General features: G+C 70.8%; 51 protein-coding genes and 2 pseudogenes (2 of these 53 running past the window's edge). 23 read left to right on the top strand and 30 right to left on the bottom strand.

Going from position 1 to position 57,671, the window contains the following annotated elements; genetic code table 11:
- Positions 1-1,052 carry the 3' portion of a thiamine biosynthesis protein ThiF gene (locus B118_RS0101135; protein ID WP_027647241.1) on the top strand. It extends 1 nt beyond the left edge of the window, so the window shows 1,052 of its 1,053 coding nt (coding positions 2-1,053); its start codon straddles the left edge of the window (only 2 of its three bases are visible, at positions 1-2); its stop codon occupies positions 1,050-1,052.
- A gap of 155 nt (positions 1,053-1,207) precedes the next feature.
- Positions 1,208-2,554 (top strand): ABC1 kinase family protein, encoded by a 1,347-nt coding sequence (locus B118_RS0101130; protein WP_018222751.1) that lies wholly within the window; start codon positions 1,208-1,210, stop codon positions 2,552-2,554.
- A gap of 335 nt (positions 2,555-2,889) precedes the next feature.
- Here B118_RS0101130 and B118_RS0101125 read toward each other — a convergent pair whose 3' ends face one another.
- From B118_RS0101125 to B118_RS0101115, 3 genes are all read right to left on the bottom strand, one after another.
- Complete coding sequence (locus tag B118_RS0101125; protein WP_018222750.1) at positions 2,890-3,252, bottom strand: WhiB family transcriptional regulator; 363 nt, start codon at positions 3,250-3,252, stop codon at positions 2,890-2,892.
- 132 nt (positions 3,253-3,384) lie between these two features.
- Complete coding sequence (locus B118_RS0101120) at positions 3,385-3,639, bottom strand: hypothetical protein (protein ID WP_028192275.1); 255 nt, start codon at positions 3,637-3,639, stop codon at positions 3,385-3,387.
- Positions 3,640-3,760: 121 nt separating this feature from the next.
- Positions 3,761-5,920, bottom strand: coding sequence for an ATP-dependent DNA helicase UvrD2 (locus tag B118_RS0101115; protein WP_027645155.1), 2,160 nt, complete (start codon positions 5,918-5,920; stop codon positions 3,761-3,763).
- 82 nt (positions 5,921-6,002) lie between these two features.
- Between B118_RS0101115 and B118_RS0101110 the strand changes: the two genes are divergently transcribed.
- Positions 6,003-6,245, top strand: a complete 243-nt coding sequence (locus B118_RS0101110) for a mycoredoxin (RefSeq protein WP_018222747.1) — start codon at positions 6,003-6,005, stop codon at positions 6,243-6,245.
- Here B118_RS0101110 and B118_RS0101105 read toward each other — a convergent pair.
- Positions 6,214-7,545, bottom strand: coding sequence for an MFS transporter (locus B118_RS0101105; RefSeq protein ID WP_018826176.1), 1,332 nt, complete (start codon positions 7,543-7,545; stop codon positions 6,214-6,216). The two genes, B118_RS0101110 and B118_RS0101105, sit on opposite strands and share 32 nt — an antisense overlap.
- Before the next feature lie 159 nt (positions 7,546-7,704).
- Between B118_RS0101105 and B118_RS0101100 the strand changes: the two genes are divergently transcribed.
- From B118_RS0101100 to B118_RS0101090, 3 genes are all read left to right on the top strand, one after another.
- Positions 7,705-8,685: a helix-turn-helix domain-containing protein gene (locus B118_RS0101100; protein ID WP_026270420.1), complete on the top strand. Its 981-nt coding sequence runs from the start codon at positions 7,705-7,707 to the stop codon at positions 8,683-8,685.
- 71 nt (positions 8,686-8,756) lie between these two features.
- Entirely contained in the window at positions 8,757-8,984 is a 228-nt protein-coding gene (locus B118_RS0101095; RefSeq protein WP_018222744.1) for a DUF397 domain-containing protein, read from the top strand.
- A gap of 238 nt (positions 8,985-9,222) precedes the next feature.
- Complete coding sequence (locus B118_RS0101090; RefSeq protein ID WP_018222743.1) at positions 9,223-9,498, top strand: hypothetical protein; 276 nt, start codon at positions 9,223-9,225, stop codon at positions 9,496-9,498.
- A 183-nt stretch (positions 9,499-9,681) separates the two neighbouring features.
- Here B118_RS0101090 and nudC read toward each other — a convergent pair whose 3' ends face one another.
- The 9 genes from nudC to dapE all read right to left on the bottom strand — a co-directional run bounded on the left by nudC (position 9,682) and on the right by dapE (position 23,207).
- Positions 9,682-10,629 (bottom strand): NAD(+) diphosphatase, encoded by a 948-nt coding sequence (nudC, locus tag B118_RS0101085; RefSeq protein WP_018222742.1) that lies wholly within the window; start codon positions 10,627-10,629, stop codon positions 9,682-9,684.
- Complete coding sequence (locus B118_RS0101080) at positions 10,626-11,969, bottom strand: M16 family metallopeptidase (protein ID WP_018810110.1); 1,344 nt, start codon at positions 11,967-11,969, stop codon at positions 10,626-10,628. The genes nudC and B118_RS0101080 overlap by 4 nt, the downstream gene beginning before the upstream one ends.
- Complete coding sequence (locus B118_RS0101075; RefSeq protein ID WP_018826180.1) at positions 11,966-13,279, bottom strand: M16 family metallopeptidase; 1,314 nt, start codon at positions 13,277-13,279, stop codon at positions 11,966-11,968. Before B118_RS0101075 ends, B118_RS0101080 begins: the two co-directional genes overlap by 4 nt.
- A gap of 51 nt (positions 13,280-13,330) precedes the next feature.
- Positions 13,331-13,513: a hypothetical protein gene (locus B118_RS0101070; protein ID WP_018810112.1), complete on the bottom strand. Its 183-nt coding sequence runs from the start codon at positions 13,511-13,513 to the stop codon at positions 13,331-13,333.
- Between the two features lie 113 nt (positions 13,514-13,626).
- On the bottom strand, positions 13,627-17,091 hold the full coding sequence (locus B118_RS0101065) for an ATP-dependent helicase (protein ID WP_028192274.1): 3,465 nt from the start codon (positions 17,089-17,091) through the stop codon (positions 13,627-13,629).
- A complete protein-coding gene (locus B118_RS0101060) occupies positions 17,088-20,540 on the bottom strand; it encodes an ATP-dependent helicase (RefSeq protein WP_028192273.1) in 3,453 nt (1,150 codons plus the stop codon). Before B118_RS0101060 ends, B118_RS0101065 begins: the two co-directional genes overlap by 4 nt.
- Before the next feature lie 144 nt (positions 20,541-20,684).
- On the bottom strand, positions 20,685-21,230 hold the full coding sequence (locus tag B118_RS0101055; RefSeq protein ID WP_018222736.1) for an LOG family protein: 546 nt from the start codon (positions 21,228-21,230) through the stop codon (positions 20,685-20,687).
- A 2-nt stretch (positions 21,231-21,232) separates the two neighbouring features.
- Complete coding sequence (locus tag B118_RS0101050) at positions 21,233-22,084, bottom strand: LOG family protein (protein WP_018222735.1); 852 nt, start codon at positions 22,082-22,084, stop codon at positions 21,233-21,235.
- A 49-nt stretch (positions 22,085-22,133) separates the two neighbouring features.
- The gene (gene dapE / locus B118_RS0101045; RefSeq protein ID WP_018222734.1) at positions 22,134-23,207 is read right to left on the bottom strand and encodes a succinyl-diaminopimelate desuccinylase; all 1,074 of its coding nucleotides are present in this window, start codon (positions 23,205-23,207) and stop codon (positions 22,134-22,136) included.
- Positions 23,208-23,231: 24 nt separating this feature from the next.
- On the opposite strand from dapE, the gene dapD reads away from it, so the two are divergent.
- Entirely contained in the window at positions 23,232-24,191 is a 960-nt protein-coding gene (gene dapD, locus B118_RS0101040; protein WP_018810115.1) for a 2,3,4,5-tetrahydropyridine-2,6-dicarboxylate N-succinyltransferase, read from the top strand.
- 6 nt (positions 24,192-24,197) lie between these two features.
- On the opposite strand, the gene B118_RS0101035 is transcribed toward dapD, so the two are convergent.
- From B118_RS0101035 to fdxA, 5 genes are all read right to left on the bottom strand, one after another.
- Positions 24,198-24,845, bottom strand: a complete 648-nt coding sequence (locus tag B118_RS0101035; RefSeq protein ID WP_018222732.1) for a nucleoside/nucleotide kinase family protein — start codon at positions 24,843-24,845, stop codon at positions 24,198-24,200.
- Positions 24,845-25,483, bottom strand: a complete 639-nt coding sequence (locus B118_RS0101030; RefSeq protein ID WP_018222731.1) for an SIMPL domain-containing protein — start codon at positions 25,481-25,483, stop codon at positions 24,845-24,847. Before B118_RS0101030 ends, B118_RS0101035 begins: the two co-directional genes overlap by 1 nt.
- A 116-nt stretch (positions 25,484-25,599) precedes the next feature.
- Positions 25,600-26,640: a prephenate dehydrogenase gene (locus B118_RS0101025; RefSeq protein WP_028192272.1), complete on the bottom strand. Its 1,041-nt coding sequence runs from the start codon at positions 26,638-26,640 to the stop codon at positions 25,600-25,602.
- A gap of 17 nt (positions 26,641-26,657) precedes the next feature.
- Positions 26,658-27,764 carry a succinyldiaminopimelate transaminase gene (gene dapC, locus B118_RS0101020; RefSeq protein ID WP_272945061.1) on the bottom strand — a complete coding sequence of 369 codons (1,107 nt, stop codon included), beginning with the start codon at positions 27,762-27,764 and terminating at the stop codon, positions 26,658-26,660.
- A complete protein-coding gene (gene fdxA, locus B118_RS0101015; RefSeq protein ID WP_018216902.1) occupies positions 27,761-28,087 on the bottom strand; it encodes a ferredoxin in 327 nt (108 codons plus the stop codon). The genes dapC and fdxA overlap by 4 nt, the downstream gene beginning before the upstream one ends.
- Positions 28,088-28,166: 79 nt before the next feature.
- Here fdxA and B118_RS0101010 point away from each other — a divergent pair, with 79 nt between their 5' ends.
- On the top strand, positions 28,167-29,129 hold the full coding sequence (locus B118_RS0101010; protein ID WP_028192271.1) for a GNAT family N-acetyltransferase: 963 nt from the start codon (positions 28,167-28,169) through the stop codon (positions 29,127-29,129).
- Between the two features lie 6 nt (positions 29,130-29,135).
- On the opposite strand, the gene B118_RS0101005 is transcribed toward B118_RS0101010, so the two are convergent.
- The 3 genes from B118_RS0101005 to mshB all read right to left on the bottom strand — a co-directional run bounded on the left by B118_RS0101005 (position 29,136) and on the right by mshB (position 31,120).
- Positions 29,136-29,603, bottom strand: coding sequence for a hypothetical protein (locus B118_RS0101005; RefSeq protein ID WP_026185711.1), 468 nt, complete (start codon positions 29,601-29,603; stop codon positions 29,136-29,138).
- Positions 29,604-29,684: 81 nt separating this feature from the next.
- Positions 29,685-30,128, bottom strand: a complete 444-nt coding sequence (locus tag B118_RS0101000) for a hypothetical protein (RefSeq protein ID WP_018222726.1) — start codon at positions 30,126-30,128, stop codon at positions 29,685-29,687.
- A gap of 11 nt (positions 30,129-30,139) precedes the next feature.
- Positions 30,140-31,120: an N-acetyl-1-D-myo-inositol-2-amino-2-deoxy-alpha-D-glucopyranoside deacetylase gene (gene mshB / locus B118_RS0100995; RefSeq protein WP_018810121.1), complete on the bottom strand. Its 981-nt coding sequence runs from the start codon at positions 31,118-31,120 to the stop codon at positions 30,140-30,142.
- 85 nt (positions 31,121-31,205) lie between these two features.
- Here mshB and B118_RS0100990 point away from each other — a divergent pair, with 85 nt between their 5' ends.
- Positions 31,206-33,341: a S9 family peptidase gene (locus B118_RS0100990; protein ID WP_018222724.1), complete on the top strand. Its 2,136-nt coding sequence runs from the start codon at positions 31,206-31,208 to the stop codon at positions 33,339-33,341.
- Positions 33,342-33,407: 66 nt separating this feature from the next.
- Here the strand turns inward: B118_RS0100990 and B118_RS0100985 are convergent, their stop codons facing one another.
- On the bottom strand, positions 33,408-33,908 hold the full coding sequence (locus tag B118_RS0100985; protein ID WP_018222723.1) for a VOC family protein: 501 nt from the start codon (positions 33,906-33,908) through the stop codon (positions 33,408-33,410).
- A gap of 104 nt (positions 33,909-34,012) precedes the next feature.
- Here B118_RS0100985 and B118_RS0100980 point away from each other — a divergent pair, with 104 nt between their 5' ends.
- The 6 genes from B118_RS0100980 (at position 34,013) to B118_RS0100955 (ending at position 41,717) form a co-directional block, all read left to right on the top strand.
- A complete protein-coding gene (locus B118_RS0100980) occupies positions 34,013-34,786 on the top strand; it encodes a helix-turn-helix domain-containing protein (RefSeq protein ID WP_337588108.1) in 774 nt (257 codons plus the stop codon).
- Positions 34,783-36,219, top strand: a complete 1,437-nt coding sequence (locus tag B118_RS0100975) for a TldD/PmbA family protein (RefSeq protein ID WP_018222721.1) — start codon at positions 34,783-34,785, stop codon at positions 36,217-36,219. Before B118_RS0100980 ends, B118_RS0100975 begins: the two co-directional genes overlap by 4 nt.
- On the top strand, positions 36,216-37,625 hold the full coding sequence (locus B118_RS0100970) for a TldD/PmbA family protein (protein ID WP_028192269.1): 1,410 nt from the start codon (positions 36,216-36,218) through the stop codon (positions 37,623-37,625). Before B118_RS0100975 ends, B118_RS0100970 begins: the two co-directional genes overlap by 4 nt.
- A gap of 243 nt (positions 37,626-37,868) precedes the next feature.
- On the top strand, positions 37,869-38,687 hold the full coding sequence (locus tag B118_RS0100965; RefSeq protein WP_033660336.1) for a hypothetical protein: 819 nt from the start codon (positions 37,869-37,871) through the stop codon (positions 38,685-38,687).
- Between the two features lie 12 nt (positions 38,688-38,699).
- On the top strand, positions 38,700-40,613 hold the full coding sequence (locus tag B118_RS0100960) for a fumarate reductase/succinate dehydrogenase flavoprotein subunit (protein ID WP_018222718.1): 1,914 nt from the start codon (positions 38,700-38,702) through the stop codon (positions 40,611-40,613).
- A 3-nt stretch (positions 40,614-40,616) separates the two neighbouring features.
- The gene (locus tag B118_RS0100955) at positions 40,617-41,717 is read left to right on the top strand and encodes a succinate dehydrogenase/fumarate reductase iron-sulfur subunit (RefSeq protein WP_018222717.1); all 1,101 of its coding nucleotides are present in this window, start codon (positions 40,617-40,619) and stop codon (positions 41,715-41,717) included.
- An 84-nt stretch (positions 41,718-41,801) separates the two neighbouring features.
- Here the strand turns inward: B118_RS0100955 and B118_RS0100950 are convergent, their stop codons facing one another.
- Complete coding sequence (locus B118_RS0100950) at positions 41,802-42,242, bottom strand: (deoxy)nucleoside triphosphate pyrophosphohydrolase (RefSeq protein ID WP_018222716.1); 441 nt, start codon at positions 42,240-42,242, stop codon at positions 41,802-41,804.
- Positions 42,243-42,430: 188 nt separating this feature from the next.
- Here B118_RS0100950 and B118_RS0100945 point away from each other — a divergent pair, with 188 nt between their 5' ends.
- Together B118_RS0100945 and B118_RS0100940 are read left to right on the top strand one after the other, a co-directional pair.
- Positions 42,431-42,727: a 4a-hydroxytetrahydrobiopterin dehydratase gene (locus tag B118_RS0100945; RefSeq protein ID WP_043540972.1), complete on the top strand. Its 297-nt coding sequence runs from the start codon at positions 42,431-42,433 to the stop codon at positions 42,725-42,727.
- Positions 42,728-42,818: 91 nt separating this feature from the next.
- Complete coding sequence (locus B118_RS0100940; protein ID WP_018222714.1) at positions 42,819-43,181, top strand: PH domain-containing protein; 363 nt, start codon at positions 42,819-42,821, stop codon at positions 43,179-43,181.
- 43 nt (positions 43,182-43,224) lie between these two features.
- Here the strand turns inward: B118_RS0100940 and map are convergent, their stop codons facing one another.
- Positions 43,225-44,043 carry a type I methionyl aminopeptidase gene (map, locus tag B118_RS0100935; protein WP_028192267.1) on the bottom strand — a complete coding sequence of 273 codons (819 nt, stop codon included), beginning with the start codon at positions 44,041-44,043 and terminating at the stop codon, positions 43,225-43,227.
- Positions 44,044-44,124: 81 nt separating this feature from the next.
- Here map and B118_RS0100930 point away from each other — a divergent pair, with 81 nt between their 5' ends.
- Positions 44,125-44,391: a helix-turn-helix domain-containing protein gene (locus B118_RS0100930; RefSeq protein ID WP_018222712.1), complete on the top strand. Its 267-nt coding sequence runs from the start codon at positions 44,125-44,127 to the stop codon at positions 44,389-44,391.
- 500 nt (positions 44,392-44,891) lie between these two features.
- Entirely contained in the window at positions 44,892-46,157 is a 1,266-nt protein-coding gene (locus tag B118_RS0100925; protein WP_028184603.1) for a DUF1214 domain-containing protein, read from the top strand.
- Positions 46,158-46,408: 251 nt separating this feature from the next.
- Here B118_RS0100925 and B118_RS27770 read toward each other — a convergent pair.
- Positions 46,409-47,603 (bottom strand): annotated as a pseudogene (locus tag B118_RS27770) (helix-turn-helix domain-containing protein).
- Between the two features lie 478 nt (positions 47,604-48,081).
- On the bottom strand, positions 48,082-50,418 hold the full coding sequence (locus B118_RS0100915) for an acylase (protein WP_028192266.1): 2,337 nt from the start codon (positions 50,416-50,418) through the stop codon (positions 48,082-48,084).
- Positions 50,419-50,568: 150 nt separating this feature from the next.
- Between B118_RS0100915 and B118_RS0100910 the strand changes: the two genes are divergently transcribed.
- Positions 50,569-51,165, top strand: coding sequence for a GNAT family N-acetyltransferase (locus B118_RS0100910; RefSeq protein ID WP_028192265.1), 597 nt, complete (start codon positions 50,569-50,571; stop codon positions 51,163-51,165).
- Between the two features lie 726 nt (positions 51,166-51,891).
- Positions 51,892-52,263: pseudogene (locus B118_RS27765) on the top strand (HD domain-containing protein); the annotation flags it as partial.
- Positions 52,264-53,549: 1,286 nt separating this feature from the next.
- Here the strand turns inward: B118_RS27765 and B118_RS0100900 are convergent.
- The gene (locus B118_RS0100900) at positions 53,550-53,846 is read right to left on the bottom strand and encodes a PIN domain-containing protein (RefSeq protein WP_028187559.1); all 297 of its coding nucleotides are present in this window, start codon (positions 53,844-53,846) and stop codon (positions 53,550-53,552) included.
- Positions 53,847-53,997: 151 nt separating this feature from the next.
- Here B118_RS0100900 and B118_RS27760 point away from each other — a divergent pair, with 151 nt between their 5' ends.
- The gene (locus B118_RS27760) at positions 53,998-54,462 is read left to right on the top strand and encodes a tyrosine-type recombinase/integrase (protein WP_050592190.1); all 465 of its coding nucleotides are present in this window, start codon (positions 53,998-54,000) and stop codon (positions 54,460-54,462) included.
- A gap of 21 nt (positions 54,463-54,483) precedes the next feature.
- Here the strand turns inward: B118_RS27760 and ychF are convergent, their stop codons facing one another.
- The 3 genes from ychF to B118_RS0100880 form a co-directional block, all read right to left on the bottom strand.
- Complete coding sequence (gene ychF / locus B118_RS0100890) at positions 54,484-55,569, bottom strand: redox-regulated ATPase YchF (protein ID WP_018810134.1); 1,086 nt, start codon at positions 55,567-55,569, stop codon at positions 54,484-54,486.
- A 107-nt stretch (positions 55,570-55,676) separates the two neighbouring features.
- A complete protein-coding gene (locus B118_RS0100885; RefSeq protein ID WP_018222705.1) occupies positions 55,677-56,408 on the bottom strand; it encodes a Type 1 glutamine amidotransferase-like domain-containing protein in 732 nt (243 codons plus the stop codon).
- Positions 56,409-56,461: 53 nt separating this feature from the next.
- Positions 56,462-56,941 (bottom strand): hypothetical protein, encoded by a 480-nt coding sequence (locus B118_RS0100880; protein ID WP_018810135.1) that lies wholly within the window; start codon positions 56,939-56,941, stop codon positions 56,462-56,464.
- 136 nt (positions 56,942-57,077) lie between these two features.
- Between B118_RS0100880 and B118_RS0100875 the strand changes: the two genes are divergently transcribed.
- A protein-coding gene (locus tag B118_RS0100875) for an AlkA N-terminal domain-containing protein (RefSeq protein WP_028192264.1) crosses the window boundary here: on the top strand, positions 57,078-57,671 show its beginning. 849 nt of this gene lie beyond the right edge of the window; 594 of the gene's 1,443 nt are visible here — the first part of the coding sequence; it begins with the start codon at positions 57,078-57,080; its stop codon lies off the right edge, out of view.

Raw genomic sequence — 57,671 nt, 5'->3', positions numbered from 1 at the left:
TGAGCCTTACCGCCCTGCCCCGGCCAACCCTGCTGCCCGGCCTCACCCGCCTCTGGCGGGACCGACACACCTTGCAACTGGGTGTCGATCCGAGCCGAGCCGTCCTGCTTGAGCTGGCCAACCCCCGCACCGCCCGCCTCCTCGACCTACTCGACGGCGCGCATAGCGAGCGGCACGTCCTGGACCAGGCCAACCGAATCGAGGTGGGGCGACACGAGGCCCGCACCCTGCTCGAGGCGCTCCGCGCCGCCGGCCTGGTCGTACCCGCTCACACCCTCCTACCCCGCGACCTGACCGGACCGCCACGAACCCGGCTCGCCGCCGAGGCCGGCGCTCTCGCCCTGGCCAACCAGCGAGGCGCCGGCACGCCCGCACAGGTACTGCGCCGCCGTCGCACGGCGCGGGTGCTGGTAACCGGCGCCGGTCGCCTCGGCGCTCCCGTCGCCGTCGCACTGGCACAGGCCGGGGTCGGGCACGTGCAGCCACGCCTGGCCGGCCCGGTGGCGCCGGCGGACCTCGTCGGCACCGGAATACCCGCCGCCGACCTCGGCCAGCCGCTCACCAGCGCAGTCCGGGACACCCTCCGCCGCACCGCCCCCGGCACCGCCACCGGCCCGCTCCGACCCGGTCGGATCGACCTCGTGCTGCAGTGCGGTATGGACCGCCCGGCTCCCCTGCTCGCCGCCGCCCACCACCAACGCCGGCAGGTACACCTGCTGCTCGACCTCCGGGAGGGCGTGCCGGTCGTCGGCCCGCTGGTCCGGCCACCAATCGGTCCCTGCCTGAACTGTCTCGACCTGCATCGAAGGGACCGCGACCCGGGCTGGCCGACGCTCGCCGCCCAGCTCGCCAGCGGCACGCCGGAGTGGGCCTGCGCGACGACAACGCTGCTCGCCGCCGTGGCGCACGCCACCAGCGAAGCCCTAGGCCAGCTCGATGGCGGCGTCCCGGCCACCGGCAGCGGTTCCGTCGAGGTCACCGCCGACGGTCGGCTACGTCGCCGGCATTGGGCACCCCACCCCTCCTGTACCTGCTCCGGTCGCGGAACGTGAGACGTCGCGGTCGCCACGGGGCTGGTCGGTCCGCCGCTGCACGGCGGGGTCCACCGCCCGCCCGGATCCGCGGAGGCCTGGCACCCACCGCCGGAAGGGGGCCCGGCCCGCCCGCACGGCAGTCGCGGGCCGGCCCGGTCGGTCACAATAGCCAGGTGACCGAAATCCCGCGCCGGGCCGTCTCCCGGACCGCCAAGCTCGCCACCCTGCCGCTCGGCTTCGCCGGCCGGACCGTCCTCGGTGTGGGCAAGCGCGTCACCGGGCTCGCCTCTGACGTGATCTCCGCGGAGATCCAGCAACGTACCGCCGAACAGCTCTTCAGCGTCCTCGGGCAGCTCAAAGGCGGCGCGATGAAGTTCGGCCAAGCGCTGTCGGTCTTCGAGGCGGCGCTGCCCGAGGAGATGGCCGCCCCCTACCGACAGGCGCTGACCAAACTCCAGGAGGCCGCGCCGCCGCTGCCCGCCGCCTCCGTACACCGGGTGCTCGCCGAGCAACTCGGCCCGGACTGGCGGGACCGGTTCGTGGAGTTCGACGACGCGCCGGTCGCCGCCGCCAGCATCGGGCAGGTACACCGCGCGCGGTGGCGGGAGCCGGGCTACGACGCGACCGGCGCGCCGCACACCCGCGACGTGGCGATCAAGATCCAGTACCCCGGCGCGGGGGACGCCCTGCTCGCCGACCTCAAACAGCTCTCCCGGCTCGGTGGAATGTTCCGGGCGATCCAGCCGGGGCTGGACATCAAACCACTCCTCGCCGAGCTCCGGGAACGAATCACCGAGGAGCTCGACTACGAGCTGGAGGCCGAGTCGCAGCGCGCCTTCGCCACGGCGTACGCGGACGACCCGGAGATCTACATCCCGGCCGTGGTCGCCGCGTCACCCCGAGTCCTCGTGACCGGATGGGTCGCGGGAACTCCGCTGTCGCAGATCATCCGGGAGGGCTCCGAACAAGAGCGGGACGAGGCAGGCCGGTTGATGGCCACGCTGCACCTCTCCGCGCCGATGCGGGCCGGGCTGCTCCACGCCGACCCGCATCCGGGCAACTTCCGGTTGCTGCCCGACGGCCGGCTTGGGGTGGTGGACTTCGGCGCGGTGGCCCGGCTACCCGAGGGGACCCCCGAGCCGATCGGCCGCATCGCCGGACTGGCCTTGCGGGGAGATGCCGAGGAGGTGATGGCCGGCTTGCGTGCCGAGGGCTTCGTCAGCAACAGCGCGGCGATCGACGGGCCGGCGCTGCTGGACTTCCTCCAACCGATGCTGGAGCCGGTCGCCGCCGAGGAGTTCCGGTTCACCCGAGCCTGGCTACGGGCGGAGGCGGCCCGGCTGGCCAGCCCTCGCTCGCCCGCGTACCAGCTCAGCCGACACCTCAACCTACCCCCGTCGTACCTGCTGATCCACCGGGTCACGCTCGGCTCGATCGGGGTGCTCTGCCAGCTGGAGGCGAAGGCGCCGTACCGGGGAATCCTGGAGCGCTGGCTACCCGGCTTCGCCCCAACAGCGTGATGCGGTGACGGGCGCATCCGGCGGTAGCCGAACGCGCCCGTCTCAGCGGTGTTGACCAACGGGCCCGCCCCCCACCTGAGGGGCGGGCCCGCTGTCTAACCGATGCCCAACTCGCGCGCCGACCGCGTGCGAGCGGCCATGGCGATGGTACGGGCGGAGCGATAAGCCTCAGTGCTCGCGGTGGTGCGACCGGCCTGAGGCCGGAGCATTCGAGCCCTCGACAACACTTCGTTCAGTAATTGCAGTTCGAAACTGTTCGATTGCCTGAGCATCCTCATCAACTTTCTCGTGGCCGGCGCGAAGACCGGCGAAGGGTGGAACGGATCGGGTGGTTGTCAGGCCGCCAGCCGGACCGCGTCGCGCCGGGCCAACCCACTGGCCTCCAGTCGCGCCTCGGCCTCGACCCGGAGCGTGGCGTCTCGGGCAACATCTTCCTTACGGGGACGGCCTCGGGGCCGCTTACGCGGGACCACCGCGCCACGCTCGAAGATCTCGCCACCCCAGACGCCCCAGGGCTCAGCTCGCTCCACCGCGCCGGCGAGGCACTCGACGCGCAGCGGGCAGTCCCCGCAGAGCGACTTGGCCACCTCAAGCTCGGCGGGCGAGTCAGAGAACCACAGGTCGGGGTCGAACTTCCGGCAGGGCAGGTTCGCCTCCAACTCGACGCTCAGGTCGAGTGGGGCCAACGCCAGACTCATCGCCCGGTCACCTCTCTCTCACTTTTTCGATCTCTTGGATCGCATTTCCGACATACTTCGACGGGACAAAAACGAAGGCCGCGGATCCCGGTATGCGGGTTCCGCGGCCTCAAGGTGAGCCGGTGGTCTGTATCAGACCGGTCTACCTCGAGGTGGAACACCGCGGACGTCCATGCGCCGCTTGGCGCCATCAACGCCCTTGCCCGTGAAACCACTGGTCTCCTGGGTGCCGTATGGCGCCAGCGCGAGAATCAGCTCGGCCTGGGTCTCGACCTGGTGCACCTGCGGAACCGACGGTCGCGCAGCGGTGCGGGCCACCTGGACGGCCGACAGGGGAGCGACGCCAGCAGGGGACACCACCGGACGCGCGTTGTTGTAGATCTCCATTGGGGCCACCTCCCTGACTTCCCTCGTGCCGACCGAATCACGCCCGTGAGCAGCCCGAATGCGGCCGCTCACGAGGTATGCCCCGAGGCTATGCCGCGCCCGGGGGCGAGGGCAAACGAATTTACGGCAAGATTTCTGAAGTTTTCTCCGGGCAGACCTCATCCACCGTCGCGCCGGCCACCAGGGCCAGCACCGCCTCCCCGTAGAGCCCCAGCTTGCGGGCCCCGATCCCCGCGATCGCGGTGAGGTCGCGGGGCTGCTGCGGGCGCCGCTCCGCCAACGCGACCAGGGTCGCGTCGGTGAACACCACATAGTCCGGTACCCGCTGACCGCCGGCCACCCGACGCCGCCACTCGCCCAGCCGCCCGTGCAGCTCCTTGTCCATGTCAGACGGGCAGGCGGTGCACCGGCCCAGCTTGCGCTCCGCGCCAGCGAGCAGCGTCGTACCGCAGACCCGGCAGGAGACGATCTGGGTACGCCGACGTTCGGTTCGCCGTACCCCGCTCGCACCGACCCGCCCACTGGTGCCGGAGGAGTCCAGCCGGGGCAGGAAGCGACAGGGCCGCCGGGGACGCCCACCCGGTGAGCGGGCTGAGGCGTACGACAGCCAGAGCCACTCCCGAGCCCGGGTGATGCCCACGTAGAGCAGCCGGCGCTCCTCCTCCACCTGCTCCGGTGTCTTCGCGTAGGTGGTGGGCAGGGTGCCCTCGGCGAGGCCGACCAGGAAGACGGCATCCCACTCCAGACCCTTCGCCGAGTGCAGGGAGGCGAGGGTCACACCCTCGACCGTCGGCACGTGCTGAGCGGCGGCCCGTCGGGCCAGCTCGTCGGTGAAGTCGGCCAAGGTGGCCGGCCGCTCGACCGCGGCAGCCGGCCCGATCGGCAGCACCGGGGCGCTGGCCGCGTACTCCTCGGCGAGTTGGACCAGGGCGGCGAGGGCCGCCCACCGTTCCCGGGCGGCGCCACCAGCCGGCGGCGCATCCGGTGCCCACCCCACCGCGGCCAGGGCCTCGACCACGGCCGCCGACAGCGGGGTGTCACCGGGAAGGGAGCGGGTGGCGGCGCGCAGCGCGACCATCGCCTGCCGTACCTCGGGGCGCTCGAAGAACCGCTCCGCACCCTGCACCTGGTACGGCACCTCGGCCTCGGTCAGCGCTTCCTCGAACGCCTCGGACTGCGCGTTGGTCCGAAACAGCACGGCGATCTCCCGGGCCGGAGTACCAGCGTCCACCAGGGCACGGCAGCGGGCGGCGACGGCGGCGGCCTCAGCCGGCTCGTCGGTGAAGATCCTCAACTCGGGCTCGGGGCCCGCCGGGCGCTGGCCGACCAACTCCAGCCGAAGCCGCGCCTCAGCGCCCCGAGCCGGCGCGATGACCGAATTGGCCAGCCCGACCACCTGGGGGGTGGAGCGGTAGTCGCGCACCAGGCGAACCACCGTCGCGCCCCGGTGCCGACGGGGGAAGTCGACCAGGTAGGACGAGGTCGCGCCGGTGAACGAGTAGATCGTCTGGCTCGCGTCACCCACCACCGTCAGGTCGTCACCACCGCCGAGCCACGCCTCCAGCAGCCGCTGTTGCAGCGGGTTGACGTCCTGGTACTCGTCGACGACGAAGTGCCGGTACTGGGCGCGTACCTGGTCGGCCACGTCCGGGTGCTCTTCGATTCCCCAGATCGCGGCGCGCAGCATGTCCTCGAAATCGATCACTCCGCCGGCGCGTTTGACCTTCTCGTACGCGGCGAAGACATCGGCCACCTTCGCCGGCTCGTACGGAGTGTCCCGCAGCGCCCGGGCGGCCGCGACCGCGTACTCCCCGGGCTCGACCAGGGACGACTTCGCCCACTCGATCTCGCCCGCGAGGTCCCGGACGCCGGTCCGGTCGGAGCGGATCCCGACCTTCGCCGCGGCGAGGGTGACCAGCCGGACCTTGCTGTCCAGCAGTTCGGGCATCGCCCGACCGGCGAGCAGCCGGGGCGCGAAGTAACGCACCTGACGCAGCGCCGCGGCGTGGAAGGTGCGCGCCTGCACACCCGGCACCCCCAGCGTGGTGAGTCGGCCACGTAGCTCGGCGGCGGCCCGCGCGGTGAAGGTGACCGCGAGCAGGTGCCGGGCCAGGATCTCCCCGGTCAACGTCCGGTGCGCGATCCGGGAGGTGACCGCCCGGGTCTTCCCGGTGCCGGCGCCGGCCAGGACGCAGACCGGGCCGGCCGGGGCGGTTACCGCCGCCCGCTGCTCCGGGTCGAGGCCGGCGAGCACCCGGTTGGATGCTGAGTGAGACACCACAGCGAGGAATTGTTCCAGCCGCTCCCAACGTTGGGGTGGTTAGCCTGGCTCGAATCACGACCAACCCCTTGGAGGTCTGCCGATGTTGACGATGTACTCCACGCCTTGGTGCGGCTACTGCCACCGGCTGAAGTCACAGCTGGACCGGGAGGGCATCGGGTACGAGGTGGTCGACATCGAGCAGGAGCCGGCGGCCGCCGAGTTCGTGATGAGCGTCAACGGCGGCAACCAGACCGTGCCGACGCTGCGCTTCGCGGACGGCAGCGCGCTGACCAATCCCACTATTCGGCAGGTCAAGGAGCACCTGTCGGAGATCTCCGCCTGACCGGTGCGCCCCCGACGGGCGCCGGCTGGGCCGACGGGCTCAACCGGCGCCCACCCCACAGGTAGCTGCTGGCCAGTAGGGTGACCAGGCCCACCACCACGAAGAGCAGCCGGTAGTCGAAGACGCCGACGAGCAGTGCGCCACCCCCGATTGAGATGGCCCGCGGGCCACTGACCACCGCATCGGCGCCGGCGGCGACCCGGCCGATCAGTGGTGCCGGCGTACGCCGCTGGATCAGCGTGTGCAGGCCGACCATGGTGAGCGGCAGCGACACCCCGGCCAGCAGGAGGGCGGCGCAGCCCAGCCACAGGTTGGGGTGGGCGAGCGTCAGCGCGGCCGACCCGAACAGCGCCACCCCCACGGCGAGCGCGCCGACCTCTCCCACCCGCCGGATCACGCCGGCGGAGACCAGCCCACCAACGAGGCCACCGACTCCCTGCACGGTGACGAGCACACCCACGAACGCCGCGTCGCGGCGAAGGCCGTGGTCAACGTAGGCAAAGATCAGCGACTCACTGAAGCCCATCACCAACGAACCGAGACCGTAGCCGAGCAGTGCCCGGCGCAGCGCCGGCTCGTCGGCCAGGTACCGCAGGCCCGCGCCGAACTCGGCCGACCAGCGCGACGGGTGGCGCGGTCGGCTCGCCGGGCTGGACAGCTGGGTGCAGCCCCGAGGGCAGCAAGCCGCTCCGGCTCGTCGGCCGGGACAGCTACGCCCTGGTCGCGACCGGGGCGACTCGGCGACTCGGAGCGGGCCCACCAGCACCGCCGCGGCCACGAAGCCGACTATCGCCACGCCGGCCAACAGCCCGCCGCCGACGGCGGTGTAGAGGGCGGCTCCCGCCAGCGGGCCGAGCAACCGCAGTCCCTGCCGCACCGTCTGGAGCACGCCATTCGCGTCGGCCAGCAACTCTGCCGGCACCAGGTGCCGCAGCAGACCGCTGAGCGCCGCGTTGAGGGTGATGTACGACAGGCCGTAGAAGATCGCGACCAGGTAGATGAGCCAGAGGTCGGTACGGTCTCCGACGGCGAACAACGGGGTGAGTAGGGCGGCCGTGACCAGGTTGGCGGCCACGAACAGGGGCTTGCGTGGATACCGGTCGACGACCCAGCCGACCAGGGGTGCCAGCGTCATCGGGGCGATGATCGCGAAGGTGGTGGCCCCGGCCAGTCCACTCGACCCGGTCAGTTCCTTGACCCAGATGGCGAGCGCGAGCAGCAAGATCGACTCGGCGGTCATGCTGGCCACCAGGCCAGCGAAGAGCAGCCGGAAGTCCGGGCGGCGCAGGACGGTACGCATCTGCCCTCCGTCGGAAGTGGTACACGGTATGCCGCCTTTGGCCGAGACACGCCCCCACCGGAACCTCCGGTGCCGGCCGCGTCGTTCCATACTGAGGGTTAGGGGCGAAATTCAGAGAGTTACCGTCGCATCTACGACGGTCTACGGAAAAGAGGGCACGTGCCTCCAGTCGCACCCAGCCCTATCCTGCGGCGCCGCAGGTTGGGCTCCGAACTGCGTCGGCTGCGCGAGACCACCGGTCTCACCGGGGACCAGGTGGTCGAGCGGGTCGGCTGGGCCTCCGCTTCCAAACTGTCTCGCCTGGAGAATGGCCGCAGCCGGCCAGACCCGCAGGATGTCCGCGCACTGCTCGATCTCTACCGGGTGGACGTAACGCTGCGGGAAGAGTTGCTGACCATCACCGGTGAGGCCGGCGACATCCGTGGCTGGCTTCGGAACTACCCGGTCATGACCCCACAGCAGCGCGGCTTCGCCGAGTTGGAGGCGGGCTGTGTGGAGATCTCGGAGTATCACCCGCTACTCGTACCGGGGCTACTCCAGACGGCCGGCTACGCCCGCATTCGAATCGCCTCCGCCCGGGATGTCGACGAGGCGGCTGGCGAGCCGGATGGCACCGAGGACATCGAGACCGAGGTGGGCGCCCGGCTGGCCCGTCAGTCGCTGCTTACCCGGGGACCGGACGCGCCCCGCTACACGGCCGTACTCGAGGAGACGGCGCTCGGGGGTCGAGCCGGGCCGGCCGACGTGCTCCGGGAGCAGCTCGCGCAGCTCTACGAGTTGGCCATGCTGCCCAACGTCACGCTGCAGGTGCTGCCTCGGGACACCCAGGCGAGCGGGTGGTACCTGCCGCCGACGGCGTTCTCCCTCTACCGGTTCACCGACCCGCAGGATCCCGAGACCCTGGCGATCGAAAGCGGGTTCTTGAACACCATGTCAACCGAGGCAAAAATCCTAAATCGCTATAAAGTGGTCTTTGAGTGGTTATGCACGGCAGCACTCCCCGCATCGGAGACTCTCTCCTGGCTCAATCAGGCCAGGGGACAGCCATTCGAGGCAGCACCCTCGTCGGCATCGGCGTTCGGGGCGGCAACACCGCCGGCCCAGCGTCGCCGGCGCCCCGGGCGATTGACGGAACGCTGACCCACCGGCACCCAGCGTCGGTCCGTGCGGGCACTACTCGTCCATCGGCCGGTTCACACAGGAGTGCAACCATGAACGAAATCCACCACACGCCGACCGCCTGCCCCGACCTGGCGCGGGTTGCGTGGCGAAAGAGCACCCGCAGCCAGACCTCAAACTGCGTCGAGGTAGCGCCGACGCCAGCCACGGTGGCCCTCCGGGACAGCAAGGACCGGGGCGGTCCGGTGCTGCTGTTCGACCGAGGTGAGTGGCAGAGCTTCCTGGCCGCGGCCAAGGAAGGCCAGCTCGACCGAATCTGACTCGCCTCCGTCGGGGCCGCCGGTGCGTAGGTACACCGGCGGCCCCGCGTCGTCTTCGAACGCCGGGGCGGCGGTCAGTTCGGGCGCCCGGCCCGAGCGTCCCTCGCCCGATCGGCCAGTCTGCCGACCGATCGCGGCATTTCGGTTGCCAGGCCCGCTACGCGGCGTAGCATAACCCGCAGTGACGTGGAACTTCCACTCCGTTCCCGATCGTCGCGGCACTCATCCGGAGACCGACATGCGGTTCCTGATCGTTCGCACCGATGTCCGCGCGGCGGCTGACGTGGACCTCACCACCGCCTGGGCCGACGGAGGCCGGCTGCGCGACGAGACCGTCGCACCCGAGCCACGCCGGCAGGTCGTCCACGCCGACGACCGCGAAGCCGCACTCCTGCTCGCCCGGGCCCTCGCCGCGGTCGGCGCGGTCCGTGCCGGCCGGCAACGGGTCAAGGTGCTCCCGCTCGACGAACCCCCGTCCGCCTGGCCGAGCTGGCCGGACGACCGCGGCGGCTGAGCGGTTACCCGTCCGTCGGAACCGGCCCGGCTCCCCGCCGCGCGCCTCGCCCCAGCCGGTCTCGACGGCACGGTCCCCGGCCCGTGACCGTCGCGGCAACGGCGGTCGCGGGCCGGGACCACGTTCGGACCAACCACCAGCGCCCGGTGCCGCCCTCCCGCAACCGCCCGGTGCCGCCCGCCGTCAACAGTGGCCGTCGAGCCAGTAGCGCAGCAGGAAGGACGCGATCGAAGACGACGGCGGCAGGACCAGCCGGGCCTCCTCGACGGCAACGCTCTGCCCAGCCAGCGCCGCGCTGACCTCGGAACGGGTGAACCAGCGGGCCGCCGTGATCTCCGCCGGGTCGACCCGCACCGGGTGCCGCGGGTCTGCCACCGCCTGGAAGCCCAGCATCAACAAACCGGGGAACGGCCAGGCCTGGCTACCCACGTACGTGATGTCCGTGACCGGGACGTCCACCTCCTCGCGTACCTCACGCAACACCGCCGCCTCGGCCGACTCCCCGGGCTCCACGTAGCCCGCGAGGCAGGAGAAGCGCAGCTCACCCGGCACCCGCGGCCAGGCGGCATTGTTGCCCAACAGGCAGCGCCCATCCTGGCCGGACCCCCCGTCGTGCACCAGGACGATCATCGCCGGATCGGTCCGCGGCCACATCCGCTCCCCCGCCGGGGCAACCCGGGACCAACCGGCCTCATCCATCGTGGTGGCCTGCCCGGTCCGCGGGGAGTACCGGTGCCCACGGTGCCAGTTGAGCAGGGCCAGACCGGTGGTGAGCAGGCCCGCGTCCCGGTCGGTGAGCAGGTGGCCAACCTCCAACAGGTGTGCCGCGCGGGTGCCGGGGAGCACCGGCAACGGCGCGTCCACCGTAAACACCGGTACGCCATCGGGCTCAACGCCGAGGAAGATCGCCCGGGCGGCCGCCTCCTCCGGCACCTCCTCCGGGTCAACCAGCACCAACGCCGGCGACTCCGGACCGGCGGACACCAACGCCCGCCCCGCGTTGCCGCTGTCCAACACGAGCACCCGGCACCGGCCCCAGGCCTGACCCAACCACTCAGGATCGGTACGCCGATGCGCGGCCCGGTCCAGAGTGGAACGGGCCAGCGCCGGGGCCGGTCCACCGTCCGTCACGGAACCGCCGGTTCGGTCACAACCTCGGCGAGCGTCCCCAGCTGCCCAGCGATCCGCTGCGCATCCCCCAGCACGACGGTGACCGCCCGGGCCGGGGCGAGGTACCGGGTCGCCGCGTCGGCGACATCAGCCACCGTCGCCTTCGCCAGCCGAGCCGCATGTTCGGCCAAGAAGTCCAGACACAGGCCACTACTGGCGTACGCGCTGGTCAGCGCCGCCAGCCCGGCCTGGGTGGAGATGCCGAGCTGGAGCGTGCCGAGGGCGTACTGGCGGGCCTGCTCCAGCTCCTCCGCGCCCGGTGCGACGCAGGCCAGCCGACCCAACTCGTACTGGGTCTCCAGCAACGCCGCCCCGGTCACCTCGGTGGCCACCTCGGCGGCGGCGAGCAGGACCGACCCGGCAACCGAGTGCTCGACCAACGAGTACGGTCCATACGTGTAGCCCTTCTCCTCGCGGATGTTCTCCACCCATCGGGACGAGAAGTAACCTCCGAAGATCAGGTTCGCGAGCTGCAGGGCGGCGTGGTCGGGGTCGGTACGCGGCACCGCCGGCAACGCGATCCGCAGCGACGACTGGACCGATTCGGGGCGGTCAACGAGGAGCAGCGGCCCCGGCTCCAACGGCGGCGTGGCCGGTAGCTCGACAACCTGACCGGCGCCACGCCACCCGCCGAGCGCCTGCTCGGCCGCGTCCAACGCCCGTTCCGGCTGGACATCGCCGACCAGCACCAGGACCGCACCGGTCGGATGCACCCGCTGGTCATGCAGCTTCCGCAGCACGCTCGGACGCACCGCGCGGACCTGATCCGGGGTCGGTGTCTGCACCGCGTACGGATGCCGGCCGTAGATCCGCTTGAGCAGGGCGGTGCGGGCCAGGTGCCCCGGCTGGCACTGGGCCAGCTGGATCCGGTCGACCAGCCGGTCCCGCTCGGTGGCGACCTCGTCGGCCGGGTAGGCCGCCGCAGTCAGCACTCCCGCCAGCAGCTCCAACATCCGGTCCAGGCCAGTCGCCAAGCCCGCGCCGGAGAGCATCAACCGGTCTGGGTCCACCCCGGCGGAGAGCCCGCCGCCGACCTTCTGCAACTCCGCGGCGATCTGCACCCCGGTCAGCGTCGTCGTACCGGAGAGCAGGGTCTGTGCGAGCATCGCGGCCCGGGCCGGATGCACCCGCCCGAACGGCATCCCGAGCCGCAGCTCGACCAGGGGCACCGCCGGCCGCCGGACCGCGATGACGGTGAGACCGTTGCCGAGCGTCCGCTCGGCCTGCTTCGGCAGCTTCAGTTTCCGGGTCGGCCCGAGCGGCGGCAGGACGCGCGACGCGGTCGTCATCGCGGCGCTCACTGCTCCGCCCCCGCGAGCACCTCGACGGTGGCCCGACGCTGTGGGCGCAGGGTGGCGGCGGCGGCACGAACCGACTCCGCGGTGACCTCGCCGACCAGGCGGGGCAGTTCGTTGAGCAGACCGGGCTCGCCGCGTTGCTGCTCCAGGACGGCCATCCGTAGGGCCCGCCCCAGCACCGCATCCGTGTCGCGCAACAGGTGCGTGGCCATCCGAGCCTGGGTACGGGCCAGCTCACCCTCGGCCAGCCCGTCGGTGGCCAGCCGGTCCAACTCCTCATCCACCGTCTGCAGCACCTTGTCCACGTCACCGTCGGGTGGCAGGTGCGCTTGGAGCAGGAGGGCCGTCGGATCGCGGACGTCGAATGGGTCGCCCATGAAGCCCAGGTAGCCGCCGACGCTGGTGACCGACCGGTCCCGCTGCACCAGCCGTTCGACCAACCGGGCGGCGTCCCCGTCGGTGAGCACCTCGGCGAGCACCGCGTACGGGAGGTAGCCGGCGAAGTCGCCGATCGGGTCCGGCACCCGCCAGGCGGAGGCGACCGCTGGTAGCGGGGCCAGTCGATCGGTGTACGACACCCGCCGCTCGGCGGCCAGATCCGGCTCGGTGAAGCTTGGCCGGACCGGGGCCGGACGGGCCGGCACATCACCGAAGTGCCGCTCGACCAGCTCGACCGCCTCGGCTACGTCGATGTCACCGCTGACCGCCAGTACCGCGTTGCCGCTGGCGTAGTAGTGCTGGAAGAAGTCGGCGGCGTCGGCCACCGTGGCCGACTCAAGGTCGGTGAAGGACCCGTAGCCGTCGTGCGCGTTGGGAAAGGTGTCGAAGAGCACCGGTGGCAGGGTGAGCCAGGGGAACCCGCCGTACGGCCGGTTGAGCACGTTGACCCTGATCTCCTCCTTGACCACGTCGACCTGGTTGCGCAGATTCTCCTCGGTCAACCGGGGGCCGCGCATCCGGTCCGCCTCAAGGAAGAGAGCCCGTTCGAGGGCGTTGCCCGGCAACGTCTCGTAGTAGTCGGTGTAGTCCAGGTGGGTGGAGCCGTTGAAGGTGCCGCCCGCCCCCTGTACGTGCCGGAAGTGGGCCAGCTTCTCCAGATTCTCCGAACCCTGGAACATCAGGTGTTCGAAGAGGTGCGCGAAGCCGGTGCGCCCCTCCGGCTCGGAGCGAATACCGACGTCGTAGACGACTGCCACCCCGATCACCGGGGCGCTACGGTCCGGGGTGAGCACCACCCGCAGACCGTTGTCGAGTGTGAATCGCTCGACGGGATACCTCGTTGCTGGAATCGTCGCTTTGCGGGTGGTCGACACGCGTCGACCCTAACCCGTCCGCGCTGACACACCGACGGCCTCCCGCCGGACTCAGCCCACGGTCGCTGTCGGTTCCGGACTACGCAACTCGACCGGGGCCGCCGGCGCGGCCTTGTCCGGCACGGCGTGCCACGGGCTGAAGACGACGATCAGGGCGAGCACTACCCCGACCCCGGCAACCGCCGCCACCAACAGTAGTTCCCGTACCGCGTCCAGGCCGCTTTGCCCCGTCATGCGTACCCCTTCCACCCTGAGCGGACGGCGGTGTCATCCCCCTCGGACCAGCCTCGCCGGCCGTGCCGCCGGATGCAATCGACATTCGGACCCATCCGCCGCTGATTACTGACTCAGCCAGCGCTGGTTCCCTCCGCCCCACGTTCCGGGACCGAGGCGATCAGCGCGGTGAGACCCACCGCGTCAAGCAGGTCCACCGGCCGCACCGTCACCCCGTCCCGGACGTAGTGAAACGCCGCACCGACCTGCGCAACCGAAACCCCCGCCAGCTCCGCCCAGGCCAGGCGATAGACCGCGAGCTGCACCGCTGCCGCGGCGGCGGCCGCTCCGGTGGGCTGCCGGCCGGTCTTCCAGTCCACCACGTCGAACCGTCCGCCGGGCCGACCGAAGACCGCGTCCATTCGGCCCCGGACGACCACCCCGGCGATCACCGTCGCGAACGGCACCTCGGCCTCGACCGGCGTCCGATCCGCCCACTCACTGGCCAGGAAGTGTTGCTGGAGTTCGGTAAGCGCCTCGTCCGGTGCGGCGTCCGCGTCCGCCGCACCGGGCAACTCGTCCACATCGAGTAGCCGGCCAGCCCCGAACCGCTGCTCCAGCCAGGTATGGAAGGCGGTACCCCGACGGGCGTACGGATTTGGCTCGGTGGGCAGCGGGCGACGCAGTGACCGGGCCAGGGCCGCCGGGTCCCGTCGCAGCGCCACCAGTTGGGTGACCGAGAGCGCGGCGGGCAGCACGACCTCGATCGGGCCGGTCTGTCGGGTCAGCTCGGCCCGCTCGGCGAGCAGCAGATCGGCCTCCCGGCGCCAACGCGCCACCTCCGGGTCGTCGCCACCCAGGTCGTCGCCACCCGGGTCATCGCCACCCAGGTCGTCGCCACCCGGGTCGCTTACGCCCGGCACCGGAGGGCCGGCCACAGCCACGCCGCCGGCTGCCGGACGGGTCGGCACCCCAGCGGTCAAGTAGCGCCGCACCAGGGTTGCCGCCTCGGTGAGCGCCGGTCGACGGGCACCCAACGGGTCAGCCGGCCACTCCGCCCGGAGCACCACCTCGGTCGTGGGATTCACCGCGTCTGGGGCGGGCTCCGCGGCCCACTCGTCAACCACCTGGCCAGCGCCCCCGTCCCGGCAGGCCTGATGCAGGTCCCGTAGGAGCGCGGAGGGGCCCCGCGGGCGTTTGGTGCCCTCCCCCCACCAGTACCCGGAGCAGAGCAGCAGCCGGCGGGGACGAGTCACCGCGACGTACGCCAACCGCCGCTCCTCCCGCTCGTCGTGTGCCCGCCACGCTGCGGTGAAGTCCGCCAGAGCCTGCGCCACCCCGCGCTGTTCCTCCGCCGCGGCCAGCGCCAACACCGGCAACCCGGCAGCGTCGCCGCGCAGCGGGAACGGCAGCACCCCCAGCCCGCCCAGCCAGTGATCGGAGTTGCGCACCGGACCCGGCCACACCCCGCGACTCAGCCCCGCCACCGCCACGATGTCCCACTCCAGGCCCTTGGCCGCGTGCGCGGTGAGAACCTGCACCGCCCCCTCGACCACCTCCACCTCGCCGGGGGCGAGCCCACGCTCCTCGTCCTCCGCCGCCGCCAGGTAGGCCAGGAAGGCCGAGAGCGTGGCACCCGGCGTCTCCCCGCTGAACCGGGCCGCGACGTCACCAAGCGCATCCAGGTGCCCCCGGGCCAGCCCAGCGTCACCGGCCTCGTCCCGGCCGGCGCGCACCGCCACCTCCACATCCAGGCCGATCGTCCGCTCGACGTCCGCGAGCAGGTCTGGCAGCGACTGGTCCAGCCGGTAACGCAGCAGACCCAGTTCCTGGGCGGCGGCGCGGAGCCGGGCATAGCCCTCCGCCGAGTACGCCGGCGCCGGCCCCAGGTCGGCCAGGGCCTCCACCAGAGTCGCCTCGTCCAGCACATCCGGGACGATCTCCGGCTCGTCATCCGCGGCGAGCTGCCGGCGTGCGGCGGCGATGGCCCGAGCCCGACGGTGTAGGGCCACCAGGTCCCGCGGCCCGATCCGCCACCGGGCACCGGTCAGCAACCGAAGCAGCGCCGCCCCGTCGGTCGGGTCGGCCAGCACCCGCAGGGTGCAGACCACATCCCGCACCTCCGGGGTGTCCAGCAGGCCGCCCAGCCCCACCACCTCGACCGGCAGGCCCCGGGCCCGCAGCGCCGACTCGATCGCCGGAATCTGGCTGCGCAGCCGGACCAGCACCGCGGTGGTGGGACGCGCCACGACCGGAAGGTGCTCGGGCAACACCCCGGGCATCCCCGCCGCTCCCTGCCAGGCGCGCAGCAGGCTGTCGGCGATCCAGTTCGCCTCGTCCGCGTAGGTGTCCAACAACGCGCAGTGGACGGTGCCGGCAGCCACCCCGCGGGGGGTGCGGTGCGGGATCGGCTCCTTGACGCTGAGCGCGGCACGCAGCTCCGGCACCCGGGCGCCGGCGGCGCGGAGCGGGGTGGCGAGGGCGTTCGCCACCGCCAGAATCTCCGGTCGGTTGCGCCAACTGGTGGTCAGGGTACGTACCTCGGCCGGAGCGCCGTCGGCCTGGGCGAACTCGGTGCGGAACCGGTCGAGGGTGCCCGCACTCGCCCCACGCCAGCCGTAGATCGACTGGCAGGGGTCACCGACCGCGGTCACCGGGTGCCCGCCACCGAAGAGCGCGTTCAGCAGCACCACCTGGGCATGGCTGGTGTCCTGATACTCATCGAGCAGCACCACCCGGTAGCGGTCCCGCTCGAGCTCACCGACCACCGGGTGGTCCCGGGCAACCCGGGCCGCCCGAGCCAGCTGGTCGGCGAAGTCCATCGCCTCGAAATCCTCCTTGCGCCGGGCGTACGCCCGGACCAGCGGCAGCAGCTTCAACCGGACCTGCGCGAGGGTGAGCGCCCGGCGCACGTCGGCGTAGACCCGGCCGGGGCGGGACTGCACGTCGGCGAAGAACCGTCCGGTCCAGGCCGCCAGGTGGTCCGGCTCGACCAGGTGCTCGTCCAACTCGCCGGCCAGGGCCAGCACCGCGTCGGTGATCGTGCTCGGCATCCGGTCCACCTCGGACATGTCGCCGTCGTAGGTACGCACGATCAGGTCAACGAGTTGCCAGCGGGACGCCTCGGTGAGCAGCCGGGTGGCGGGCTCGTACCCGGCGCGCAGCCCGTGTTCGGTCACCACCCGCCCGGCGTACGAGTGGTAGGTGGCGACCGTCGGCTCGCCGGACAACGGATCGTCGAGCGGGTGTCGCCCGTTGCGCCCGAGCCGGCGAACGAGCTGGCCGAGCCGGGTCCGGACGCGGTGCGCCAGCTCCCCGGCGGCCTTGCGGGTGAACGTCAGACCGAGCACCTGCTCCGGTTGGACGTACGCGTTGGCCACCAGCCAGACCACCCGGGCGGCCATCGTCTCGGTCTTTCCGGAGCCGGCGCCCGCGACGACGAGCAACGGCTCCACCGGGGCGGCGATGATTGCCGCCTGTTCCCGGGTGGGCGCCGGCAGTCGCAGCAGCTTCGCCAACTCGACCGGGGTGTACCGGGGCCCGGCATCGGCCCGACGGGGAGTCGGGGTCGCCGCGCTGAACAGGGTCGGCTGGGTCACGGGCCCTCCGGTGGGCGAGTGCTCGGTGGTTCGACGACCTGGCGCCCCTGCCCAGACACCGGGCAGCTGGTGCGCACCGGGCAGACTCGACACTTCGAGTTGGCGACCGCGGCGAAGGTGGCGGCGGCCATCGTCTCGGCGGTCCGCCGGACCAGGGCGGTCGCCCAGCCGGCCGCCGGCCCCTCGCCGGCCGGCGGTTGGGCCTGTTCCCGGGCTTCCTTGGTGCCGGTGCCGAGCTGCACCAGGGATGCGCCCCCGGACTCGGTCCCGAACTCGGCGAACGCGCCCGCCTCGACCGCCGCCTGGTACGCGCCCAGCTGCGGATGCTCGGCGAGGTCCGCTGCGGTCACCGCGGTCGACTTACCGGTCTTGAGGTCAACCACCACGAGCCGGCCGTCCGGGTCAACCTCCAGCCGGTCCACCCGGCCGACCAGGTCGACGGGGTGGCGTGGGTCGTCCAGCCGGACGGCGAACTCGTGCTCGATGGCGAGCAGCCGACGCGGGTTGGTGGCCAGCCAGCGCAGCAGCTTGTCCACCATCGCCTCGGCGCGGGCCTGCTCCGGGCCGACCAGCCAACGGGCCGCCAGCTCGATCGCGTCGAACCGGGCCGCCACGTAGTCGAGCAGCGCCCGCCGGTCCGAGCTGGCGTTCTCAGCCAGCATCGCGGCGGCGTGCACCAGGTTTCCCACCCCCTGCGCCGCGCTTGCCGGCGCAGCACCGCCGTGACGTTCGAGCAGCCAGCGCAGGCTGCACCGCAGGGCGCTCTCCATGCCGGACGGGGTGACCCGCACCGGCTCGCCGTCGGCGGCCAGCGGCCGTTCGTCGGAGAGCGGACGCAGCCCCCACCAGTCATCCGGGTGCGCCCCGGCGACCCCCTCGGCGGCGAGCCGGGCCAGCTCAGCCGCGGCTGCCCGCCGCCGGGGCACCGACGCGCTCGGGTCGGTCACCGCGGTACGCAGCTCGGCCACCAGCGACGCCAGCGTGAGCGCCCGGGGCGGCCGGCTGAGCGGCAACGTGGCCACCCGGGCGTCGTCCGGTCCTGCGCCCTGGTCGGCTCCTACGCCTCCATCCGGTCCCGCGCCCGCGGCCGGTGGCGCAGCTCCGTCCGCGCCCGCGCCCTCGGTGGGTGGTGGGTCGGCCACGTCGAGTTCGTGCAGGAACCGGCTCGGCTGCTCGTCGTGGTCATCGCCACCGACGGCGGCGCTGGCCACGGCGCTGACCAGCAGCCGGCGTCGGGCCCGGGTCACCGCGACGTGGAAGAGCCGCCGCTCCTCGTCCAACAGGGCCGAGGTCTGGCCAACGACGGAGACCCGCCGCCCCTCGCCGGCCGAGCGGCCGGCGAGCACGTCCACGAGGCGCTCCGATCCCAGCAGACTGCCCCGCAGCCGCAGGTCGGGCCAGACGCCCTCCTGCACTCCGGCGATGGCGACCAGATCCCACTCCAGCCCCTTCGCGGCGTGCGCGGTGAGCAGCCGGACCGCGTCGCCCCGGTCAGCGGTCGGGGCGAGAGTGTCGGCGGGCAGGTCCTGCCCGAGCACGTGATCGAGGAAGACCTCGACCCGCGCCCCGGGCAGCCGGTCGGTAAACCGGGCGGCGGCGTCGAAGAGCACCAGCACCGCGTCCAGGTCCCGGTCGGCGGCCTCGGCGCGACGACGCCGGGCGATCTCCCCCTCCCCGGCCGCCGCCGGCGTGCGGGCCAGCGCCGCCGACCAGAGGTCGGCGAGGCCACTGGCCCGCCACACCGCCCAGAGCACCTCCTCGGCGGTGGCACCCGGTCGGGCGGCCGCCTCCCGGGCAACCGCCAACAGACCGGCCACCGTCTGCGCCGGCTCCGCCCACCGGCGGTCGATGCCGGCCAGTTCGGCCGGGTCCCGCAGCGCCTCGACGATCAGCTCGCCGGAGGGTCGGCGGTCGCCGGCGGCCAACGCCATAACCCGCAGCCCCTGCCGCAGCCGCCGTTCCGCCAACGGATCGGCCCCGCCCAACGGTGAGTGCAGCAGGGCGACGGCCGCCTCCTCATCGAGCCGGTCCGGGGCGAGCGCACAGCGCAACAGCAACAGCAGCGGGGCAACCGCCGGTTGCAGGTGCAGCGGCAGGTCCTCGCCGTGCACGACGGTGGGCACCCCGGCGGCGTGCAGGGCACGCCGCAGCGAGGGCAGCGCTCGCCCGGTGGAGCGCACCAACACGGCCATCTCCGACCAGGGCACCCCGTCGAGCAGGTGCGCCGCCCGCAGCGCATGCGCCAGCCAGGCCGCCTCACTGGCGGCCGAGCGGAACGTATGGACCTCCGCCGTGCCCACCGCCGCTGCGGGTAACGCCCGGGGCCGCCGATGCGTAGCCGGGCCACGCAGCCGGCGGGCCAGCCGCGCGTGCGCCGCCAGCAGTCGGGGACCGGCCCGGTACGACGTGGTGAGGACGACCCGCGCCGCCGGCGCCCCGGAGGCGGTCCGGAATCGGTGCGGGAAGGTCACCACACCGGCCGGGTCGGCACCACGGAAGGCGTACGTGGAGGAGTCGGGGTCGGCGAGGACGACCAGCGCCTTGCCGCCCCCCGCCACCGTCGTCAGCAGCTCCTGCTGGGCTGGGTCGGTGTCGGCGTACTCGTCCACGTAGACGTGCGCCAGTCGGCGCCGCTCCGCGGCCAGCAGCGCCGGATCGTCGAGCAGCATTCCGGTGGCGGCGCGGACCAGTTCGGCCGGATCGTAGGCGATCGAGCCGCGGTTGCCGACATCGCGCAGCGCCAGCACGGCGACGTACTCCCGGAGGAACCGGGCGGCGGCCGGCCAGTCGGCCCGGCCGAGCTGCTCACCCAGCCGAGCCAGCTCCACCGGACCGACGCCCCGCTCGGCGGCCCGCATCAGCAGGTCCCGCAGCTGGCTGGCGAAGGCGCGGGTACGCAGGGCCGGGCGCAGGTCCTCCGGCCAGCCCACCGGATCGGCGTCCGGCTCCTCGCCCACCAGGTCCAGCAACTCCCGAATGATCAGATCCTGCTCGGGGCCGGTGAGCAGCCGGGGCGAGGGTTCGCCGCGCTCCGCAGCGGCCCGACGCAGCAGCCCGAACGCGTACGCCGGGAAGGTGCGTACCAGTGGTTCCCGCAGCACCCGGTGGCCCGCGCCGGCGATCCGGGACTCGATGCGCTGACGCAGGCCGGTTGCTTGTCGACGACTGAAGGTGAGCACCAGGATGCGCTCGGGATCCACCCCCTCGGCCACCCGCGCGGCAACCGCCTCGACCAGGGTGGCGGTCTTGCCGGTGCCCGGCCCACCGAGCACCAGCATCGGCCCGACGGCGTGTCCGATCACCTCCGCCTGCCGGGGGTCGTCGAGCCGCTCGCCCAACCGATCGTGCTCGCCCAACCGATCGTGCTCGCCCAACAGGGCACGGTCGCCCGCCGGAGTGAACGCCCCCGCCGGCCCGCCGGACCGGCGTACCAGCCGGTATGCCTGCATCCCCTCATCCCACCAGATCCGGCCGACAGATCCACATCCGCCCACGCCCACCGGACGCCCTGACCTACCGTGCCACGCCGGCGGGGCGGCGAGGCCGGGGCTACCGCCGACCTGGCCACAGCGCAAGACCCCGGGCGGTGGCCCTCAGCTCAGCCGGGACTCCAGGAGATCGAGGGCCGCGGGGACAGTCGCCACGACGGGGAGCAGTTCCAGGCCCGCCGGCTTCAGGAAGGTCTGCTTGGCCAGACCACCCAGCCAGTCGAAGAGCGGGCGGTAGAAGCCGTCGGCGTCCACCAGCGTCATCGGCTTGCCGTGCAGCGTCAGGGTGGCGGTCGTCCAGACCTCGAAGAGCTCGTCCAGCGTGCCGAGGCCACCGGGGAGGGTGAGGAAGGCATCCGACTTATCGATCATTATGGTCTTACGGTCAGCCATCGACTCGGTGACCAACAACTCGTCGGAGGCGAGGTCGGCGACCTCCAGATCGACCAGGGCCTGCGGGATCACGCCCAGCGTCCGCCCGCCGGCGGCCCGTGCGCCGGCCGCCACCGCCCCCATCATCCCGACCCGGCCACCACCGCTGACGAGCGTGTGACCCCGACGGGCCAGCTCCGCGCCGGTCTCGGTCGCCAGGTCCAGAAAGCGTTGGTCAAGCGTGCGGGAAGACGCGCAGAAGACACAGATCGCTGCCATGGTCAGCCCCGCCCCCCCTCGTCCGCCGCGGCCCGCTGCTCGGCCGCGGTGACGGCGACGGACTCCTCGCGGATCGCCTCCTGCTCGGCGGAGAGCACCGCCTCCGCCTCGACGATGTGCCGCACGGCCGCGTTCACGTCGTCGGTGAGGCAGATCAGATCAAGATCAACAGCCCCGATCTTACCCTCGACCGCCATCGTGTCCCGCAGCCAGTCGAGCAACCCGCGCCAGTAGTCAGCGCCCATCAGCACCACCGGGAACCGGGTCACCTTGCCGGTCTGCACCAGGGTGAGGGCCTCGAACAGCTCGTCCATCGTGCCGAAACCACCAGGAAGCACCACGAACGCCTGGGCGTACTTGACGAACATGGTCTTCCGCGCGAAGAAGTACCGAAACTCGATCGCCACGTCGACCCAGTCGTTGATGCCCTGCTCGAAGGGGAGCTCGATGCCCAGGCCGACGGAGAGCCCGCCGGCCTCGCTGGCCCCCCGGTTCGCCGCCTGCATCACCCCCGGCCCCCCACCGGTGATGACCGCGTAGCCGGCCCGGGCCAGCGCCCCACCCAGCTCCTCGGCCAGCTGGCACTCCGGGCTGTCCGGCAGGCTCCGCGCCGAACCGAAGACGCTCACCGCTGGCTGCAGGTCGGAGAGGGTGTCGAAGCCCTCGACGAACTCGGAGAGGATCCGCAGCGCCCGCCACGCGTCCCGGGTCTTCCAGTCACTGCGCTGGCGGGAGTCGAGCAGCCGCTGATCGGCGGTACTGCCGCCGATCACTGACCGACGTGGTGCCCCGGTACCCCGGTGCTGGTCCCGCGGGGCCGCGCCGGCCGCCTCCCGCCCGTTGCTCTCACTCATGCAGGCAACCGTAGTGGAGATGCGCCGACGGGCGGGCGGACAGGGCCGTTCAGGCGACCGAGAGCCAGCGACGCAGCACCGCCGCACCGTCGCGGATCTTCCCGATCTCGACGTGTTCGTCCGGGTGGTGGGCGAGGTTGGGATCCCCGGGGCCGAAGTTCAGCGCCGGGGTGCCCAACGCCGCGAAGCGGGCAACGTCCGTCCAGCCCAGCTTGCCGATTGGTGCGGTACCGACGGCGGCCAGGAACTCCTGCGCCGGCGCGGCCTCCAGCCCCGGCAGCGCGCCGGCCGCCAGGTCGGTGATCGCCACCTCGAAGTCGGCGAACACCTCGCGCACATGCGCCTCGGCCTGCTCCGGGCTGCGGTCGGGGGCGAACCGGTAGTTGACCTCGACCGTGCAGCGGTCCGGCACCACGTTGCCGGCCACCCCGCCGTTGATGCGCACCGCGTTCAATCCCTCGCGGTACTCGCAGCCATCGACCGTCACCCGGCGGGCCTCGTACGCCCCGAGCCGGCGCAGCACCTCCCCGGCGGCGTGGATCGCGTTCACGCCGTGCCAGGAGCGCGCCGAGTGCGCCCGTACGCCGCTGGTGCCGACGGTCGCCCGCAGCGTGCCCTGGCAGCCCGCCTCGACGATCCCGTGCGTCGGCTCCAGCAGCAGCGCGAAGTCGGCCGTGAGCCACTCCGGGTGGGCCTCGGAGACGAGGAAGAGACCGTTGTACGTCGACTCGATCTCCTCCGCCTCGTAGAAGAAGTACGTCACGTCGTACCGCGGCTCGGTCAGGCTCACCGCGAGGTGCAACGCGTACGCGACCCCGCTCTTCATGTCCGAGGTGCCGCAGCCGTACATCAGGTCGCCGCGCACGGTGGCGGGAAAGTTGTTGTTGATCGGGACCGTGTCGAGATGGCCGGCGAGCACCACCCGCTGGTCCCGGCCGAGGCTGGTACGGGCCATCACGGTGTTGCCGTACCGATAGGTGGTCAGGTGCGGCACACCGCGCAGCACATCCTCGACACAGTCCGCGATCGCCTTCTCGTTTCGGGAGACGGACTCGATGTCGACCAGGGCGCGGGTCAGGGCCACCGGATCAGCGAGGACCTCGGGGGTCAACGGGTTCTTCATAATCCGCACGGTACCGTCACAGAGGTGACCACTACGCAGTCTGCCTGGGGCATCGGCCTGGCCACCGTAACCGCTGACGACCAGGTGCTCGATACCTGGTACCCGACCGGCAAGCTGGGCCTCGGCGAGTTGCCGCTGGTCCCGGGCGAGGATGAGGCGGATGTCCTCGACCTGCCGCCGGGCGCGGTCGGCGACCGGGCGCTGCCGGGTCTGCGGACCGTCCAGCTGGTGACCGTCCTCGGCTCGCTGGCCGACCCGATCAAGGACGCCGCGGACGCGTACCTCCGGCTGCACCTCCTCTCGCACCGGCTGGTGCGGCCCAACGAGCTCAACCTCGACGGCATCTTCGGCAAGCTGGCCAACGTCGCCTGGACCTCGGCCGGACCCTGCCCGCCGGAGCGGGTGGACGAGCTGCGGGTCATCGAGCGGTCCGCCGGTCGCCACCTGAGCGTCTACGGGGTGGACAAGTTCCCCCGAATGACCGACTACGTGGTGCCCTCCGGGGTCCGCATCGCCGACGCGGACCGGGTCCGGATCGGCGCCCACCTCGCCTCCGGTACGACGGTGATGCACGAGGGCTTCGTGAACTTCAACGCCGGCACGCTCGGCGCCTCCATGGTCGAGGGACGCATCGTGCAGGGCGTGGTGATCGGGGACGGCTCCGACATCGGTGGTGGCGCCTCGATCATGGGCACCCTCTCCGGTGGCGGCACCGACAAGGTCCGCATCGGCGAGCGAAGCCTGATCGGCGCGAACGCGGGCGTGGGCATCTCGCTCGGCGATGACTGCGTGGTCGAGGCGGGCTGTTACATCACGGCCAGCTCCAAGCTCACGCTGCCGGACGGCCGGGTGGTGAAGGCCCGCGAGCTGTCCGGCGTTGACGGTCTACTCTTCTGGCGCAACTCGGTCACCGGCGGGCTCGAGGCGAAGCCGCGCACCGGGCAGGGCATCGCGCTGAACGCCGCGCTGCACGCCAACGACTGACGGGACTCAGCCCGGCGGTGGCTCGGCGAGGCGCACCACCAGGTCAGCCCGGTGCGCCGTGCTCGCCACCAGCGCGGCGTTCACCTCGTCGGTGCCGCCCGCCCAGGCCCGGGCCTGGGCGGGCGAGCGCCCGTACGTTTCGTGCCGCGCGGTGAGCCGGCGCCGCCGCTGCTCCGCATCGAGATCCAAGAACCACACCTCGTGCAGCAGCGGCCGGACCTCCTCCCACGGCCAATCCGGCAGCAGCAGGTAATTACCCTCGGTAACCACCAGCCGGACCGACGGCGGCACCTCGACCATCCCGGCCACCGGCTCCTCCCACTCCCGCCGGAACTCCGGCGCGTAGACCGAGGTGGGCTCGGGGCGCCGCAGCCGGCGCAGCAGCGAGACGTAGCCGTTGGCGTCGAAGGTGTCCGCGGCGCCCTTCCGCTCCGCCCGGCCCAACCGGACAAGCTCGGCCTGCGCAAGGTGGAACCCGTCCATCGACACCAGCCGGGCCGCCGGCCCAACGGCGGCGACGATCTGCGTGGCCAGGGTGGACTTACCCGCGCCGGGAGCACCGGTGATGCCCAGCAACTGGCGGGAGCCGGTGTCGGCGAGCGCGCGGGCCCGCGCCACCAACTCGGCGACAGGTACCACTCGGGCCGACCCCATCAGCGGAGGACCGGCTCGCTGATGGTGAACCGTGCCTGCACCGCCGCCTGCACCGACTGGGGTCGCGGGTCCAGATCGAGCTCGGGCACCCCCTCGGCAGTGGCCGAGTAGGGCCGGGCGGCCAATGTGGCTGGCCGATCGACGCCAGCGTCGGCGAGCTCGACCAGCGCGGTCACCCGGGCGCCGAGGGCCTCCGCGTACTCGTGGGCCCGCCGCAGCGCGTCGGCGATCGCCGCGTGCCGGGCCTCGCGGTAGACCGGGCTGTCCGGACGCAGCGACCACCACGGCCCCGACACCTCGACCTGGTCCTGGTCAGCCAGGCGCAGCAGCAACTCGCCCAGGGTGGTGAAGTCGGTAACCGTGACGGTGGTGCGCACGCTGCCGTGATATGCGCGCACCCGTTCCCCCGAGCGGCGTAGCTCCGGGGAGACCCGCAGCTCGCCGGTCTCCCGCCGCTCAATCATCGAGCCGTACCCGTCGAGGAGCACCCGGACCGCGGCCGCCCGCTCGGCCAGCCGGCTCAGTGTGGCCTCCCGGTCCCGGTCCCGGGCCAGCACGGCCACGGCGAACCGGGCCCGCTCCGGCGCGACCTCCCGGAAGGACTCCCCGCGAACCGCCACCACCGGTCCAGCCACCATGTGCACACCCTAGCGGCGATCCGACGGCGCCGGCAGGCCCACCGGCCGCGCGCCACGCCCAACCAGGCCGCGCGTCACGCCCAACCGAGCCGCGCGCCACGCCCAACCGCCGCGCGTCACGCCCGACCTGGTTGCGGCAGCCCGGCGGTGTAGCAGACCCGACCCTCACGCAGCTGACAGCCGCCCAGATAGCCGCCGGCCGCGCCGACCTGCCGAAGCCAGCCGACCTCCGCGGTGTGGTCCCCACCGACCGGGAACTCACGGACCTGGACGGCGTACGCCCGATCGGACAGCAGGCGCCGGATCGCCCCCGCCTCGTCGTAGCGCGCGGTGAGCCGCTCCCGGTCATCGGAGCGCAGGGCCTCGACCAGCTCGTCCAGGTAGGCCCGCACCCCGGTCAGCTCCCGCAGCACCTCGTCCCGGTTGCCCAGCAGCAGGTTGGCCGTCCGCTCCGCCGGGGTGGCCGCGACCCGGGTGCCGTCGCGGAAGCTGCCGGCGGCGAGGGCGAGAACGGCATCCGGTGCGGCTGCCCGACCGCTCGCCCCGGCCAGCGCCCCGGCGAGCAGGTGCGGCACGTGCGACGCGAGGGCGACGGCCCGGTCGTGCGCGGCCGCGGCCAGCGGCACCACCCGAGCCCCGAAGACAGCCAGGAGCAGCCCGGTGAGCCAGCGGAACGGGGCCGTCGCGGGCCCCGGGCACAGCACCCACGCGGCGCCGTCGAGGAGCGTCGGCCTGGCCGCCGCGAGCCCGGCGAACTCGGCGCCCGCCATCGGGTGCCCCGGCACGAACCGGTGCAGCAGACCGAGGCGGGCCGCTACCGCGGCCACCTCGGCCTTGGTACTACCCACATCGGTGAGGACGCAGTCGGGCCCGCTGGCCGTGGCGACAGTCGACAGGGTGGCCGGCAGGGTCGGTAGCGGCCCGCACAGGAATACCAACTCCCGTCCGGCGACCGCCGCCTCAATGGTCTCCGGGACCGGCACTCCCCGCTCACGCGCCTGGTCCCGGGTCGTTGGGTCCGGGTCCCAGCCGGTGACGTCCAGCCCGGCGTCGTGGAGCCGAAGCAGGATGGACCCCCCGATCAGACCGGTCCCCACGACCGCGGCCCGGACCCCGCGGTACGCCGCCCCGGCCGCGGTGCTCCCAGCATCGGTCACGGTCGCACCCGCCGCTCTCAGCCGACCAACCGGTCGGCGACCGCCGCCACGTGCTGGTCGGACGCGGTCAGCGCCACGCGGACATGTCGAGCGCCGGCGGGCCCGTAGAGGGCGCCCGCCGCCACCAGGATGCCCCGCCGGGCCAGCCAGTCGACCGTGGCCCAGCAGTCCTCATCCCGGGTCAGCCACAGGTAGAGGCCGGCCTCCGAGTGCTCGACGGTGAACCCGGCGGCGGTGAACGCGGCGCGCAGCACGGCCCGCCGAGCCCGGTAGCGCTCCCGCTGCTCGGTGGCGTCCCGCTCGTCCGCCAGGGCGGTCACCATCGCGGCCTGCACCGGCGCTGGCATGATCATCCCAGCGTGCTTGCGTACCTTGAGCAGCTCGGCGACGAGCGCCGAATCACCGGCGACGAAGCCAGCCCGGTAGCCGGCGAGGTTGGACCGCTTGGAGAGCGAGTGCACCGCCAGGACGCTGTCGTACGAATCTCCGCAGACCTGCGGCGACAGCACCGAGACCGGCTCGGCCTCCCAGCCGAGCGGTAGGTAGCACTCGTCACTGGCGACGACCGCACCGCGCTCCCGGGCCCAGTCGACCACCTTGCGCAGGTGGGGTGCGGGCAGTACCCGCCCCGTCGGGTTCCCCGGCGAGTTCACCCAGACCAGGCGAACCCGGGGGGTCGGACCGAGGGCGGTCAACGAATCAGCCCGCACGACAGTCGCCCCGGCGAGCCGAGCCCCGTCCTCGTAGGTCGGGTACGCCACCGACGGCACCACGACCACGTCCTGTGATCCGATCCCGAGCAGCGTGGGCAACCAGGCAACCAGTTCCTTCGACCCGACCACCGGAAGCACGCCGAGCCCTTCCGGGTCGGCACCGCAGGCCCGCGCCGCCCAGGCCGCCATCGCGGCCCGCAGCGCCGGCGAGCCGGCGGTCAGCGGGTACCCGGGGGCGTCCGAGGCGTCCGCCAGCGCCTGCCGGATCGACGGCGGCACCGGGTCAACCGGCGTACCGATGGAGAGGTTGATCAGGCCCCCCGGGTGCGCCGCGGCCAGAGCGGCCGCGGCCTCCAGGGCGTCCCAGGTGAACTCCGGCAGCCGAGCCGAGACCGGCGTGGGCCGGTTCAGTTCGCCTCTCCACGTGGCGCCTGCGCCGCGACGAAGGTGGCGTCCTTCTCCACCTTGCCGATCTTCGAGGCGCCGCCGGGCGAACCCAGGTCCTCGAAGAACTCGTAGTTGGCCGCGGTGTAGTCCTTCCACTGCTCCGGCACGTCGTCCTCGTAGAAGATCGCCTCGACCGGGCACACCGGCTCACAGGCACCACAGTCGACACACTCGTCGGGGTGGATGTAGAGCATCCGGTTGCCCTCGTAGATACAGTCGACCGGGCACTCCTCGATGCAGGCCTTGTCGAGCACATCCACGCACGGCTCGGCGATGATGTAGGTCACCGATCTTCTCCTCCGCAGACACGCCGCGATCATCCGCGACGGGTATGAGCCTAGTATCTCGTCGGGGAGGAGGTCGATCGTGCTCCAACCAGAGGATGTGGGACAGCGGGTGGTGGTCCGCCGAATTGTGGGGATTCGCGCCGGCCGGCCCCGCTTCTCCGATGCCCTCGGCGAGTTGGCCGAGCTGAGCGAGAGCCATCTCACCCTCGTCACCGCGCAGGGTCGGCTTGTGGTGCCGAGGGCCGAGGTCCACCGAGCGCGACGAGTACCCCCCTCCCGCCGGCCGGCAGCTGCCGCGGTGGCGACGCTGGAGCACGCGGCCGACGCGGCCTGGCCCGCACCGACCCGGGCCCAGCTGGGCGGCTGGCTGCTGCGCAGCGCCGACGGCTGGACCGGCCGCGCCAATTCGGCGTTACCCGTCGGCGACCCGGACCGGCCGCTGCCCGCCGCGATCGACGCGGTGCAACGCTGGTACGCCGACCTCGGTCGACCCGCCCTGATCAACACGCCGCTTCCGCTCGCCGCGCCGGTCAGCGCGGAGCTCGACGCCCGGGGTTGGCGCGGCGGCTCGCCGGTGCTCGTCCAGACGGCACCGCTGGCCGCGCTGCCGGCCGCCCGGCCCGACATCGCCGACGTACCGCCGGTCGAGCTGACCGCCGCGCCGTCGACGGACTGGCTGGCGGTCGCCGCCAACCGCAAGGGCGACCTGTCGGCCGCCGCCCGGCACGTACTCACCGCCGTGCCCCAGATCCGCTTCGCCCAGGTACGCGTTGCCGGCCGGCTGGTCGCCATCGGCCGGGGAACTGTCACCGGGGCGGACCGTTGGCTGGGCCTCAGTCTGATCGAGGTGACGCCCGAGGCACGCCGGCGAGGGCTGGCCCGGCAGGTGGTCCGCGCCCTGGCCGACTGGGGTACGGCGGCCGGCGCGACGAAGGCCTTCCTCCAGGTCGAACAGGACAATGCCGAAGCGGTGCCGCTCTATCGAGCGCTCGGCTTCACCACCCATCACACCTACCGAACCCGAACCGCACCTGTCGACTGACCCGGGTCAGCGGCGGACCGGCTTCTGCGGCTTCGCCGCCTTCGACTCGGCGTACCGCCTCAATGCCTGGGAGCGGTGGTCCAGGCCGAGCGCGACGGCCAGCAGATAACCCAGCAGTACCCCGACACCGGTGACCGCGGCGTAGAGCCAAATCTGCGCGAAGAAGGTCCCCGCACCGTCACCGAACGGGTTCTTCCCCACCAGCAGCGGCCCGACCAGTATGGTCAGCGCCAGCGCGACGCCGACCGCGGCGGCGATATCCGCCCCCCACCCGGCGGCAGGCCGGCGTCGGCTCCAGACGAAGGTGACCGCGGCCAGGCCCACCCCGATCACCACGAACATCCCGAGGGACACCCGATCAGCCGCGGTCGTGTCCGCATCGTCGAACCCCACCCAGATAATCAACCGAGCGACCATGTTCACCACGAACAGCGCACCCGCCAGCCCGCCGGCCACCCGCCACCGCTGCCTCATCGCACCCTCCCGCCATACCGCCCGCCACCACTCGTACGGGTCGTCCTGGCAGGAATGTCTACCACCGGAGGACGGGTGCCGTCAGGCCCCGGGCCGGCCAGTCGGCGGGGCGGCCAGGATCTGCCGGAACCCCAGCACCGCGAAGGTCATTGCGCCGGCCACGACGAGCAGCAGGTCCACCCAGGTGCCGGCCAGCAGCACGTCCCCCTCCGAGGTGCGGATCCCGGCGACTGCGACCAGGAAGAACCACGGCACGGCGGGCAGCGCCACCGCCCACCGGCGTCCGACAGTAGCCAGGGCGAACCAGCTCAGGGCCACGTTCAACCCGACCGCGACCAGCACGGTCACACCGATCAGATGGTCGCCGACGCGCAGCGGGGCGAGCAGGAGCTCCAGCACCGCGCTGAGGGCCCCGCCGGCGACGGCCAACACGCCGCCGGTGAACCGCAACGCCCGGTTGGCCAGCCGGGCGTTGCCCCGAGCCGGCGGCGGAGCGCTCTCGTCGGGCAGCACCGACACCGGCATGGCGGGAAGACTCACCACTGGCCGGTCGCGCCGACCGGGGCCCGGTTGACGCCGTCGGCGCGAGTCCGGTCCGAGCCCTCCCCGACCGAAGCCCGGTCGTCCGAGCCCGCCCCGACCGGCAGCCCGGCGAAGAGGTCGTCCTCCCACCCGTACGGGCCGAAGCCGGGGCCCTTGTCACCGCTGGCGAGGGTGTAGTACTCCACCCCCATGAACTCGCTGCCGAAATTGCCGGCGATCGAGTACAGCCAGGAGTTGTCCGGAATCTGGGTGGCGTGCGCGCGCATCGCCGCCTCCTTCGCGGCGTGCTGCCCGCTCGCGTCGATCCGGGCGGCGATGCGCTCGTCCGGCGTACAGAACGGCAACTCCACCGCCTCCTGGATACCCGCGAACGGGTTGTCCGACGAGCCGGCGAAGTGGGTCATCCCGGCCTCCAGCACACTGCGCGGCATCGCCGTCCAGTAGACCTTCGCCGGAGCGAACCCCTCGGCGGCGGCCAACTCGTGTGCCCGCATCGCCACCCGGTGGGCCTGGATGTGATCCGGATGGCCGTAGAACCCGTTATCGTCATAGGTGACCATGACCTGGGGCCGAAGCTCCCGCATGAGCTCTACCAGCTGCCCGGCGGCTACATCGAGATCGGCCTGCCAGAAGGCGCGCGGGTGCTCGTTGGTGGCCAGGCCCATCATCCCGGAGTCGCGATAGCGGCCGGCGCCACCGAGGAATCGGTGGTCGGTGACCCCGAGCGCGCGGCAGGCCGCCGCCAGCTCCCCGATCCGGTAGCCGCCGAGTTGGTCAGCTTCGGCCGCGGCGAGCTGCGCCAGCTCCGGCACGTGCACCTCACCCTCCTCACCCAGGGTGCAGGTGACCAGCGTGACGTGGGCGCCGGTGGCCGCGTAGTGGGCCATCGTCGCGCCGGTGCCGATAGCTTCGTCGTCGGGGTGCGCATGGACCAGCAGGAGCCGGCGATCGGGCAGTGTCGTCACGTCCGTCACTCTATCCGGCGGTTCTCGCAGCCGACCCGGATGCGTCCGGGCAGGTCCGCCACATCACCCACAGCACCGCCCTACGATCCGACGTGTGGACTTTCCGGAGCTGGCCGCACGGACCCGTCGGTTCCGCCACGGAGCGCCGCGGGCGATCTCGGTGGCCGACGACGGCTCCCGGGTGCTCTTCCTTCGCTCCAGCGGGCCGACGGACCCCACCGAGGCGCTCTGGCTCCTCGACGTCGACACCGGGCAGGAGCGGCTCGTCGCCGATCCGGCGGCGCTCCGGTCGGAGGATGCCGACGACCAGCTCAGCCCGGGAGAGCGCACGCTGCGGGAGCGGTTGCGGCTGAGCGCCGCCGGCATCGGCTCGTACGCCCTCGACTCGGCTGGCCGGGTGGCGATCTTCGCTCTCGGTGGCCGGCTCTTCCGGGCCGACCTGATCCACGGGGACGTGGTCGAGGTGGCCGCCGCCGGCCCGGTGCTCGATCCCCGCCCCGACCCGACCGGGCAGCGGCTGGCGTACGTGACCGACGCCGCGGCCGGGGTCCGCCGGGGCGAGCTTCGGGTGGTCGAGCACGACGGCACCGACACCATGCTCGCCGGCGAGGACGCGGGGGTCATCTGGGGGCTGGCCGAGCACGTCGCGGCAGAGGAGTTCAACCGGTTCCGGGGCTACTGGTGGGCGCCGGACGGCCGCTCGGTGCTCGCCGCCCGAGTAGACGAGTCCCGACTGGACCGGTGGCACCTGCATGATCCGGCCGAGCCGGCGACCGCGCCGACCACCGTCGCCTACCCCCGGGCGGGCGGAAACAACGCCGAGGTCAGCCTGCACCTGCTCGACCTCGACGGCGGCTGGGTCGACGTGCACTGGGACCGGGAGACCTACCCGTACCTGACCGCCGTGCACTGGACCGACGGCGGACCGCTGATCACCGTGCTGCGCCGCTCCCAGCAACACGGACTGGTGCTCGCGGTGGACCCACGCACCGGGGAGACCCAGGTACACGCCGAGCTGGCGGACCCGCGCTGGGTAGAGCCGGTCCCCGGCACTCCCGCCCACCTGCCGGACGGGCGGGTGCTGGTCGGCGGGGAACTGGCCCACGACGGCTACGACGCACGGTGCCTCTTCGCCGACGGAACGCTGCTGACGCCGCCGTCGCTCTACGTGCGCCGGGTGGTGGGCCGGCTCCCGGCCCGCTCCGGCACCGGAGCGGCCGACCTGCTGGTGGAGGCGGCCGAGGGCGAGCCGAGCGAACAGCACCTGTTCCGGGTCCGCACCACGGTCGGCGGCGGGATGGACCTCCGCCGGATCACCCCGGACTCCGGCTGGCACGTCGGTGTCGTGGGCGGGGACGTGTTGGTGGTGGGCAGCGCCTCCCTGGACCACCCGGGTCTGCGCTGGACGGTCTGGCGCGGTGACCGGGAGGTGGCGACGCTGCGGTCGTTCGCGGCCACCCCACCGTATGCTCCGCTGCCATTGTTGGAGCGGGTGACCGATCGGCGGCTGCCGGCGGCGGTGCTCTACCCGGAGAACCACGTCTCCGGCCGCCGACTGCCGGTGCTGCTGGACGTGTACGGCGGCCCCGGCCACCAGGAGGTGCTGGCGGCGCGGTCGGCGTGGTTGGAGCGGCAGTGGTGGGCCGACGCCGGGTTCGCGGTGGTCGTGATCGACAACCGTGGTACGCCGGGGGTCGCGCCGTCGTTCGAGAAGGCGATCCACCGGCGGGTGGCGGACATGGTCCTCACCGATCAGGTGGAGGGGCTCACCGCGCTCGCCGACAAACATCCGGACCTGGACCTCGACCGGGTGGCGGTGCGGGGCTGGTCGTTCGGCGGCTGGCTGGCGGCGCTGGCGGTGCTGCGCCGCCCGGAGCTGTTCCGGTGTGGGATCGCCGGGGCGCCGGTGACCGACTGGAGCCTGTACGACACCGCCTACACCGAACGCTACCTGGGCCTGCCCGAGGACGGGATGGACGTGTACGCCCACCATTCCCTGGTGGAGTTGGCCGCCGCCACCGAGCAGGCCCGGCCGCTGCTGCTGGTGCACGGGCTGGCCGACGACAACGTGGTGGCGGCGCACACGCTGCGGCTGTCGGCCGCGCTGGTCGCCAACGGGCACCCGCATTCGGTGCTGCCGCTGACCGGCGCGACACACATGGCGGCGGGCGGTGTCGGTGAGCAGCTGCTGCGGTTGGAGCTCGCCTTCCTCCGTACCCACCTGGGATGAGCACCACCCCCGGCGGGTACGGAGAATCGGGTCAACCCGCGCGGTGCCGCCCGTTGCCCGCGCCGGTCACTCCGCCTGTTGCCTGGCCCAGTCGGCGATCCGTCGCGCGCTCTCCTCCTCGGAGAGGTCCTCCACCCGGGTCAGGACCGACCACCGTACGCCGAACGGGTCCCGGATGCTGGCGAAACGGTCACCCGAGACGAACGTGGACGGGGCTTCCCGGATGACCGCGCCGGCCGCCTGGGCCCGTTCGACCACGGTGTCAACGTCCGGGCAGTAGAAGCCGATGGAGTAGCAGTCCTGCTCCCCTTCGGGTGCCGCGACGAGCCCATACTTGGGCATCGGCTCCCCGATCTGCAGCAGCCCCTGGCCGAAGTCGAGGACGGCGTGGGCCACGACGCCACCCAGCTCGGTCACGTCAACCACCCGCGCACCGAAGACTTTCTGGTAGAAGTCGATGGCCCGGCGGGCGTCCGGGATGGCCAGGAAGGGAGTCAGGCTGGTAGCTCCGTGCGGCGTGCCGTTCGTGGTGTGTTCGCCGTCGGCGGCTTGGTTCGGATCAGTCATAGGAGTTGACCATAGGTAGGCGCAGCACGCACGGGCTTGAAGATTCGCGACAGGAATCCGAGCTGGGTACGGCGAGCCGGCGGGGTGTCCTCTATCCGGCGTGGCTGCCCACGTTCGCCCGCCTTCCGGCACCAGATTCGGTGGCACAGTTGGTGCGCTGGTTCTGGATTCCGGAGTGGTGTCTCCCGGCAGGGCAGACCTCCCGACAGCAGCTGATCGCCTTCCCCGCCTGCAATCTCGTGGTCGAACCAGCCGTGGTCGGCCTCGCCGGGCCAACGACCGGCAGCTCGTACCGCGAACTCACCGGCACCGGCTGGGCGGTCGGAGCCCTACTCCGGCCAGCGGCGGTGCCCCACTTCGCCACCGCACCGGCGGTGCTACGGGACCGGTACCAACTCCTGGACCTCCCGGCACTGCGGGAGCGAGTGGGGCGAGCGATGCTCGAGCCGGATGATCCACCCGCCCGGCACCGCCAGGCCGTGGACGCGTTCGCGACGTGGCTTTCCGACACGGTGCCGCCACCGCGGCACGAGGCGCTGTTAGCCAACCGGATGGCCGATGTCATCGATGCCGATCCGACGGTGCGCACAGTAGAGGATATCGCCCGTCACCTACGTCTGTCCGCCCGATCGGTGCAGCGGCTCGCGGCCCGGTTCATCGGGTTGCCGCCGGCAGCGATGATCCGCCGCCGCCGGCTACAGGAAGCCGCCCAGCGTCTGCGGGATGATCCGGAGACGACCCTGGCCGATGTCGCCGCTGACCTCGGCTACAGCGACCACGCCCACCTCGCCAACGAATTCCGGTCGGTCCTCGGTCTCACGCCGGGCGCGTACCGACGGCGGACGGATGCGGCTGGCTCCCCTAGGGTCGAGCTATGACCGAGTTCGATGCGGCCTCCACCGCTGTCCAAGCCGCCCTCGACGCGGGCGCCCGGTACGCGGATGCCCGGGTGATGCACCGGCGCTACGAGTCCATGACGGCCCGCAACGGCGACATCGAGGAGCTGACCCAGGACGAGAGTGTCGGGCTGGGCGTCCGGGCACTGGTCGGGTCGAGCTGGGGCTTCCACGCCGTCCCCGACCTGTCCGACCCCGCCGCCCGCGACGCCGGCCGGCGGGCGACGCGGATCGCCGCGGCCAGTGCCCGCGTCCCGGGCCCGCCGATCGATCCGATCCCGGCCCAGCCGGTCACCGCGAGCTGGGCCTCGACCTGCGCGGTGGATCCGCTCGGCGTGCCGCTGTCGGCCAAGGGCGACCTGCTGGTCGAGGCGACCCGGCTGATGGCCGAGCACGGCGCCGACCTCGCCGAGGGCCTCTACCAGATCTGGGACACCACGAAGTGGTTCGTCTCCAGCGAGGGCCACCGGATCGACCAGCGCATCCGCGAATGCGGCGGGGGCATCTCGGCTACCTCGATCGGCGCCGGAGAGACCCAGCGCCGGTCGTACCCGAGCTACCGGGGCCAGTACGGCACCAGCGGGTGGGAACTGGTCGACTCGCTCGACCTGACCGCGCACGCGGCACGAATGGCCGAGGAGTCCCGGGCCCTACTCACCGCACCGGCCTGCCCCGCCGGCGAGACCGACCTGATCCTCGGTGGCGAGCAGCTCGCCCTCCAGATCCACGAGTCGGTCGGGCACGCCATCGAACTGGATCGGATCCTCGGCTGGGAGGCGGCCTTCGCTGGTACCTCCTGGCTGGAGCTGGCCCAGCTCGGCTCGCTGCGGTACGGCTCGGAGCTGATGACCATCACCATCGACCCGACGCTTCCTGGGGCGCTGGGCAGCTTCGGCTACGACGACGAGGGTTCCCCGGCGGTCCGCCGGGACGCCGTACGGGAGGGGCGCTGGGTGGGCGTGCTCGCGGGCCGCGACTCGGCCGCCGTCGCGGGCCTGGACTACGGCGGCAGCGTCCGGGCGGATGGCTGGGCCCGGCTGCCGATGGTGCGAATGACCAATGTCGGGCTGGAGCCCGGTCCACACAGCCTGGACGAGATCATCGCCGCCACCGACGAGGGGGTGTTGATGGACATCAACCGGTCCTGGTCCATCGACGACAAACGGCTCAACTTCCAGTTCGGCTGCGAGGTCGGCTGGGAGATCAAGAAGGGGAAGCGGGGCCGAATGCTGCGCAATCCCACGTACACCGGGATCAGCCCGCTCTTCTGGCGTTCGATGGACATGCTCTCCGGCGAGACGGTCGCCTGGGGAACACCCAACTGCGGCAAGGGTCAACCAGGGCAGGTGGGGCACACCGGCCATCCGGCCGCACCCGCCCGCTTCCGCGGCACCCGGGTGGGGGTGCGCGCGTGAGGGCGACGATCCGGCCGAGGTCCGAGCTGGACGTGGCCGGCCAGGTGATCGAGCTGGTCCACCGGCTGGCCGGGCCGGCCGCCTCGGCGGAGGCGACGGTTACCCGGGCCGAGCTGGCGCTGACCCGGTTCGCCAACTCGTTCATTCACCAGAACGTCGGCGAAACCCACCACACCGTACGGCTGCGGCTGCACCTCGCCGGGCGGACCGTCGCCAGCAGTGGCAGCGTCGGCACTTCGGACGGGCTGCGGGAACTCGTCGAGCGCACCCTGGCGGCGGTACGACTCGGTCCACTCGACCCGGCCTGGCCGGGGCTCACCCCACCTACCCCGATTCCGCCGGGGGCCCCGGTGGACGAGGCGACCGCGTACGCGGAGCCGGGTGATCGGGCCGAGCGGGTCCGCGCCTTCGTGGCGGCGGCCGACGGGCTGGAGACGGCCGGCTACTGCCGCACGGCGCACCGTTCGTCGGCGTTCGCCAACTCGGCCGGCCACTCGGTCCGGGGCCAGATCGCCGAGGCGGCGATGGACGGCATCGCCCGCAGCGGTGGCGCGGACGGGGTGGCCCGGCTGGCCGCCGACCGCCTCGCCGACCTGGACGGTTCCGTCCTCGGCGCCCGCGCCGCCGGCAAGGCTCGGGCGGCTACCGACCCCGTCGAGCTGCCGCCTGGCCGGTACGAGGTGGTGCTGGAGCCGGCCGCCGTCGCCGACCTGCTCCAGCACCTCTCCGCCTACGGCTTCAACGGCAAGCGGCACCACGAGGGCCAGTCCTTCGTCGAGCCCGGCACGGCCCAGTTCGACCCGATGGTGACCCTGGTGGACGACCCACTCGACCGGTCCGGTCCGCCGTTCGACGTGGAGGGCACTCGGCGGGCGGCGTTGACCCTGGTGGACGCGGGCGTGACCGCTGCCGTCGCACACGATCGGCGCACCGCCGCCCTGGCCGGTGTCCCCTCAACCGGGCACGCCGTCCCCGGCGGCGCCGCCTGGGGCCCGGTCCCCCGCAACCTGCGCCTCACCGCCACCTCGGCCGAGGTGCGGCAGCCCGGGTCCGGCGACGCCCGCACCGCGGCGGTCGTCGACCCGGACACCGCCGCGCTGCTCGCCGGCGTCCGCCGCGGTCTGCTGGTCAGCGACTTCTGGTACACCCGGATCCTCGACCCGAAGAGCCTGGTCAGCACGGGCCTCACCCGCAACGGGGTGTGGCTGGTGGAGGGGGGCGTGGTGACTCGGGCGGTACGCGACCTCCGGTTCACCGAGTCCTACCCGCGCGCACTCCGTCCCGGGGCGGTACTCGGCGTCGGGCACACGCCGGCCCGCCAGCCGGACCGGGTGGACGGGGTCTGGTGGGAGGCACCGGCGCTGCGCCTCGCCGGGTGGAACTTCACCGGCGGGGCCTCCGGCTGACCGGCGCCGTCGAACGAACGGATGGGCCTCGATGCACTGACAGGCCTTTTCAAGAACGGGGACACACGGGACACTGCCTTGCGCGGACGGCCCGCAAAGATCGGCGTAACGTGTGTCACCTAGCTGCGCCGTTTCTCCGGCGCGGTCGTTGGTGTGCGCATGACGTTGGCAAGCGGGTGCGGCCTGGTTGCCTACCGAACTTGATCCGCCGCCCATCCGGGGCCCGTCAGGGAGACGACTGGAATGACATCAACGGCAACGAGGCCGGGAGGACCGGGCGCGCGTCCACGTGCCGCCATCGCGGCGCGAACGTTGCGTACCGACCGCTGGTGGGTGCAGCCCGTCGGCATCGCCGCGATCCTGCTCTTCTTCATCGTCTATTCGACAATCCGCGTCTTCATGGCGAAGTGGTACTACGTGGAGGACTACCACTACCTCACGCCGCTGTACTCGCCGTGTCTGACCGACTCGTGCGTACCCGGCTCGTCGCACTTCGGCACCCCGTTCGGGGAGTTCCCCTTCTTCCTCCCACTCGGCATCGTCGCCTTCCCGATCGTCGCCGGGTTCCGGGTGACCTGCTACTACTACCGCAAGGCGGGCTACCGCTCGTTGTGGGCGTCCCCGCCGGCCTGCGCGGTGACCGAGCCACACCAGAAGTACACCGGGGAGACCCGGTTTCCGCTGTTTGTCATGAACTGGCACCGGTACTTCTTCTACCTGGCCTTCGTGGTCCTGCTGATCAACATCTACGACGCGTTCCTCGCGTTCCGCGGGCCCGACGGAGCCTTCGGGGTCGGTCTGGGCACGTTGATCATCCTGGTCAACATCGTCGCGCTGGCCGGCTACACGCTCTCCTGCCACGCCTGCCGGCACGTGATGGGTGGGCGACTGAAGCACTTCTCCCGGAACCCGGTGCGGTACCGCTTCTGGACGTTGGTCTCGAAGCTGAACGTCCGACACGGCACGTTCGCCATGGTGTCGCTGTTCACGGTGCTCTTCACCGACTTCTACATCATGGCCGTCTCCGCCGGCTGGTTCACCGACCTGCGGTTCATCAACTAGAGGGCCCCCGACATGACCACTACCACGCGAATCGAACGACACCACTACGACGTCGTCGTTATCGGCGCCGGCGGCGCCGGGCTGCGGGCGGCGATCGAAGCCCGGCTGGCCGGCAAGAAGACCGCGATCATCTCGAAGTCGCTCTTCGGCAAGGCGCACACGGTGATGGCCGAGGGCGGCGCCGCCGCCGCGATGGGGAACGTGAACAGCCGGGACAGCTGGCAGGTGCACTTCCGCGACACCATGCGCGGCGGCAAGTTCCTGAACAACTTCCGCATGGCCGAGCTGCACGCGAAGGAGTCGCCGCAGCGAATCTGGGAGCTGGAGACCTACGGCGCCCTCTTCGACCGGACGAAGGACGGGAGGATCTCCCAGCGCAACTTCGGCGGGCACGAGTACCCGCGCCTCGCGCACGTGGGCGACCGCACCGGCCTGGAGCTGATCCGTACCCTCCAGCAGAAGATCGTCTCGCTCCAGCAGGAAGATCGGCGCGAGCACGGCTCGTACGACGCCCGGATCCGGGTGTTCGCCGAGACCACCATCACCGAGCTGCTGCTCGACGGCGACCGGGTCGCCGGCGCCTTCGGCTACTACCGGGAGTCGGGCGAGTTCATTCTCTTCGAGGCGCCGGCCGTGGTGCTGGCCACCGGTGGGGTCGGCCGCTCGTACAAGGTCACCTCGAACTCCTGGGAGTACACCGGGGACGGCCACGCGCTGGCGCTGCGCGCCGGGGCGACGCTGATCAACATGGAGTTTCTCCAGTTCCATCCGACCGGCATGGTCTGGCCGCCCTCGGTGAAGGGCATCCTGGTCACCGAGTCGGTCCGCGGGGACGGCGGGATCCTGAAGAACTCCGAGGGCAAGCGGTTCATGTTCGACTACGTGCCGGATGTGTTCCGAAAGCAGTACGCCGACAGTGCGGCCGAGGCGGACCGCTGGTACGAGGACCCGGACAACAACCGGCGGCCACCGGAGCTGCTGCCGCGCGACGAGGTGGCCCGGGCCATCAACAGCGAGGTCAAGGCGGGCCGGGGCACCCCTGCTGGCGGCGTCTACCTGGACATCGCCTCCCGGCTGCCGGCGGAGGAGATTCGCCGTCGCCTCCCGTCGATGTACCACCAGTTCAAGGAGCTGGCCGATGTCGACATCACCCGGGAGCCGATGGAGGTCGGTCCGACCTGTCACTACGTGATGGGTGGCGTGGAGGTCGACCCCGACTCCGGTGCGGCCCTCGGCCATGTCCGCGGGCTGTTCGCCGCGGGTGAGGTTTCCGGCGGTATGCACGGCTCCAACCGGCTCGGCGGTAACTCCCTGTCGGACCTGCTGGTCTTCGGCAAGCGGGCGGGCGGGCACGCCGCCTCGTACGCCGACGGGTTGGCATCCCGGCCCCGGGTCCCGGTGCCGGCGGTGGAGACCGCGGTGGAGACGGCCCTGGCCCCGTTGCAGCGGGACACCGGCGAGAGCCCGTACGTCCTGCAGCAGGATCTCCAGGCGGTGATGGGCGACCTGGTCGGCATCATTCGTCGGGAGGGCGAGCTGGTTGACGCGCTGGCCCGACTCGGCGAGCTTCGCGAACGCGTGGCGAAGGTGAGCGCGGCGGGCGGTCGGCGCTACAACCCGGGCTGGCACCTCGCCCTGGATCTCCGCAACATGCTGGTGGTCTCCGAGTGCACCGCGAAGGCAGCGCTGGAGCGGCGGGAGTCGCGGGGCGGCCACACCCGTGAGGATCATCCGACGATGGACCCGGCCTGGCGACGGGTCAACCAGGTCTGCTCCCTGGAGGGCGACATCGTGCACCTGGACCGCAAGCCGCTACCGCGGATGCGGCCGGAGCTGTTCGCGCTCTTCGACCGCGCGGAGTTGGCCAAGTACCTGACCGACGAGGAACTGGCGGAGTTCGACGCCCTCACCGAGGAGGAGCGCTGAGGAATGGGAACTGAGAAGAGCCAGGCGGCCGGCGCACCGGCCACGAAGCGACAGTTCCGCATCTGGCGGGGCGACGAGACCGGCGGCGACCTGAAGGAATACCTGGTCGAGGTGAAGGAGGGCGAGGTCGTCCTCGACATCATCCACCGACTGCAGAGCACCGAGGCGCCGGACCTCGCCTGCCGCTGGAACTGCAAGGCCGGCAAGTGCGGCTCCTGCTCGGTGGAGATCAACGGCAAACCGAAACTGGCCTGTATGACCCGAATGTCGACCTTCACCGCGGATGAGACGATCTCGGTCACGCCGCTACGGACGTTCCCGATCGTTCGGGACCTGGTCACCGATGTCTCGTTCAACTATGAGAAGGCCCGGGAGACGCCTGCCTTCGCACCGCCCCCCGGTGTCACCCCGGGCGACTACCGGATGCAGCAGGTCGACGTCGAGCGCTCGCAGGAGTTCCGCAAGTGCATCGAGTGCTTCCTCTGCCAGACGGTCTGTCACGTGATCCGGGACCATGAGGAGAACAAGCCCGCCTTCGCCGGGCCGCGGTACTTCATTCGGGCCGCCGAATTGGACATGCACCCGCTGGACGCGCGGGACGACCGCAAGGAGTACGCGCAGGCCGAACAGGGCTTGGGCTACTGCAACATCACCAAGTGCTGCACCGAGGTCTGCCCCGAGCACATCAAGATCACCGACAACGGGATTATCCCCATGAAGGAGCGGGTAGTCGACCGGAAGTATGATCCTCTTGTTTGGCTCGGTAACAAGATCTTCCGGAGGGGTCAGGTGCCTCAGACCAGCGTGACCAGCGAGCACTCCCCGGGCGCCGTGCGCACCCCCGCGGCCGGCCCGCCAGGGTTCCACTCGCACGCGGGAGCCTCGCACGACCCGGAGGCCGAGGCGCAGGCGCAGGCGGGTGTCAACTGGCACCGCGAGGTGCCGAAGCCGACCGCCCCGACACTTGACGAGACCGGCAAGCTGCCACTGACCGAGCTCACCTTCGACCGACCGGCCGCACCGTCGCCGTTCGGCGAGGACGTGAGTTTCCCGCTGCCGCCGGAGCACCTGAACTACGCCCACCCGGAGCAGGACAAGCACTGAACACGGCAGCAACGATGACAGGGCCGGCGGCGAACTCCGCCGGCCCTGTCCGTTTTCGGGTTGCCCTTCCGGTTCTGCTGCGGGTCAACCAGTGGCCAGCAGTGGGCGGAGCGCGGCGACGATCGGAGCATCGGCGGGTAGCCAGGTGACGCTGTCCAACTCGGCGGCGGAGAGCCAACGCAGTGCCGAGTGCTCCAGGGCCTGCGGCTGGTCGCCGGGGAGCAGCCGGGCCAGATACACCTTCAACACCGAGCGGCCGTGGGCCATCCGAACACTCCGGCCGACCCGCTCGCCGATCTCCACCCGGACGGCCAGTTCCTCGGCGCACTCGCGCAGTAGCGCCGCGGTCTCGCTCTCCCCCGGCTCCACCTTGCCGCCGGGGAACTCCCACCGGCCCGCCACCTCCGGCGGGGCTGACCGTGCACAGGCCAGCACCCGGCCGTTCTGGATGATTGCCGCGCCGACGACCACCTTCGGCTCGGGTCGCTCGACCCGGCCGCCATCGCTTGCCTGTTCGGTTCGCACGAGCGTCCAGCGTGCCAGATCAATCGTCGGTTTGGGTACCGTGACCAACCCATCAGGCCAGGAAGACCCAGAAGTGTGGCCGTGGACACAGCCCCCACCAAAGGACAGACTAAGTCCACCGATAAGACACGGAAAAGCGACGATTGGGCTACAAGACCGCAACGATGCCGGGAGGTGTGGTGGTACGCATGCCGTTCGGGCGGGGTAAGCAAAACTATCTCAACGATGCGCTGACTCTGCTGCCCGGTTGGACCCGGGAGGGCGAAGGGATCCGACGGACGCTCCCCATCGACGACTCCCAGCACGCGGCCCTCACCGAGCGGGTGAAGGTGGTCGCCGACGCGCTGCACCTTCGCCCCGACATCAGCCGCCACGCCGACCAGACCGAGATTCGAGTCGGCCACGACACCGTACCGCTGACCGAGGGCGAGGTCCTACTGGCCGCCCGCATCGAGGACGCGTACCGCGCCGTCACCGAGCGCTGAGGCCACGACGATGGGCCGTCAGTAGCCGACGAGCGTCACCGCGGATCATTTCGTCAGGATTCGATGTGCTCGCCATGCCTACGCTGAGGCCATGGCGAACGCGACGTACGACCGCAAGGAGCAGCTGCAGCAGATCCAGAGCGGGCTGCTTGAGGGCGAGCAGATCATCGCCGTCTACGACGCCGTCGGCACCGGTACCGGCTTCATCGGCGTGACCGACCGGCGCGTGATCATTCAGGACCGCTCGTTCATCGGCAAACGCTACGCGATCACCAGCATCCCGTATGCGAAGATCACCAGCGTGAGCGTGGTCAGCAACAAGTCGTGGGGCGGCTCGTTCTTCTCCACCGGCGCCATCGCCATCCACGTCGGCACGCACACCTACGAGGTGGAGTTCCGCGGCTCCCAGAAGAGCCACCACGTGCACAACGTGATCCTGCACTACATCAGCTGACCCTCCCACCCCGAACCGGGTACGGCGGCCTCTTGGGGTCGGGTCAGGAGGCCGCCGCGGGCCTGCCGGTGGGGTCAGCGCTGGTGGCGCCTGGGCTGGGACGACGGGTCAGGACCTGCGGGCCCGTGGCGGTGATGGCGATCGTGTGTTCGGAGTGGGCGGTACGGGAGCCGTCGGCGGAGCGGATCGTCCAGCCGTCCTCATCAAATTTGATCTTGTCGGTGGAGGCGCAGAACCAGGGTTCGATGGCGATGGTGAGGCCGGGGTGCAGCTTCAGGCCGCGACCGGCGCGGGCGTTGTTGGCCACGTGCGGGGCCTCGTGCATGGTGCGCCCGATGCCGTGCCCACCGAACTCGCCGTTGACCTGGTAGCCGTAGGAGGCGGCGACCTGACCGATCGCGGCGGAGATGTCGCCGAGCCGGCCCCCCGGCTGGGCGGCGGCGATGCCGGCTTCGAGGGCGACCTCGGTGGCCTCGATCAGCTTCAGGTCAGCCGGGGCGGGGGTGCCCACGATGAGGGAGACCGCGGAGTCGGCGACCCAGCCCTGGATGCTGACCGCCATGTCGATGCTGAGCAGGTCACCGGCGCGGAGGAGATAGTCGTGCGGCAGGCCGTGCAGCACCGCGTCGTTGACCGACAGGCACAGGACGTTACGGAAGGGTCCGCGGCCGAAGGAGGGAGCGTAGTCCCAGTAGCAGGACTCGGCACCGCGTTGCGCGATCCGACGGCGGGCGTGGTGTTCGAGGTCCATCAGGTTGACGCCGACCGCGGCGACCTCGCCCAGTTCGGCGAGCAGCTCACCGACGAACTGGCCGGTGACCGCCATCTGGCCGATCTCCACGGCGGACTTCAGCTCGATCACGACGCCTCCCAGGCAGCGGTATTTTAATACCGTATTTTTATACCACCCCCGGGGGAGAACACCGGAGGCTATCCTGCCGACATGGTTCGCCAACCCCTGACCGCCGAACAGATCGCCGCGGGTCAGCGCCTCGGGGTCGCCCTCCGGGCCGCGCGGGCCGACCGCAGCCTCGTCGAGGTGGCCCTGGCGGCCGGCATCTCCCCCGAAACCCTACGCAAGATCGAGTCGGGTCGACTGCCCGCACCGGCGTTCGGCACCGTGGTCTGCCTCAGTCGCGCCCTCGACACCCCCCTCGCCGACCTGGCTGACGCCTGGCTCACCAACCCGTCCATCCGCCAGGCATCCTGACCAACAGCGGCGAGGCCGACCGGCGGTCGGCCTGCCCCGCTCCCGCTGGTCGCCTCCCGGCCAACCAGCCCGGCCGCCACCGCCAGCTCGACATCGACATATCCCGAACCTACGATCGGAGCCCCGCGCACCACCGCGCGAACCTTCGACGCTAGCGCAGCGACCCAGGGCTCGGCGCGCAAAGCCGGACAGACTCCGCCTTCGGGTGAGACGAGCTGTTTCGCAGAACTGAGACTCAGAGTTTGCAAGACTGTGAACGATGATCAGATTTGGTCTGAAGTAGTCGCCCACTCGGTTGCGAATTCGTGATGCCCGTCTGCGCATCAATCGAAGGAGGCTTCATGGCCCGCTTGATCCGATCCCTCTGTGCCTCCCTCTGCGCCGTGGTGATCTTAATTACCGTCCCCTCGTACACCACTGCGAGATCACCATCTTCCGGTGGGCCAGGAGGGGGGGCCGACAGTCAGGCAACGGACGTTTACGACGTGACGCGCCGCTATGTGACGAAGTTCTATCCTCGATGGTTCACCCACCAGCAACAGCTCATCCTGGTCCCCAACCTGCTTTTCGGGCCAGACCGGATGTCCCCAATATTTCGCTCCGTCGTAGCACCCAATGACGACACGCTGTACACCTCTGCGCTCATCGGCGTGCGGAACGAGCCAGCGGTCCTGGAGATCCCGGACACCATGGCAACTTACGGCGTACTCATCACAGACGTCTACGGGAACATCATCAAAACAGACATCTCGACAACCTCTGGCGGTCGCTACGCCTTTACCGGACCCGGCTGGAGCGGAACCCTTCCTCCGGAGTTGACCGAGATCCCGCTCCCGGTGACGAACCCGCTTATGATTATCCGGAGCAACAGATTCTCACCCGACGGGGAAAACCAGATCGCGCTGGCCGAAGAGTTCCGGCGATCCCTCCGCATGGGCCCCCTGCTGGCGTACGAGAGGGGCGTACTGGCAGAGACCCTGATCGTCCCGGTGTCTTTCTGGGCTCGCTCGTTCAAACTCGATGCGGACAGGATGATCAGAGATAACCCACTTCGCTTCCTGCGAGAACTCCAGCGGGGAGTTATGGATATCCGGACACCACCGCTCACCGGCGACAACAGGGCGCTTGCGGAGGAGTTCGACCGACTGTTCGCTACCGGGAGGTTCGAGGACGAGTTCGCGCGAGCGACCCAGGACGCACAGGCCGATATCATTTCGAACTATCTCAACAATACCGATCGGAACAACTGGATCAACTTCCGAAACATCGGCTTCTGGGGAACCAACTATCTCGACCGATCCTCGATCACCGAATTCTGCCAGTACTGCAACGACATCGAGAGTTCGGCGTACTACGACGTCTTCCGAGACAGCGATGATCAACAACTCAACGCCGCCTCCGGTGGCTATGTCCTCACTTTCGAGAGGGATCAGATACCCCAGGCCCGCGAGTTTTGGTCCGTCACCTCCTACATATCCGAAACAATCACCCTGCATCGCAACCCGGAGGACAAGTACGTCGTAGCGGGCTATACGCCCGGGCTCGAGACCAACGAGGATGGATCGATCAGCATCTACGCAACGCCAACTCCTCCAGTAGGAGTGAGCATCGCCAACTGGCTACCCGTTCCCGATGGGCCCTTCAGCATGATGCTCCGCGTCTACGGCCCGGAGGGAAGCGTGGCCGAGGGAACTTATGTCCCGCCGGCGGTCCGAAAGATCAATCCATCTGGACGGAGCGGAGGCGGTCCCCGTGGGAAGGGTTGAGCCTCCCTCGTAACGAGTACGCACCGCTCACCTCCACGAAGGATCGTGTTGGGGCGGGAACCGGAAGGCGCCCTCCGGGCCGGACTGACGGAACCCTGTCGAGTTCGCGTCAGTCCACCGGGGGGCGTTTCTGGCGCGCGCGCCTGCCGCCGGGTCGCCCACTCCACCTGCCAACACGGGTACAACACCAACCGCGACCACCACGCCAGACAGCTGCCGGGCGCGTCATCAATCCAAAAGCTCAGTGTCCGCTAACCAGGGTTGCTGTCCGCTGGTAGTCGGCGTCCCGGGCGTACTCCACGCACAGGTCACGCAAGGTCGCGGCCTCCGGCGCCCCCGACTGTTCCACCTTTGTCAACAGTTCCGCAGCTCGCCACCAGTTCGACGGCACCACCCGCCCGGACGCCACAGCCTGCACCCCCAGAGCGACCGCCTCGTCGGGCTGACCGGCGGCGACCAGGGCAAGGCCAAGATCGAGACGAGCTGACGCGGACCGGCGAGGCCGCGCTCCCCCATCTCCGTGCGGGTCCAAGTCAGCCAGCACCGCCCGCGCTACCTGCTCGGCACCGGGTCCCCCGCCCACGCCAACGTCGTGGCCGTATAGGCGGCAGCCTTGGCCGGGTCGTAACGATAGTGGTGCTCGGCCCGCTCCGGAACGGGCAGATTCGCCGTCAACCGCTCCACCCGGTCCAGCACTCGACGGGTCGCACCGACCTCGCCCATCCGTGCCCACGCGCGCGCTTCCTGAGCGATCGCCTGGATGCGAGCAGAGCTGCCCTTCGGGGCAACCCGCTGAGCTTGGTTGGAAAGATCGAGCGCCCTCCGGTAGTCACCTTGAGTCAGCACGTCCCAGGCCTGGGTTTCCAGGCACCATGCCTGGATCTCACCGTGCTCGGCATGTTCGGCAAGGTCCCGCGCAGCTCGCAGGTGGGCAGCCGCAGCGACCCGCTGCCGAAGGTCAATGTGAACGGTCGCCCGCAGTACCGCCATCCAGGCACCAGCGACCAACAACCGCCGTTGTTGAGCAAGCGTGACCCGTCCATCCAGTAACCGCCGCACAACGGCGAGGTGCCGCCGCACCAGCGGCAACAGGTCCGCCGGAGCCAACGTCGGATAGGAACTGGCCAGGTCGTCAACGCCCTGCTCGATCCGGTCGAGCACCTCTCCACTCACATCACTGGCGGCGACTCTCGCCCGGAGTTCGCCGGCCTCGGCCGCATGGTCGATCGGCGCGTCAACCAGGCGAGCCAACACACCTTCCGCGCCGAGAATCCGGTCCAGGTGGCGCGCCGTGTCGAGTGTCGGAGCCTTGATCCCTGCCTCCAGCTCCTGCAGATGACTCTTACTCCGATGAGCGAGCTGCCCGAGGGATCGAAACGACAGACCACGCCGCTCCCGGAACTCACGCAGTGCTACCCCGAAGCGCGGGTCGACGGACGAGGCCATAGCGCCACTCCAAGCTCAACAGGCCCGGCGAACTCACCCAGCCGGCCATCACATTGACGGTAACCCGAACGTCATGCATCGGTACCCCTCGACACGTCACCGGCCGGCCTCGACGCCCTCAGCCCCGACGCTGACTCCCACAACCCTCTGGGGCCGCCAGCCGGCCTCCTCCTCGACCTCCGTACCGCGCTGTTGAGCCCTATCATCGAGCCCCGTGGAGGGAACATTCTGGATGGTCGCCGCACCGGTTTGCGGCCTGCTGGGCTGTCTGTCTATCTGCGCCGTCCTGGCGGCGCTGGCGACCTGGCCCAGGAAGGGCGACCGAGGACGGTAGCCCGCTCACGTTCATCCGCGAGCGCATCGCCGCCCACAAGGGCCGGCCAGGTGGAGCTTCAAGAGGCGGCGGCTGGCCGTGGTTGGCGCAGCAGGGCCGGCGGCCAGTGGGGCTGGCCCACCGGCCGCCGGCCGCCGGCCGCGATCAGTCGCGCCGCTCCCCCACCCGGTACGTGACCAGGTTCGGGTCGGCACGGAGCTGGCGCTGCGTGAATTTGATGGTGTCCCACCCCTTGTCCGAGTACAGCCGGGTCTGGTCGGCGTACCAGGGCGAATTCGGGTTGGCCGACTGCGAGTAGGTGAGGATCTGCCGGCCCGACGGCCCGTCCCTACCCAGCTCGACGGCCATCAGGAACGAGGTGCCGTGCAAAATCTTGGGATAGCCGACGCCGGGCGTAAACCCACTGATGATCATGTTGAAGACACCGGCGTCGTGGTGGCCACCGTGGATCGGGATGTGTTCGGCGCCACGCGGCTCGGTCTGGATGTCGCCGAGCCGGGCGTCGAGCGGAATGCCGTCCAGCTTCTGGACGGCGTTCGCGAGCGCGGTCCGCACCTCCGGGTCGTCGACGGCGAGCCGGCTCGGTGTGGTCAGCGGGGCGGTCGGGTCGAACGGGTCGGCGAAGCGCAGGCCCGCGGCCCGAGCGAACTCGGTGAACAGGTGTGCGCCCCGGCTGTCCAGATCAACCCGCAGATCCCACCCGCGCAGGGCGGCGCAGGCTGCGGTCAGGTCGACGGTGGCGCCGTCGGAGGTGATCGCCGTCGGCTCCGCCTCGCAGCTCCGGACCAGGTCGTCCCGGACCAGTTCGCCGCCGTAGGCTCGGTTGCCGAGCGTCACATCCCACAGGTTGCTGGTGGTGAAGCCCCTCCCGGGAAGTCCATCGGTGCCGGCGCGGCGCTGCTGCACCTGGTGCACGCCGAGTCGGGTCCGCAGGCTGCGCTGGGTCTGCTCGTCGCCGACGATGCGCGGGTAACCCTCCAGCGGATGCTCCGGATTGGCCAGCCAGTGGCTGTCGTTGGAGTTGGTCACGTAGTCACTGCGAACCAGGGTGGGCAGGTTGGCCGGGCCGAGGATGCCGGGTACCGCCGCGTCCGGATCCCGGCCCAACTCGCACGAGGAACGGGAACCGTCGAGGACAGCCTCGCCCGTGCTCTCGTACAAGTCCTGGAAGGAGGCCGGAACGCAGGCGGCGGCCAGGGAGTCGGTTACCCGGGGCACGACCGAGTGATCGGCGTAGAGGGCCTGGCCGCGACGGTCAACGGCGATGACGTTGACCCAGGGCAGGAACTGCCGCTGGTCCAACACCGTCCGCAACTCACCCACCGACCGAGCCTGTCCCATCGCCAGCCAGCCATCGAGCGCGCGGTTGTTGGTGGCATTGGCGTCAGTGATCGCGTACGCCGTGGTGGTGGTCCAGTCGAGCGCACCGGGCACCACGACGACCGGACCGAAGTGGGTGTCGTAGAGGGTCCGGCTGATCGGCCCGTCGGGAGTCTGGATGGTGACCGTACGGGCGGTCATCTTCCGGGGCTGGCCGTCGTGGCGGTAGCTGGTCGGGTCACCGGGTACCAGGGACAGCCGGTGCCACACGTATCTTCTCGCGGTGGAGACGGTATGGCTCCAGGCGACCTGGCCGTTGTGGCCGATCTGGATGATTGGGCCACCGACCAGTGCCGCACCCTCGACGTCGTACCGGCCGGGCACCTTGAGATGCATCCGGTAGAAGCGCTCGGCGCCGTCCCACGGGAAGTGCGGGTTCGCCAGCAGCATGCCGGCGCCGCTGGTGGTGGCGTCCCGCCCCAAGCCGTACGCGTTGCTGCCCAATCCGGTCGGCGTACCGCTAGAGCCGGCGACGGCTGCCGCCGGCGGGGCACTCGCCGACGCGCTGTTCCCGCTGGCGGTAGGGGGCGCTGCGGCAACGATGCCGTCGGCCAGGGCACCAGAGCTGGCCAGGACCATCTGGGCCCAGTGCGCCCGCCACATGTCCAGCTTGCTGATCGGGCGTACCCACTCCTTCCCGGCACAGGCGGGGTCGTTGATCGCCTTCCCGTCCCGGAGGTACGCGTTGTAGCCGGCGGCGAAGCCGCGGATCTGGTCGCGTACCTGCCTGGAGGGTGCACGGACACCATCGCGGGGACCTTTGAGCAACTTCTCGGCAACCTGGTCGTCGATGGCCTTCTGATGGAACAGGTCGCTGCTGACGTTACTTGCCTCCGCCCCGAACCAGCGGGACCGCTCGGCGCGAACCGTCACCATCTGCTCCGCGATCAGGCAGACGTTGTCCTCGGCTTGCACATAGCCGGTACCGAAGCCGAGGCTGGCGAAGTCACGGGCGGTGATGTGCGGTACGCCGTACGACGCGCGCTGGATCAGGGCCGAGTAGCCATCGCCGTTCGCGACGGCGGTGCTGCCGGTGACAGTGAGGCCGGCGGCGAACAGTCCGACGACGGTAGCCGCGGCGGCGAGCCGGCGCCGGCTCATCGGTGGGCTCTATTCACGGTGCGTCCTCCCACGTGGCACTTTGTCCATGCCCGACAGACGCTAGTGGTGGAGAACTGCCCCGACATCAGTAGCTGACCATGAACTTTCGTCAGGGTTCACCCCGAGGGGCCGCTCGACGATGATGATCAAATGGACGACCTCAGTATCCGTGATCGGGTCCCCGCCGACCTGCAAAGCTGCATCTCAGTCCTCGCGGACGTGTACCGGCGGGACCGCTACCCGCTGAACTGGCCCGCCGACCCGTACCAGTGGCTCTCTCCCGACAACACCCGCCACGCCTGGATCGCCGAGCGCGGAGGCACCATCGTCGGCCACGTCGCCCTCCACCACCCCGTCGCCGCGACCGATCCCGCCTTCACAACCGACCCTGCCGCCGCGACCGGCTCTGTCGCTGCGACCGGCTCTGCCTGCTCAACCGGCCCTGGCTCCGCGGCCGTGGCCGAGGTCAGCCGCCTGTTCGTCGCACCGGCCGCCCGTCGCCTCAACACCGCGACCAGGCTCCTGCACCACGCCCGCCAATGGGCCACCGAGCACCAACTCGACCTCACGCTGGAGATCGTCGACGACCCCGGGTCAGCCGCCGCCATCGCCCTGTACGAGCGCACCGGCTGGCGACACACCCACACCTCCACCGCCGCCGCCTGGACCAACCCCGAAGGCCGACCCGTACGGCTGCGCCGCTACAGCCTCCGTGACCACGGGGTGCAGACGTTGCAGGAGAACTAGCGTCATTCCCGCAGCACCACCAGCGGCGGCGCGTTCCAACACCTGCTCAACCGGCACCTTCGGGGCGACTGGTCGATCCGGCAGGAGACGCTGGGGCAACTCGGCAGCCGCTACATCTGAGGGCAGCTACGCTTCCGCTTATCTTGCTGCGACAGTGGACCGCTGAGTGGCAGGTCGGCTCTGACCACAGCGTTGGGAACCCGCTGCACACAGCGGTGGGCCGGAGACCTCAGCCAAAGAGAGTGGCGCCACCAGCGATACTAGGCGGGTGACCCTGCTGGAGATACGCATCGCACTCCTAATCCTCGGAACGTTAATCTTAAATGGTTTAACCATCGTGCTCGTTGTAGGTGCGGCCGGCTGGGCATCCCTGCCTATTCCCCTGATGGGAATCCTGACCGCGATGCAACTCAGAGACGCACTATTGCGGAGAGACCGGAGCAGCCCTACGGTCCTCTCCCGCTGGCGCAGAAACGCTTAGACTGGAGTTGGCCCAAAAATGGGCGTCCCAACTGGGACGAGGCCAACCCAGACCGTAGCAGCGACCGGTGCGGCGCAACCTCTCCTTCGGCCAGGCCGGGCGGGCCTCGCTGCCGGCGAACCGCTGCCTCAGCTCAGCCTGATCGCCAGGGCAGCGCCGGGAAGCCGGCGCCTGCTTGGCCGCATAACGTGTGCGGTACGTGCAGTTATGTTGGGATCAGGCATCTCCGGCACAGGGACGGACCGATGACCGACGACCGCGACGCCGACGGAGCCATAAGCTTCATCTTCGAAGCCGGCGTCCTCAAACGTGCCGCCCGCACCGGCTGATGGTTCGCCGGCGTCACGCAGCCCGAGTCCATCGCCGACCACTCGTTCCGCACCGCGCTGATCGGTTTGATGCTCGCCGCCATGGAGGGCGCTGACCCGGCCCGGGTGTCGATGCTGTGCGTCCTGCACGACACCCAGGAACCCCGAATCACCGACATCCCCCACATCGCCAAGCGCTACCTCACCGCCGCACCCAACACCACCGTCACCGCCGATCAGGTCGCCGCCGGCCCACCAGCCGTCGCTGACCTCATCACCGCCGCCGTCGCTGAGTACGAAGCGGGCGAGTGAGGCCCATCACCTCAGGCGAATAGAGCCATCGCTCGAAAGGTCTGTGCAGGGGGGCCGGGCGAAGGTCCTTCCGCGTTCACGACCTCGGGTAACTGTCCGGCCGCTGCCGGCTGTCCACGTCGCGGCTTGTTCCTGTCAGCATCGCTGTCGGACTGTCGCCACCGACGGTGTGCGAGGCTTGGGAGCCCCGCAGCCGGCGGGGCTCCCCGGACTCGGCCCGACTCGAACGGGCTGCCACCCTCTCCATGTTGCGGGCATGGTCATCCGGAGCCACCATGCCTTGAGCGAGGACACCGGAATCAACCAGGTGAAGTACTCACGGCAACGCTAAATTCAGACGTTGAAGCGGAGCTAAGAGCCACTGTCCCGTTGCTGGCGGCGACACCGTCCGACACCTGGTCACTCGACCTCCCGGGCTGTCACGGGTGTTCGCTGTTTGACGACGTTCCACGGTGTCTTGTGCCCCCTGTGTGCCCCGAGCCCCCTGTCGGTGTGTCTGTAGTTGACCCCTGTTGACCAACCGGACGGGCACGCGGCGGGGCACCGACCTCCGGGTCTGCGAGCATGCGGTCACCGCTCGATGCGCAGCTTGGGAAGACACCGAGCTGCTGTGCGAGTCACCACCGTCATGGTTGCCCGTGGATGCACCGTCACCCTGGCGAGCGTTAGGCGTTGATCGCCACCTAGCATCATCTCGTGGTTCCGACTAGCGCGAACTCAGCTGGCGGGCTGCCGCCTCGGCGCCTCCCGCTGAAAGTCAACATCGCAAGCGTATTGTTGATTCTTCAGGCGTCGTTGCTCATATTCGCGGCGATTTCCGCCGCATACTCTCAAGGGGAGATCGATACTGCTGTAAACGATGCAGCGGCTCGTTCCAGCACCCCGGTAGACAGCAGTTCGATCGCACTCAAGGCGTCCTACTTTCATTTCCAGGCTCAGCTTACCCTGTGGTATTCATTCTTCTTCGCGCCCGCATTGGTTGGCGTCGCGTTGTGGGTCAGGACGGGTCAACAGAGTGCGCGAGTAGCCACCCTCGCGACGAGCATGCTTAGCATGCTTTGCTGTTGTGGGGCCGGGGGATGGTTATGGCTAGCTGACGAACCAACAGGGATTGATGAAGCATTGCCGGACGCATTCGGTCGAATATCTCCAGCATGGGTTGAATTGGGTCAACTCGGACTCGCAGCATCCTTTGTGCCCGCATTTATCACAGCCGCACTGATCTATAGTGCGCGTACCGTTGCCCGGACCTCGCCAGAATCGGACCAGTGACCTCTTCGGCGTCAAGGAATGATCTCGGTTGCCCGGTTCCGAAACCTCCTGTCGTCGGTCACGAGCGGGCATCGTTCGAATACGGCGGTTGCTGCGAGCAGGGCGTCTCCGGTGTGATCAATGTTGCCGGACTGCACTGCCTCGAACACGTCTGCGTCGTCTACTACTCGGCACCAACTGACGCGAAAGTAGTCGGCGGCGGCAGCCCCGGTGGAAACGAGTCGACCGAGGGCAACCATCACCAACAGCAGATGTTGCCGGCGGTCTACGTCCGGGATCTCGGCCAGCTCGTCAATGGTCAGGAACATCGACGAAGGGGTCAATGGCGTTTGAATCCAGGAGAGCGGGAGCACCCGCCACGGATGAGCTGTGGTCGATTGAGGGCGTGTCGACGTACCTCCGGGTTCAGGTGAACTTCTCGCGCTACGCGTCCAGGACATCGACCACGTCAGCCGTACGGTGCGGATCGAATGGCAAGCTGCGCCGCAGTCCAAGGTCCGAACCGAGCCGAAGACCCGCCGGTCCCGTCGAACGGTCCCGCTACCAGAGGTGGTGTCGACGGCTCTGAGTGAACACTCGGAACAGTTCCCGCCTGCTGACGAGGGCACGATCTTCACCACCCGCTTCACGGGTCCGTACCGGCACGACTATTACGGCTCGCTGATCTTCTCGGCGGCGGTGAAACGGGCCGGACTGCCGGAGGGCACCACGAGTCACGACCTGCGGCACCACTGCGCGTCGGTCCTGCTGATGCAGGGCGAGTCGGTCACTGTTGTCGCCGAACGCCTGGGGCACGAGAACGCAAGCCTCGTCCTGTCGACCCACGGTCACCTGATGCCGGACTCGGAGAAAGCACCCGCCGCGCGGTTGACGACGCGTGGGGTTGTGCCCCGGGTGCCCCAGAGCGACAGTCCAACCGCCTGAGCTTGCGGAAACAGGCCGGTTTCACACGTTGAAGCGGAACTCCACGACGTCGCCGTCCTGCATGATGTAGTCCTTGCCCTCGATGCGGACCTTGCCCACCGCCTTCGCGGCGCTCATCGACCCGGCCGCGAGCAGGTCGTCGTAGGAGACGACCTCCGCCTTGATGAAGCCGCGCTGGAAGTCGGTGTGGATGACCCCGGCGGCCTCCGGGGCACTCGCCCCGACCGGCACGGTCCAGGCCCGCGCCTCCTTGGGGCCGGCGGTGAGGTACGTCTGGAGCCCCAGCGTGCGGAAGCCGACCCGGACGAGTTGGTCCAGCCCGGGCTCGGCCTGCCCGATCGACTCCAGTAGTTCGCGGGCTTCCGCCTCGGGCAGGTCCACCAGCTCCGATTCGATCTTCGCATCCATGAAGACGGCCTCGGCGGGGGCGACCAGGGCCCGCAGCTCGTCGAGGAACTCGGCGTTGGCCAGTTCGGCCTCGTCGACGTTGAAGACGTACAGGAAGGGCTTGGTGGTCAGCAGGTGCAGCTCGCGCAGGTGCTCCAACGCGACACCGGCGGCGGCCGCGCCCGCGTACAGGGTGGTGCCGTTGTCGAGCACCTCCACGGCGGCCTTGGCGGCGGTCACCGCGGCGGCCCGGTCCTTGCGGAGCTTGGCCTCCTTCTCCAGCCGGGGAATCGCCCGCTCCAGCGTCTGCAGGTCGGCGAGGATCAGCTCCGTGTTGATCGTCTCGATGTCGTCCGCCGGGGCGATCTTGCCGTCGACGTGCACAACGTTCGGGTCGGAGAAGGCGCGGACGACCTGGCAGATCGCGGCGGCGTCCCGGATGTTGGCGAGGAACGCGTTGCCCCGCCCCTGGCCCTTCGAAGCGCCCCGGACCAGCCCGGCGATGTCGACGAACGACACCGGCGCGGGGATCACCTTCTGCGAGTCGAAGATCTCGGCGAGCTTGCCCAGCCGCTCGTCCGGCAGGCCGACCACACCGACGTTGGGCTCGATGGTGGCGAAGGGATAGTTCGCCGCGAGCACGTCATTCTTGGTCAGCGCGTTGAAGAGGGTGCTCTTGCCGACGTTGGGCAGGCCGACGATGCCGATGGTGAGACTCACGACGAGCCAGCTTACGCCGCCGCCACCCGGCACCCGGCACCCGGCACCCGGCACCCGGCACCCGGCACCCGGCACCCGGCACCCGGCAGATGATTCCTGCTGCCGCCTCAGTCCAGCAGGCGCGGGCCGATGGGTGTCTCCCGGATGCTGCCGTCCGGACCGCGACTGACCTCGTACGCCGACGCACCCGGCCGGTCCGCCACCGCCTCGACCAGCCGCTCACCCCGGTAGAGCAAACCGACGCCGTCGTCGGTGCACCGGCTGGTGGGCAGCGTGCCGTCGCCGACCAGCCGGTGCATCAACGGGCGCCGCTGGTCTTCACTGTCGTAGTGCACCCCGTTGCCGTACGGCAGCCAGCCCAACCCGTCGGTGAAGCCGCGCAGGGTGGTCCCGAAGCTGTCGGTGGCGCCGCCGGCGTGCCAGCAGATCGAGCCGGCGGACACCCCGCCGAGCACGACCCCGGCCTCCCAGCACTCCCGCAGGATCTCGCCGAGGCCGTGCACCCGCCACACCGCCACCAGGTTCGCCACGCTGCCGCCGCCAACCCAGATCACGTCCTGCGCCCGCAGGTGGGCCCGCACGTCCTCGACGTTCGGCATCGGGAACAGCGCCAGGTGGGACATCCGGAACCGGCTGCCGGCGAACCCCTCGTAAACCCGGGCCAGGGTGGCCGGCTGGTCCCCCTCGGCCTGGTTGAGGAAGCAGATCCGCGGCTCCGCCGCGCCGGCCAGGTCGGCGGCCAGGTCGAAGACCGGGTTGGTCCGCCGGGGCTGGCCAGCGCGTCCGGGCGCGAAGATGCCCATGCTGGTGGCGAGGATGGTGGGTTCGGTGGCGGCCACGGTCTTCCTTTCCGTCGGGTGCGTCGCCCATCCTGCCCCGAGGGCGGCCTCGGTCAGTCCCGGGGGCGGGCCTGGCGGGGGATGACCGGCTCGATCCGCGGCGTTTCCGGGGGCAGTTCGGCGGCGGCGGCGAGCGGCAGGGTGAAGCGTGCGTCGGCCGCCGGCCCGACCGCGTGCGACTCGCGGAGCATCCAGCGAACCTCATCGACGGTCCACCCCAGCCCCGGCCGGGCAGCGATCTCGCCGAGCAGCCGCAGCGCCGCCCGGGTGTCATCGTCGTAGAAGCGCACGCACCAGTGGTGCACCCACATCCCGAGGGCACGAAGCCGATCGTTGTCCAGGGAGCGGACGAGCCGACCGCTGGCGGTCTCCTCGAACGCCCGCTCCGGGTTTCCGGAACGGTCCCGGTCCAGCGCTCCGACCGCCGCCGGGGCGACCACCCGCATCCGGGTGAAGAAGCCCTGCGTGACCGCCGGATCCAGCGGCGGGTGCCCCTCCCGTGTCAGTGCCCGCCCGCCCGCCCCGCTCGCCATCGCCGCACCCTTCTCCCGTGATCTGGTGTGCGAGACGGTACCGACCAGGACCGACCGTCCCTGCCTCGGGCACCCCCGTACGCCGGCGTCCGATTCCCGCCAGCCGTTCGGCTCCGGACGGAGGCATCATCGGTGCGTGGACCTGGACTTTGAACGGTGTTATCGGGCCGTTGACAGCCGTGACCAGCGGTTCGACGGCTGGTTCTACACCGGTGTGCTCACCACCGGCATCTACTGTCGGCCATCCTGTCCGGCGACCACCCCGAAGCGAAATAACGTGCGGTTCTTCCCATCTGCTGCCGCGGCGCGGGGGGCCGGGCTGCGGGCCTGCCGCCGATGCCGGCCGGATGCGACCCCCGGTTCACCGCAGTGGGATCTCCGGGCGGACCTGGTGAGTCGGGCCATGCGGCTGATCGCCGACGGCGTGGTCGACCGCGACGGGGTGCCCGGTCTGGCGGCGCGGCTCGGCTACACCGAGCGCCACCTGCACCGGCTCCTCCGCACCGAGTTGGGCGCCGGCCCGCTCGCGCTGGCCCGCGCGCAGCGCGCGCAGACCGCGCGGACCCTGATCGAGTCCACCAACCTCGGGCTGGCGGAGGTCGCGTTCGCCGCCGGGTTCGGCAGCGTACGGCAGTTCAACGACACGCTCCGCGCGGTGTACGCGGTCCCGCCGTCCGAACTGCGGGCCACCCGACGAGGTCCAACGACACCCGCGGGACCCGGCACCATC

The sequence above is a fragment of the Salinispora pacifica CNR114 genome (assembly GCF_000514775.1).
Taxonomy (GTDB): domain Bacteria; phylum Actinomycetota; class Actinomycetes; order Mycobacteriales; family Micromonosporaceae; genus Micromonospora; species Micromonospora pacifica.
The sequence above is the reverse complement of the archived record's forward strand: the minus strand, read 5'-3'. Positions and strand labels throughout refer to the sequence as shown.

Excerpts from the sequence above, each read along its gene's own strand:
- B118_RS0100940 (WP_018222714.1), top strand. The coding sequence starts at position 42,819 with ATGGCGAACGCGACGTACGACCGCAAGGAGCAGCTGCAGCAGATCCAG.
- B118_RS0100960 (WP_018222718.1), top strand. The coding sequence starts at position 38,700 with ATGACCACTACCACGCGAATCGAACGACACCACTACGACGTCGTCGTT.
- B118_RS0100930 (WP_018222712.1), top strand. The coding sequence starts at position 44,125 with ATGGTTCGCCAACCCCTGACCGCCGAACAGATCGCCGCGGGTCAGCGC.
- B118_RS0100975 (WP_018222721.1), top strand. The coding sequence starts at position 34,783 with ATGACCGAGTTCGATGCGGCCTCCACCGCTGTCCAAGCCGCCCTCGAC.
- B118_RS0101000 (WP_018222726.1), bottom strand. The coding sequence starts at position 30,128 with ATGCCGGTGTCGGTGCTGCCCGACGAGAGCGCTCCGCCGCCGGCTCGG.
- B118_RS0100880 (WP_018810135.1), bottom strand. The coding sequence starts at position 56,941 with ATGGCGAGCGGGGCGGGCGGGCGGGCACTGACACGGGAGGGGCACCCG.
- B118_RS0101105 (WP_018826176.1), bottom strand. The coding sequence starts at position 7,545 with ATGCGTACCGTCCTGCGCCGCCCGGACTTCCGGCTGCTCTTCGCTGGC.
- B118_RS0100965 (WP_033660336.1), top strand. The coding sequence starts at position 37,869 with ATGACATCAACGGCAACGAGGCCGGGAGGACCGGGCGCGCGTCCACGT.
- B118_RS0101035 (WP_018222732.1), bottom strand. The coding sequence starts at position 24,845 with ATGGGGTCGGCCCGAGTGGTACCTGTCGCCGAGTTGGTGGCGCGGGCC.
- B118_RS0101050 (WP_018222735.1), bottom strand. The coding sequence starts at position 22,084 with ATGAGTGAGAGCAACGGGCGGGAGGCGGCCGGCGCGGCCCCGCGGGAC.
- B118_RS0101095 (WP_018222744.1), top strand. The coding sequence starts at position 8,757 with ATGAACGAAATCCACCACACGCCGACCGCCTGCCCCGACCTGGCGCGG.
- B118_RS0101125 (WP_018222750.1), bottom strand. The coding sequence starts at position 3,252 with ATGAGTCTGGCGTTGGCCCCACTCGACCTGAGCGTCGAGTTGGAGGCG.
- B118_RS0101120 (WP_028192275.1), bottom strand. The coding sequence starts at position 3,639 with ATGGAGATCTACAACAACGCGCGTCCGGTGGTGTCCCCTGCTGGCGTC.
- B118_RS0101070 (WP_018810112.1), bottom strand. The coding sequence starts at position 13,513 with ATGACGGGGCAAAGCGGCCTGGACGCGGTACGGGAACTACTGTTGGTG.
- B118_RS0101030 (WP_018222731.1), bottom strand. The coding sequence starts at position 25,483 with ATGGTGGCTGGACCGGTGGTGGCGGTTCGCGGGGAGTCCTTCCGGGAG.
- B118_RS0100915 (WP_028192266.1), bottom strand. The coding sequence starts at position 50,418 with ATGAGCCGGCGCCGGCTCGCCGCCGCGGCTACCGTCGTCGGACTGTTC.
- B118_RS0101110 (WP_018222747.1), top strand. The coding sequence starts at position 6,003 with ATGTTGACGATGTACTCCACGCCTTGGTGCGGCTACTGCCACCGGCTG.
- dapE (WP_018222734.1), bottom strand. The coding sequence starts at position 23,207 with ATGAAGAACCCGTTGACCCCCGAGGTCCTCGCTGATCCGGTGGCCCTG.
- B118_RS0100955 (WP_018222717.1), top strand. The coding sequence starts at position 40,617 with ATGGGAACTGAGAAGAGCCAGGCGGCCGGCGCACCGGCCACGAAGCGA.
- B118_RS0101090 (WP_018222743.1), top strand. The coding sequence starts at position 9,223 with ATGCGGTTCCTGATCGTTCGCACCGATGTCCGCGCGGCGGCTGACGTG.
- B118_RS0101055 (WP_018222736.1), bottom strand. The coding sequence starts at position 21,230 with ATGGCAGCGATCTGTGTCTTCTGCGCGTCTTCCCGCACGCTTGACCAA.
- B118_RS0100945 (WP_043540972.1), top strand. The coding sequence starts at position 42,431 with ATGCCGTTCGGGCGGGGTAAGCAAAACTATCTCAACGATGCGCTGACT.
- B118_RS0101060 (WP_028192273.1), bottom strand. The coding sequence starts at position 20,540 with ATGCAGGCATACCGGCTGGTACGCCGGTCCGGCGGGCCGGCGGGGGCG.
- B118_RS0100910 (WP_028192265.1), top strand. The coding sequence starts at position 50,569 with ATGGACGACCTCAGTATCCGTGATCGGGTCCCCGCCGACCTGCAAAGC.
- B118_RS0100985 (WP_018222723.1), bottom strand. The coding sequence starts at position 33,908 with ATGACTGATCCGAACCAAGCCGCCGACGGCGAACACACCACGAACGGC.
- B118_RS0101005 (WP_026185711.1), bottom strand. The coding sequence starts at position 29,603 with ATGAGGCAGCGGTGGCGGGTGGCCGGCGGGCTGGCGGGTGCGCTGTTC.
- B118_RS0100900 (WP_028187559.1), bottom strand. The coding sequence starts at position 53,846 with ATGTTCCTGACCATTGACGAGCTGGCCGAGATCCCGGACGTAGACCGC.